Origin of the sequence: Amycolatopsis sp. WAC 01376 (assembly GCF_003947415.1) — a bacterium.
Taxonomy (GTDB): Bacteria; Actinomycetota; Actinomycetes; order Mycobacteriales; family Pseudonocardiaceae; genus Amycolatopsis.
Map to the genome: position 1 here is coordinate 115,344 of NZ_QHKL01000011.1, position 57,671 is coordinate 173,014.

Here is a 57,671-nt window from a genome sequence, read left to right on the forward strand (position 1 = left end):
GTCGATGCCCCAGATCACCGGGATCTTCGTCCGGCTGCCCTTCGCGGCTTCCCAGTAGGAGTCGGCGAGCTTCAGCCAATCCTGCTGGGAGGCGTGCTTGTCCTTGTTCGGCCACGAACCACCGCCGTTGAGGACCGAGCCGATCGAGTACTGCCGGACCTCGTCGGGGGTGATCGCGGCGATCTCGGGCTGCGTCATCTGCCCGACCTTCTCCTCCAGGGTCATCCCCGCGAGGATCTGGGCTATCCGCTGCTCGTCACCCGCCTTGCCCTTGAACCGGCTCTCGACCTTCGGCCAGTCCGCGAGCGCCGGCAGGCTCTTCTCGATCCGGGCGCAGCCGTCCCGGCCGAGCGCGGGCTTACCGATCACGGGCTGTTCGGCCGCGACGGCGGAGGGAGTGGCCACCACGGCCCCGCCGAGCAGCGCGAGACTCATCAAGGCGATCAGCGGACTTCGGCGCGCGTGCGCACGTCTTGCCATGGTCTGGTCCATTCTGCGGGAGGCGGGGACCGGCCGATCCTCACCGGACCCGGCGGTGGCGTCAAGAGTTTCGGGCCAGTACGGGAGCTGTTATTTTTTGCCATAAACTAAGACCCGGAAAGTCACTGCCGAACATCGACTCCCGACCGGCCCTTGACCTCCACATTACTTGAGCTTTTACCTTCGCTGGAAACGAAGGGAATCAACTCATGACCGTCTTGGTAACCGGCGCCACCGGGAACACCGGCCGCCACGTGGTGGCCGAACTCGTGCGCCGCGGGGAACACGTCCGGGCACTCACCAGGAACCCCGCCGCGGCACGGCTTCCGGTGGGCGTCGAACTGGTGGAAGGCACGCACACCGCGCCGGAAACGCTGACCGATGCCCTCGACGGCGTCACCCGGCTGCACATCACCGTCACGGCGGGGCTCGCCGACGTCGGCGCCGACCTGGTCAAACGCGCCGTGGCCGCCGGGGTGCGGCGGATGACCATCGTGTGGGGCGGCTACGTCGGGCCGACGGAGCAGGCCATGGCCGAGTCCGGGGTGGAATGGACGCGGCTGGAACCTCAGGAGTTCATGTCCAACGCCCTGACCTGGACCGATTCCATCCGCACCGGGAAAGTGGTCCGCGAGCCGTTCGACCTCCCGAGCGCCGTGGTGCACGAGGGCGACATCGGCGCCGTCGCCGCCACCGCGCTCGTCGAGGACGGGCACTCGGGCAAGGTCTACAACCTCACCGGGCCGGAAGCGCTGACCACGAGCGAACGGATCGCGATCCTCGGCAACGCACTCGGCCACGACATCACACTGGAGCGGATCACGCGGCAGCAGGCGATCGACCGGCTGCTGGCCGAAGGCGTCTCGGTGGCGGACGCCGAATACGTCGTCGGCTGGCACAGCGATCCGCCCGTGGAGGCGCGCACCGTCGTCGACACGATCGAGATGGTGACCGGGCGCCCGGCCCGCACCTTCGCGCAGTGGGTCGCCGAACACGCCGACCGGTTCAAGCCGTGAGCGGTCCGACCGCCTTCACGATCTCGAGCACCGGCGCGGTGTGCACCGTGTGGATCGCGCGCAGCGCGCCGAGCCGTCGCGTGAGGTAGTGGTGTAGCGCGGCGGGATCCGGGCACAGCGCCTGCGCGGCCAGGTTGGTGGGCCCGGTCGTGGCGACGACGACGGCGAGCTCCTCGTGGGTGGCCAGCGTCGTCGCCACCTCGTCGAGGTCCGCCGGCGCGACGGCCATCCAGAGGGACGCCTGCGTGGTCATGCCGTACAGGGCGGCACTGATCTCGACGTCGAAGAAGAGCGCGCCCCGTGCGCGCAGATCCGCCAGGCGGCGGGCCGCGGTCGCCGGCGCCAGGCCCGCCGCCGCGGCGAGTTCCCCGATGCTCGCGCGGCCGTCGTGCCGGAGTGCGGCGATCAACGCGTGGTCCGCCGCGGTCAGCGGAGCTTCAACGGCGTGGGATTCCGGCGGCCGCAACGCTTCTTGCTGCTCTTCCGTCAGCGCGTTGACGCGTCCGCGCCAGGCCGTCGGGCCGCCGAGGTAGGTGTGCAGGATGAAATGCGCGGACACCGCCGTAACGCTGGCGGTGCGCGGGATGTCGTGCAGCAGCATGGCGCTCGGCGCGTGCCTCGGCGTGTGCGCGATCGTCACGATCTCCGTGCCGCCCGAGGTGAGCTTGACCCACGACGTGTCCGGCCGCCTGGCCAGCGAACGGGCTAGCGTCCGCGCGGTGGCGGGCTGCGCGCTGAGCCGCACGAGCCACTGCGTCAGCCCTGTCCGGTCGGGATCGGGCAGGCCCACCACCCGCAGCCCCGCTTCGGCGCGAAGCCGCTGGTAGCGCCGGGCGACGGTCTGGGTGGAGACGCCGAGCACCGCGCCGACACGGCTGAACGCCGCACGGGCGTCGATCTGCAGCGCGTGGATCAAAGCGCGGTCGATGTCGTCGAGCATGGAATATTTCGTCCAACCGAGGCGGGTTTCGTGGAACAGAAGACATCTTCACCGCACTCTCTCGATCATGCAACTGACGAAGACCAGGTCGGTCCCGCTCGCGACGCTGCTCGCGGCCGAGGCGATGAACGTGCTGGACTCGACGATCACGCAGGTCGCCGGCCCGGCGATCCACGCTGACCTCGGCGGCGCCCCTTCGGCCATCCAGTGGTTCGGCGCGGCGTACACGCTGCCGTTCGCGGTATTCCTGATCACCGGCGGCCGACTAGGTGACCTGTTGGGCCGCCGACGTGTGTTCCTGTCCGGTGTCGCGCTGTTCGCCCTCGCGTCGCTGTGCTGCGCGCTCGCGCCGGGCACCGGCGCGCTGATCGGCGCGCGAGCGGTGCAGGGCATGGCGGCGGCACTGGTGATCCCGCAGACGATCGGGTTGATCAAGGTCATGTTCACCGGTCCGGCGCTGGCGGCGGCGCTCGGCTGGAACGGTCCGGTGGTCGGCCTGTCCGCCGTGAGCGGGCCGCTGCTCGGTGCCCTGCTGACGGATCTGGTGTCCTGGCGGGCGGCGTTCCTGGTGAACGTGCCGATCTCGATCGCGGTGCTCATGGCCGGACGGCTGCTGCCCGAGGACCGCGCCGAGCGTCCGGTCCGGCTCGATGTGCAAGGCACCCTGCTCGCCTCGCTCGGTGTCGGCCTGCTGGTGTACCCGCTGATCGGGCAGTGGGACTGGGGCCTCTTCGGCGCCGGTGCCGTCGTGCTGGTGCTGTTCGGGTTCCATCAGCGAAAGCGGCGGCATCCCTTGATCGAACCGAGTTTGTTCGGACACCGCGGTTTCCCCGCGGCACTGGCGGCGTCGACGCTGTTCTTCGCGGTGATGAACGGAGTGATGCTCGTGGTGGTCCTGCACCAGCAACTGGACGAGGGCCACGGCGTACTGGCGTCCGGACTGACGTTGCTGCCGTGGTCGGGCGGGCTGGCGATTTCCTCCTGGGTGGCGGGCAAGGTGCTCGTGCCGCGGTTCGGATCCCGGGTGGCCTTCGCCGGGCTGACGCTGCTGCTCGCGGGAATCCTGCTGGCGATCGCGGGTCCGCTGCCGCTCGCGCTCGGGATCGGCGGGCTCGGCCTTGGGCTGTTCACGGTGCCGTTCTTCACCGCGGCGTTGTCCGTCGTCCGTCCACATGAGACAGGTTCCGCGGCCGGACTGCTGAACGCGGTGCAGCAAGTGGGCGCGACACTGGGCATCGCGGTGTTCGGCACCGTCTTCCTGCGCGGCCACTCTTCGGCGCAGGCGTTCTCGCTCGCGGCGATGCTGGTGGTCGCGACCATGGCGGCCACCGCGCTGATGCGGCTCAGCCCTCGGCGGCCTTGAACCACGCGCCGATTCCGGCGAGGGCGCCCGGACCGTAGTCGCCCCTGACGTCGTCGGCCAGATCCGCGATGGAGACCGCGCGCAACGCCGCCCGCCACTGGACTTCGGCGTTCGCCATCGCGCGGCTGATCGCGCACGGCGCCGTGCACGCCTCGGGCGGGGTCGCCATCGGGCCGCGCTGCCGGATCTCGGTGCAGACGAAGGCGGGGCCGGGCCCGTCGATGGCCTCGACGACGTCGAGCACCGTGATCTCCGACGGCGGCCGGGTGAGGACGTATCCCCCGGCCTTTCCCTGCACCGACCGAATGAGATCTGCTCGCGAAAGGGCCTGGAGTTGCTTCGCGAGGTAGCTCGGCGAGACGTCGTGCAGCTGCGCCAGGCGCGCGGCCGGCGCGGGTTCGTCGACCGAGGTCAGGACGACGCAACAGTGCAGGGCCCACTCGACCCCACCGGACATCTTCACCCGGATGACTCTAACTCGCCCCTTGACTCGGACACAATGTGTCTGAGTATTATCTCGGACATGAGGTATCCGAGTTAGCGGACGCCTACCGAGGAAGGGCACTGGGTCATGAAATTCGCGATCATCGGCGGGACCGGACTGATCGGTTCGCAGGTCGTGCGGAACCTGAACGAGGCCGGGCACGAGGCGGTGCCGCACTCGCCGTCCACCGGGGTCGACCTCCTCACCGGCCAGGGGCTGGACGCCGCGCTCGACGGCGCCGACGTGGTCGTCAACCTCACGAACTCGCCGACCTTCGACGACGCCTCCCCCGCGTTCTTCCGGACGTCGATGGACAACCTCGTCGCCGCCGCGAAGAAGGCGGGCACCGGGCACTTCGTGATCCTGTCGATCGTCGGCGTCGACCAGGTGCCCGAACTCGACTACTACCGCGCGAAGACACTTCAGGAGGACATCCTCGAGAACAGCGGCGTCCCCTACTCGATCGTCCGCGCCACCCAGTTCATGGAATTCGTCGACGCCGTCCTGTCCTGGACCGCCGACGACACCACGGTCCGCCTGCCCAGCACGCCGATCCAGCCGATCGCCGCGGCGGACGTCGCCGCCGCCGTCACCGAGGTCTCGGCCGGGAAGCCGCTGAACGGAACCCTCGACGTGGGCGGCCCGGACGTGTACCCGCTGGACGAACTGGGCCGGATCACCTTGTCCGCCAAGGGAGACACGCGTTCGGTGACCGTCGACGAGACCGCGGGCATGTTCGCCGCCGTCAAGGGCGACGTCCTCACCACGAAGGACGGCGCCCGCATCGCCGAGACCCGCTACCTCGACTGGCTCAAGTAAGCATTTCGTCCTCTGGATGCGGTAGTTGCGTGCGCAAGGACCGCATCCAGAGGACTAAACGCCACCGACGAGTGCGGAACTCACGAGGGCAGCAGCGCCGGAGCGGCGAGACGGCTGGCGTTCGCCGCTTCGTCGTCCGGCTGGGCCTGGGCGGAGCGCTCCGCCTCGACCCGCGCGAGGTAGTTGGTGACCTCGCGCTCCCGCTTGTGCGAGTCCCAGCCCAGCAGCGGCGCCATCAGCTCCGCCACCACCGGCGCCGCCGTCACACCGCGGTCACGCTCCTCGATGGAGATCCGCGTGCGCCGTGTCAGGACGTCCTCCAGGTGCAGCGCGCCCTCGTGCGAGACGGCGTAAACGACCTCCGCCTTGAGGTACTCCGCCGTTCCCGGGATCGGCTCGCCCAGTTCGGGACGCTCCGAAATGGACTCCAGGATGTCCTCGATCGCGGTGCCGTAGCGCTGGAGCAGGTGCTCGATCCGGCCGATCGGCAGCCCCGTGCGCTGCACGAGCGAGTGCCGCGCGCCCCACATCTCGTGGTAGCCCGTCGCACCGACGATCGGCAGCCGTTCGGTCCACGACGACGGCGCCGGGCGGCCGAGGTCGTCCACCGCGACGTCGACCGCGTCGGCGGCCATCACGCGGTACGTCGTGTACTTGCCGCCTGCCACGATCACCAGACCGGGTACCGGATGCGCGACGGCGTGCTCGCGCGACAGCTTCGTCGTCGAAGTCGCCTTCGCCGCCAGCAGCGGCCGAAGCCCGGCGTACACGCCTTCGATGTCGTCGGCGGTGAGCGGCGTGCGCAGGACCGCGTTGAGGTGATCGAGCACGTAGTCGACGTCGGCCTGGCTGGCCGCCGGGTGTTCGCGGTCGAGGTCCCATTCGGTGTCGGTGGTGCCGACGATCCAATGCCGTCCCCACGGGATGACGAACAGGACGCTCTTCTCGGTGCGCAGGATCAGCCCGGTGTCCAGGTCGATCTTCTCGCGCGGCACCACCAGGTGGATGCCCTTCGACGCGCGCACCGTGAACGGCGCGGGGATGCCAGCCGCCTCGGCCATGTCGTCGCTCCACACGCCGGTGGCCGCGACGACCGTCTTCGCCCGGACCTCGATCTCCGCGCCGCTCTCGCGGTCGACGACCTTGGCGCCGACGACGCGTTCGCCGTCACGGATCAGCGACGTCACACGAGCGCGGGTGAGAACGGACGCGCCCTGTTCGGCCGCGGTCCGCGCGATCGTCATGGTGTGACGGGCGTCGTCGACTTGGGCGTCGTAGTACTGGATGGCGCCGATCAGGGCGTCGACCGCGAGGCCGGGGGCGACCTTGCCCGCGCCGCGTTTGGACAGATGCCGGTGCCGCGGCAAGGCGCGCGCTCCGCCGAGGGTGTCGTAGAGCGTGACACCCGCCCCGATGTAGCCGCGTTCCCAGACGCGGTGCTTGAGCGGTACCAGGAACTTCACCGGCCGGACCAGATGCGGCGCCAGCGTCTGCAGCAGCAGGCTCCGTTCCTTCAGCGCCTCACGGACCAGCTTGAAGTCGAGGTTCTCCAGGTAGCGCAGCCCGCCGTGGATCAGCTTGCTGGACCGGCTCGACGTGCCCGCGGCGAAGTCACGTGCCTCGACGAGCGCGACGGAGAGCCCGCGCGAAGCCGCGTCGAGCGCGACGCCGGCACCGGTCACTCCCCCGCCGACGACGAGAACTTCGACCTCTTCGCGAGCGAGCTTGCGCAGCGTCTCGGCACGGTAGACCGGGGAAAGCGGTACGGGTGTCACTCTGTTCCTCCTGTTCATCGGGCTCACTCGACCTCTACCCAGTCGAGCGTGCGGCCGACGGCCTTCTGCCAGCCCGCGTAGCCCTCGGCGCGCTGTTCGTCCGTCCACGACGGCTCCCAGCGCTTGTCCTCGTTCCAGTTCTGTTCCAGCTCGTCGGTGGACTTCCAGAACCCGACCGCGAGGCCTGCCGCGTAGGCGGCGCCGAGCGCGGTGGTCTCGGCGACCACCGGCTTCGACACCGGCACGCCGAGGATGTCCGCCTGCAACTGCATGCAGAGTTCGTTCGCGGTCACGCCACCGTCCACACGCAACACGTCGAGCGGGACACCGGAGTCGTTCTGCATGGCCTCGACGACGTCGCGGGTCTGGTAGCAGATCGCTTCGAGCGTCGCCCGCGCCAGATGCGCGTTGGTGGTCGCCCTGGTGAGCCCGACGATCGCGCCGCGCGCGTCCGAACGCCAGTACGGCGCGAACAGGCCCGAGAACGCGGGTACGAAGTAGACGCCGCCGTTGTCCTCGACCTGGCGGGCGAGGCTCTCGCTCTGGGACGCGCCGCTGATGATGCCCAGCTGGTCGCGCAGCCACTGCACGGCCGAACCGGTGACGGCGATGGAGCCTTCCAGCGCGTACACCGGCTTCTCGTCGCCGAACTGGTAGGCCAGCGTCGTGAGCAGGCCGTGCTTCGAGCGCACGACCTCGTGGCCGGTGTTGAGCAGCAGGAAGTTGCCGGTGCCGTAGGTGTTCTTGGCCTCGCCGGGGCGGAAGCACACCTGTCCGACGGTCGCCGCCTGCTGGTCGCCGAGCACCCCGGTGATGGCGACCTCGCCGCCGAGCGGGCCGTCCGCGCGGGTGACGCCGAAACGGCCGTTGTTCGACGACGGCGCGATCGACGGCAGCATCTGCTTCGGGACGTCGAAGAACGACAGCAGCTCGTCGTCCCACTCCAGGGTTTCGAGGTCCATGAGCATGGTGCGCGACGCGTTGGTCGGGTCGGTCACGTGCACGCCGCCGTCGGGGCCGCCGGTGAGGTTCCAGATGAGCCAGGAATCGGTGGTGCCGAAGAGCGCGTCGCCCTTTTCGGCGTCTTCGCGGACGCCGTCGACGTTCTCCAGGATCCACTGCAGCTTGCCGCCGGAGAAGTAGGTCGCGGGCGGCAGCCCGGCCTTGCGGCGGATGACGTCGCCCTTGCCCTCGCGCTCCAGCGCCGAGGCGATCCGGTCGGTGCGGGTGTCCTGCCACACGATGGCGTTGCAGTACGGGCGCCCGGTGCGGCGGTTCCACACGACGGTGGTCTCGCGCTGGTTGGTGATGCCGAGCGAGGCGAGGTCGGCGGCGGTGAGCTTCGCCTTGTTGAGCGCGGTGGCGATGACCGAGCGGGTCCGCTCCCAGATCTCGGTGGCGTCGTGCTCGACCCAGCCCGGCTTCGGCAGGATCTGCTCGTGCTCGAGCTGGTGGCGGGCGATCTCGTTGCCGCCGTGGTCGAAGATCATGAAGCGCGTGCTGGTGGTGCCCTGGTCGACGGCGCCGATGTAGTCAGGCATAATTCCCTCTTCTTTCCGGGGTCCGGGGCGGAGCCTCCGGGCGGGTTCGGGGTTGCACCCCGAAGGGCAGAGTCTCCTTAGGAAACGCGCTCGATGTCCTTGGCGGGCAAGGCTTCCGGTGCCGGGTCGGCGGGCAGGTAGCGCTCGATGAAGAACTTGTAGATCGCGCCGCCGATGACCGCGCCGATGACCGGTGCCACGATGGGGATCCACCAGTACGGATAGCCGTATTGATCGGTGAACGCGGTGTCGTAACCGGTGAGCCAGGACATCAGCCGCGGGCCGAAGTCGCGGGCGGGGTTGATCGCGTAGCCGGCGTTGGTGCCCCAGGCCATGCCGATCGCGACCACCAGGAAGCCGACGACGACCGGGGCGAGGTTCGCGGCGGGCGCGGTGTTGCGGAGATCGGTGATGGCGAAGATCACCAGCGCGAGGATCGCGGTCCCGATGATCTGGTCGCGGAAGGCGCCCCAGTCACCCACCGGAAGGGTTCCGTTACCCGGAAGGGTGGAGAAGACACCCTGGGTCTTGATCGTCAGGCCGGGGTCGGCGGCGTTGAGCACCTCGGTGTAGTTCCATCGCACCAGCAGCGCGGCGACGAACGCTCCGGCGGTCTGCGCCAAGGCGTACGGGGCGACTTTGCGCCACGAAAAGCCCTTGAACACCGCGAGCGCCACCGTGATGGCGGGGTTCAGATGCGCGCCGCTGATCCGTGAAGCCACGTAGATACCGAGTGTGACACCGATTCCCCAGGCCCACGCGATGCTGTCGTGGTCCCCGATGCCCGCGGCGACGACTTGAGCCACCACCCCGCAGCCGAACAGGATGAGGATCATCGTCCCGACGAACTCCGCCGCCAGTTCGCCCGCCAGTCCGCGAGCTTTGAGGTTTCGCACCATTGCTTCCTCCACAAAGGACACCGTTGCCCTGTTGAGGCCGAAGTTAAGTTCGCGGAAACGCGGGGTCAACGGACACCGGTCGGCATTGTCGAACGCGCGAAGACGATGTTCGACATTGTCGAATCAGGGCCGGTCGGGCTACGGTTGGGCCGTGCCCGGTCCGATCCAGTCCATCGAGCGCGCCGCCGCGATCCTGCGGTTGCTGGCGCGCGGTTCGGGGCGTCTGGGGGTCGGCGAGATCGCCGATTCCCTCGAACTCGCCAAGGGAACGGCGCACGGGATCCTGCGCACCCTGCAAGGGGTCGGCTTTGTCGAACAAGACCGCGACACCGGGAAATACCAACTGGGCGCGGCGCTGCTGCATCTCGGCACGAGCTACCTCGACGTCAACGAACTCCGGTCTCGCGCGATCAACTGGGCCGACGCGCTGGCCGCGCGCAGCGGTGAAGCCGTCCGGATCGGCGCGCCGCTGGAAGGCCGGGTCCTGGTGGTACACCACGTGTTCCGGCCCGACGACAGCCTGCAAACCCTCGACGTCGGCACGCTTCTTCCGTTGCACGCGACGGCGCTCGGAAAAGTACTTCTGGCCTACGACACCGGTCTCGTGGCATCGTTGCGCAGCGGCGGACCGGAGGCCTACACCCGCCGGACCCTGGTCACCCAGACGGCGATCAAACGTGCCTGTGGCAAGGTGCGCGAGGCGGGCTGGGCGAGTGAGAACGGCGAGATGATCACCGGCGAGGCCGGGATAGCTGCGCCGATCCGCGGCCACGGCGGCATCGTGGTCGGCGCGATCGGGGTCTCCGGCGCGACGGAACGGATCTGTGAAGCCGACGGCAGCCCGATCCCGCGGCTGCTCGGCCACGTACGCGACGCGGCACGGGCGGTCTCCCGCGATCTCGGCGCGTCCCGATGGTGATGGAGGTGCTCGCGTGGTCCAGCGCTACGTGATGTCGATCGACCAGGGCACCACCTCGACGCGGTGCATCCTGTTCGACGCGCGCGGCAGGCTGGTCTCGGTCGCGCAGCGCGAACACCAGCAGCACTTCCCCCGGCCAGGCTGGGTCGAGCACGACGCGACCGAGATCTGGCGCAACGTCGGCCGGATCGTGCCGCAGGCGCTGGCCGACGCCGGCGTCGAACCGGCACAGGTGGTCGGCCTCGGAATCGCGAACCAGCGCGAGACGACGGTGCTGTGGGATCGGCACACCGGCAATCCGGTCGGGCGCGCGATCGTCTGGCAGGACACCCGCACCGACGCGATGCTCGAACACCTCGCCCGCGAGCCGGGCGCCGACCGCGTCCGGCGGCTGTGCGGACTGCCGCTGGCCACGTACTTCTCCGCACCGCGTATCCGGTGGATGCTGGAAAGGACCCCCGGCCTGCGGGAACGCGCCGAGCGCGGCGACGTGCTGTTCGGGACGGTCGAGAGCTGGCTGATCTGGAACCTGACCGGCGGTCCCGAGGGCGGCGTCCACATCACCGACGTCACCAACGCCTCGCGCACCATGCTGATGAACCTGCGGACGCTGTCCTGGGACGACGAACTGCTGGAGTTCTTCGACGTCCCGCGCGCGATGCTGCCGGAGATCCGCCCGTCGACCGAGGTGTACGGGACGACGTCGCGGGTGGTCCCGGGGATCCGGATCGCGGCGGCGCTCGGCGATCAGCAGGCGGCCTTGTTCGGCCAGACCTGCTTCGCGCCCGGCGAGGCGAAGTGCACATACGGCACGGGCAGCTTCCTCCTGCTCAACACTGGCCCGACGCCGGTGCTCTCGACGCACGGCATGCTGACCACCGTCGGATTCAAGATCGGCGACGAACCCGCCGTGTACGCCCTCGAAGGGTCGATCGCGGTCACCGGATCGCTGGTGCAGTGGTTCCGGGACGGGCTCGAACTGATCGGCAGCGCACCCGAGATCGAGACGCTGGCGAGGACGGTCGAGGACAACGGCGGCTGCTACATCGTGCCCGCCTTCTCCGGCCTGTTCGCGCCGCACTGGCACAGTGAGGCACGCGGCGTGATCGCCGGGCTGACGTCGTACATCACCAAGGGTCATCTCGCCAGGGCCGTCCTGGAGGCGACGGGCTGGCAGACCCGCGAGGTCGTCGACGCGATGAACGCCGATTCGGGGCTCGCGCTCTCGACGCTCAAAGTGGACGGTGGGATGACCGCCGACAACCTGCTGATGCAGTTCGTCGCCGACGTCCTCGACGTGCCGGTGGTCCGCCCGATGGTCGCCGAGACGGTGTCATTGGGCGCGGCGTACGCGGCCGGGTTGTCCGTCGGATACTGGCCGGATCTGGAGGGCCTGCGCCGGAACTGGCACCGTGCCGGACAGTGGCTGCCGACGATGGACCCCGCCCGCCGCGACAGCGAGTACGGGCACTGGCGGCAAGCCGTGGAGCTGACCTTCGGCTGGATGCGCCCGGGCCCGACGGCCGCTCCCCCCGGCTCCGACCTGGTCGAGGTCGTCCTGGCCGACCATCGCCGGATCGAGCAGTTGTTCCGCGACCTCCGCAACGACGAGGCCGACCGTGCCGCACTGATCGCGGAACTCTCGGCGTCGCTGGTCGCCCATGCCACCGCGACGGAACGGATCGTCCGTCCCGATGCGACAGAGAGCGGCCTCGCCGCCGAACTGCTGGCCGTGCTGGAGGCCGGCGACTCCGAGAAAGCGTTGGCGGTACTGGAGAATTCGGTGGACGCGCATATCCGCGCGGAGGAACGCGGGCTGCTGAACGAACTCCGGCGCACACTGTCCACTTCGGACCGCACCGGCCTCGGCCGCGCGTTCGTGGCCGAACGACAGCGGCAGCTCGACCTCGACTGCGGCTCCGCCGCGCACGTCCGCGAGCAGGGCTCCCGGCTACGGCTCTCGTAACTCGCCGGTAGGTCGTGTTAGCCTGTCGCCGTGCGCCGCTGGACTCGACTCGTAGTCAAGCGCGCCGGCTGAACCAGGTCGCCGGCGCGCATTCCGGCGACCCCTCGACACGGGGCATTTCCCGGGACCTGGCCCTCCATGGCCTGCTACGTTTCCCGCCCTTGGAGCCCACGATGTCCGCTGTTTCGTTTCAGATCCCCGCCCCGCGCTCGTCCATGCTGGTCCGCCGCCGGATCGCGACCTATTTCGTCGGGGGCGTCGAGCAGATCCCCGGCCTGGTCGACGCGCTCGGCTGCCTCGTCCACGACCTGTCGGTCGACGTGCGCGACGGGGTCCGCGAAAGCACCATGACCTGCGCCGTCCTGATCGACGCCGATGAGGTCGAGCCCCTGCTGGACCGGCTGCGCGGACTGAACTCGGTCGTCTCGTCCGAACTGGTCTGACCGCCCGCGGAGGTCCGAAACTCGCGACTCGCGTGATCAGACACGTAACTCACGTGATTGAAGGCGTATCACTCGAGTTACGTCTCTGATCACGCGAGTTACGTCCCTAAGCACGCGAGTTACGTCTCTGATCACGCGAGTTCGGCGCTAAGTCCCCTATGCCCGAAGTCACTTGCACGGTTCCATGCAGCCGGTCAAGGAACGATCGCGCTCGACGTGGTGACGGCGGCGGCTACCTCGGCGGCCGTGCCCCTGGCTCCCTGTCTGCGAAAGTGAGTTCGGCGGCGTTTTCCACGGTCGTTCTGAAAGCGCTTACCAGCAGCTCGGCGAAACAGGACCATGGAGCCGCCGCGGCACCCCCGGTCTGGACTTTCAGGGCGGCCAGTTGTTCGCCCGCCAGCGGCGCCACCCGATCCATGAACTGGCCGAGGAACCGCAGGGCCATGACGGGCGGGATCCCGGCACCGGCGAGCTCGGCCACCGCGCGGGAAACGGACGGGCGCACGACGGCGGGCGCTCCCTCGTCGTCCTTGCCGAGCACGCCGTGCCGTTCCAGGCTCCGGGCGACGGCCGGCTGGTCGCGGGCGAGGTCGGCCATCGCCGCCTCCAGCCGTTCGGCGCCGTCCACTGTGGTCGTTCCGAGCATCGCGGCGATGGACACCAGGTTGAAGCCCTGTTTCTGCAGCATCGTGATGCGCCGCAGCCGCCGCAGATGGGCCGGGCCGTAGTAGGCGGACCTGCCGTGCCGGACCGGCGGGGCGAGCAGGCCTCTCGTCTGATGAGCCCGGATATTGCGCGCCGACATGCCGACGATCGTCGAGAGTTCTTCGATCGTGTATCCGGCCGGTCTCGGCGAAAGGGGCTTCACGCCGAACAGCTTAACCAATGGTCGGATGAGTACACCACGACGCTGACGTAATGGTGACACAACTGCCAGCCGGCTGAATCAGCGAGTTGCCATAAGTTCATCGGTTCGCCGTCCCGAGCACAAGGCGAAGAGGGGTTCCGTGCCAAGTAATGTCGGTTTTGGGGCGTTCTACCCCTGCGGATTGCTCCAGTCAGGCGATCTTGATGGGCCCGAGACTTTCCTGCCGTTTAAATGCAGCTGAGACATCTGATGTCTCGACTCTGTCGACGCCTCCGGAGCGCCGCTGAACCCGATGGCCGGTCGTCAAAGTTTCAACCTTTTCCCAGGAGGTTTCTGCATGTTCTGGAACCAAGCCAGCCGAACTACATCGCCCAGTTCGCGGGTTCGACGCACGGCGTCGACAGCAACAAATGCCAGGATCTCGGGAACAAGGAGAACATCGCTTCCCAGCCGGCGGGGATCAGCAAGAAGTTCGCCGGCTACGCGGAAAGCATGCCCCCCGACGGCTACACGGGCTGCACGAAGGGAAAATACGCCCGCAAGCACAACAAGCTGGGTCAGCTTCAGCAATGTCCCGGCGTCGGCGAACAAAGGTTCTCGTCGTTCCCGAGCGACTTCACCAAGCTGCCGCTCGTCGCTTTCGCGACCCCGGACCTGTGCGGCGACATGCACGACTGCCCGGTCGACACCGGCGACAAGTGGCTGAAGAACAACCTCGACGCGTACGCGCAGTGGGCCAAGACGCACAGCAGCCTGCTGATTGCGCTGCCCTAGTGTCCGAGTCGGAAGTTCGCGTGGTAGTTCGGCGCGGTGCCGAAGGCTCTTGTTTCTTGTTTCGTGCGGTGAAGATGCCGCCGGCTGAGGCCGTGAGTATTTCGCTGACTTCAAGGTAGCCAGGATGTCTTCATGGTGAGGTTCCGGACCGACCACAGGAGCCGGCCCCGTCTCGAGTGTCCATAAGGGACACTTTCGGGCGGCGATATGTCCGGCTTGTGGATAAATGTGCGGTTTTCGATGGGGGTCGTGAGTGGTAAGTGTCGTTAGAACGACACTTACCACTCACGACCTACCTGCCCGGCGTCCCTTGTGGACAGTCAAGAGCCTCATCTTCACCTTTTGCCCCCCGGGACCAGGCGCGAAACGGCCGGATATCGATACGGATCAACGGCGCGAACTTCCGATGCAGGACACTAGGCTGCCGGATATGAAGGCCGCGCTGCTCATCGTCGACATGCAGGACATGCTCGTCCCCCTGGTGTGGCGCGGTGAGGAGCTGGCGGCCCGGATCGCCGCGCTGGCGCGCCGGGCCCGGGCGGACGGCGTTCCGGTGATCGCCCTGCGGCAGATCGGCGCGCCCGGCACCGACTTCGATCCCGCGTCACCGGGCACCCGGGTCAGCGCGCTGCTCGGTCTCGAACCGATCGACGTGGTGGTCGACAAGACGGCGACCGACTCCTTCTACCGCACGGGGTTGGCGGGGCTGCTCGCCGACCGGGGCGTCGACACCGTGGTGCTGACCGGGCTGGCCACCGACTACTGCGTCGACGCGACCGCCAGATCCGCGCAGAGCCACGGTCTCGACGTCGTGCTGGTCGGCGACGGCCACGCGCCGTCCGCCGACGGAGATCCCACCACGGGCCTGACCGCCGAACAGGTCATCGCGCGGCACAACCTGCTCCTGAGCACCGCGATCCACCCGGGCGGCAGGCTGCGCGTGGTGCCCGCGGCGGAGGTCGAGTTCACCGGCTGAGCGAGCCTGCTCGTACGATCGGCTCGCCATGATCACGAACTTCCTGCTCGACCACTCCGCGCTCGTGCCGGTGGCGATCGCACTGGTCGCGCTCGTCTGCGCCGTCCTCGGCCACCTGTTCGCGGGCAAGCGGCGGGTCCTGTTGGCCCTCACCGGCGTGTCCCTGGTGCCGGTCTTCGCGCTGACGCTGGTGCCCACCGCGCACACGATCGACGGGATCCTGTGCACCGTCCAGTTCTCGCTGCCCACGCTCGGCGCGGTCGAACTCCTGGCCAACGTCGCCCTGTTCCTGCCTCCGGTGTACTTCGCCACGCTGGCGGCGAAGCGGCCGCTGACGATGCTCGCGGCGGGCTCGGCGCTGTCCGCGGTGATCGAGACGCTTCAGGCGTTCGTCCCCGCCATCGGCCGCGCCTGCGACACCAACGATTGGCTGATGAACACCGTCGGCGCGGTACTCGGCGTGGCCCTGGCGCTCGGCACGGCGTGGCTGGTGAAGCGCCGCGCTCAGTCCGGCAGCTCGATGGGCGCGATCTCCTCGTAGACGTCGCCCGGGCCCGGGTTCGCCGGATCCGTCTCGCCGCCGAAGTGGTTCAGCACGCCCCACACCGCGTTGAGCGCCGTCTGGACGGCACCTTCGGCCCAGCCCGCCGTCCACGAGACGTCGTCACCCGCCAGGAAGAGACCGCGGTGCCGCTCCTCCAGCCTGTCCTGTTTGAAGTGGGTGAACAGCCGGTGCTGGTAGCGGTAGTGGCCGGGCAGGTTGGCCTTGAACGCGCCCATGAAATGCGGTTCGGCCTCCCAGGACACGGTCACCGGGTCGCCGATGATGTGCCGCCGGACGTCGACGCCAGGGTAGATCTCCTTCAGCGACTGCAACATCACCTCGACCCGCTCGGAGACCGAAAGCGGCAGCCATTTCAGCGAATCGTCGGCCCAGGTGTAGGACAGGCAGATCACCGCGGGCGCGTCCGGGTCGTCACCGAGCAGGTAGGTGCCGCGCGGCATGCGGTCGGTCAGCGTCATGCTCATCGTGTCGCGGCCGGTCGCCGGATCCTTGTCCAGCCAGAAGGGCCGGTCCACCGGGACGAAGACCTTCGAGGACTCCATGTAGTGCGTGCGCTCGATCGCCGTCCAGTGGTCGATCGGGAACAGCGCCTCGTCGCAGGCGATCTTCGACAGCAGCATCCAGCTCTGCGCGGTGAACACCGCCGCCGGGTAGGTGCGGATGCGGCCTTCGGTGTCGGTCACGGTGATGTTGTTCGGCGCGGTGCGGTGCAGCCGGGCGACGCCGGGGTTCGGGCTTCCGCCGTGCAGTGAGCTCAAACTCGTTCCCGCGGGCCAGAACGCGATGTCCTCGGGCGCGTGTTCCCACAGCCGCAACGGAAGCTGCCTGCTCCCGCCGACGATGCTGCGGTGCTCGTCGTCGGCGCCGGTGTAGACCACCCGCAGGATCTCCAGGATCGAGTTCGGGAAGTCGGTGTCCCAGCCGCCGGTGCCGAAGCCGACCTGCCCGAAGATCTCGCGGTCGCGGAACGAGGCGAACGCGGGCGAATCACAGAGGAAGCCGTAGAAGGTCTGGTTGTCCAGCCGCGGCACGAGTTCGTTCCACAGCCGCTTGATCATCTTCGCGTCGCGCTCGCGGATCGCCTTCTGCATCTCGGTGAACGCGGCCTGCTCGGACAGCGTGCTGTCCCAGGCGGCGGCGACCTTGCCGAAGACGGCGGGCAGTTCGTCCGCTGTCCGCGCGTAGTGGCTCTCCCCCTTGAGATCGACGACGGTGCTCGGCGTTCCCGGCGCGAGCGGGTTCGGGAACGGCGTCGTCTCCAGGCCGACCTTGTCGATGTAGTGGAAGAGCGCGGTGGACGCCGGCGGGAACCGCATCGCGCCCATCTCCGCGACGACGTCGTCCGGGCAGCCGGGGAAGTTCACCGTGCGCAGGCGGCCGCCGATCTCGGCGATCTCGTACACGACCGGCCGCAGGCCGAGTTTCATCAGCTCGTACGCGGTGACGATGCCCGAGAGGCCGCCGCCGATCACGGCCACCTCGGTGCCGTGGCGCTCGGCGGGGAGCGAGCCGAGCCCGGCGGGGTTGGCGAGGAAGTCGTCGTAGGCGAACGGGAAATCGGGGCCGAACATGGTGATCGGGCGACCCGTGGATTCGTCGTCGTGGTGGATCGCGGTCGGGAGGGCGGAGGTCATGCGGAAAGTCCTCGGTACAGATCGGGCCGTCGATCGGCCAGGTGGGTGTTCTCCATGCGTGACGCGACGAGCGCCTCACGGGTGACTTCGGCGCTGATCAGCTCCGGACCGGCACCCGCGCGGGCGAGCACCTCACCGGTCGGGGCGACGACACAGGATCGGCCGCAGTAGGTCAGTTCCTGTTCGGTGTCGCAGCGGTTCGCGTACGCGACGAACAGCTGGCTTTCGTAGGCGCGGGCGGGCACCAGCGTGTCGGCGACCAGTTCGTACGGGCTCATCAGCGCGGTCGGCACCACGAGCAGTTCGGTCCCCGCCAGCGCGTGCGCCCGCACCAGTTCGGGGAACTCGACGTCGTAGCAGATCAGCAGGCCGATCCGGAGACCGTCGAGATCGGCCTGCACGACCGCCTCGGTGCCCGGCTCGAACCGGTCGCGGTCGATGTCGCCGAACAGATGGGTCTTGCGGTAGTTCGCCAGCCGCTGTCCGCCGGGGCCGATCAGCTGGACGCTGTTGTGGACGTGGTCGCCGTCGGACTCGGGGTATCCGTAGGCCAGCGCGACGCCGGTTTCCTTGGCCAGCGCGGACATCCGGGCCGCTGTCGGACCGTCGGCCGGTTCGGCGAGCGCATGGGAGCGGGCGCCGATGTGGTAGCCGGTGGTGATCATCTCGGCGGCGATCACGAGGTCGGCACCCGACGCCGCGACGACGGACGGCAGCTCGGCGTACGAGCCCTGGTGGACGGCGACCTTCATACCGACGACGATATCCGCCGTTCCAATGCGTCGATAAGGGCGATCTGTTGCGCAGAGTATTGGCAGACCGTCGAATCGATGCGGCCAGATGCAATTCAGCGGCGATTTGTTGTCTGGATCACCCTCCTGGCAGGGCTTCCTCGGCGTGATCGTCGGCCCAGCCGAGGGCCTCGGTGATGGCTTTCTCCGCGATGGCCGACATCGTCGACATGTAGGTACCGCTGACGTGGTTGTCGTCGAGGTAGACGAGCACGTTGCCGATCACCGGCGGGCAGACCTCTGCCGTGCAGAAGTAGTCACTGAAATCGAGGAACCGCACGTTCGGCGGCAGATCCGGCAACTTCTCGTACGGCGGCTCCGCCGCGTAGAGGTCATAGCGCGGCGTTGCGCACTCCGGCGCCTCCGCGCCACGGCTCTCGGCACACGCCGACGGCGACTGGCCGAAGCGCGGGTTGTCCCGCACCGCCAGCACCGGGATACCCGCCTCGTCGACCTTGCGCCACTGCGCGATGTAGCCGCCGGGGACCCGTTCCTCGACACCCGGCTTGACGTCCCGTGTGCCGATCGTCAGCACGGCGTCGGGGCGGGCCGTGACGATCTCGTCCACCACCGCGGTGTTCCAGTCGATGCAGGACTGGTCGCCCGGCACCGTGTCCGAGTCGGTGGAGAACGGGCAGCCGCCGCGGAGGATCGACGTGACTTCCCAGTTCTTCTTCTCGGCGACCGGGAGCAGGGCGCCGAGGAACTGCCCGGCGTGCGAATCGCCGGTGACCACGATCCGGCGGTGGGGATGCCCCGACGTCTGCGAGGTGCAGACCTCGAGGTCGGCGTTGCGCGGCGACGGGCCGCAGCGGGCGGGATCGATCCCCGCCCAGTCTTCGGACACCGCGACGAACGACGGGACGAGCGCGGCGTCGGTGGCACCCCAGTAGGTGAATCCTTCGGTATGCGCGAGGGCGCCGGGGTGGTCGGGATCGTCGATCGCGATCGTGTAGTTCTCCGCCTGCCGGACACCGGCCCATTGCCAGGCGCCCGACGCGGCGAGGACCACGGCCATCGCCAGGACGCCGAATCGGTAGGCGCCCCAACGGTTCCCGGCCCCGATCGCGGAAACCCGGACCGGCTTCTCGACCAGGTGGTGAGTCAAGACGGCGAGAGCGAACGACAACGCGATGATCACCGCGCCACCGCGCAGGCCGACCTCTTCCCTGTCGCGGGCGACGAGGTAGAACACCAGAACCGGCCAGTGCCAGAGGTAAAGCGCGTAACTGAGGTCTCCCAGGTACTTCAGCGGGCGGCTGGACAAGAAACGATCGGCACCGCCGGAGAACGCGGTGTGCCCGGCGAGGATCACCAGCGCGGCCGAAAGTGTGGGCCAGAGCGCGAGGTACCCGGGAAAGACCGTGCCGACCTGGAGCACCAGGCCGCAGGAAACGAGCCCGGCGACCCCGGCCCAGCCGAACACGACCCGCGCCGGCCTCGGCACCGACACCCGGTCGAGCACCAGCGCGAGCAGACCACCGAGCGCGAACTCCCACACCCGCGTCAACGAATCGAAGTACGCCAGCGGCTGATCGACCGCGGTCAACCACACCGAATACGCCAGCGAAGCCGCGAACACCGTGCCGAGAACGCCGAGCAGCATCGGCCGGACGTCGCCGCGAGTCCGCCGGGCGACCAGCAGCACCAGCCCGACCAGCAACGGCCAGACCACGTAGAACTGCCCCTGGATCGACAGCGACCAGAAATGCTGGACGACACTTGCCGAGTTGTGCTGCGCGAAGTAGTCCGTGGAATCCGCCGCCAGCTGCCAGTTCTCCACGTACAGGGCGGAGGCGACGACCTCCTTGATCGTCTGGAACCAGCGGTTCTGCGGCAGCAGCACCATGCTCGCCGCGACGACCAGCAGCAGCACGGTGAGCGCGGCCGGGAACAGCCGCTTGATCATCCGGCCCCACATCGGCCGGTACTCGATCTTCCCGCGCGCCGCGGCGCGATAAAGCTGGCCGGTGACAAGGAACCCGGAGATCAGGAAGAACGCGTCGACGCCGCCGGAGATCCGGCCGAGCCACACGTGGTAGACGACCACCAGCACACACGCGAGCGCCCGCAACCCCTGGATTTCCGGGCGGAACCGCCGCTCCGTCTCCCGCACACAACCACCACCAAGATCACCGGCCGCCGACGGGCGGGGACCCTACGGCAGGAAGCTGTGAGCGAGCTTAAGTTCGGATGATCGGACGACCTCGGGCAGGTCCGCCGCCCGCCGCGGATGCGCGTGAAGGCCCCCTTCCCTCGGCTGGTCACTCAAAACCATGGCCGAGGGAAGGGGGCCTTCACGCGCTCGGAACCCCGTGCGGGGTCAGGTCGACTTCTGGCCGTCGATGCTCTCGCGCAGGATGTCGGCGTGGCCGGCGTGCTGCGCGGTCTCGGCGATGACGTGCGACAGCACCCGGCGCACGCTGCGCACCGCGCCCGGCGGGTTCCAGGGCGCCTCCGGCAGGGGATGCGTGGCGTACAGGTCGGGAATCGTCGAGACGATCTCCGTCGTCCGCGCGGCCACCTGCTCGTAGCGCGCGAGGATTCCCGCCAAGGTGTCGCCGGGCAGCATCCTGAAGTTGTTCTGGTGGTCGATCGCCCACTGCGGGAACTCACGGGCGGTCCCGGCGCCGATGTCGGCCCAGGTGACGCCTTCCGGCAGGTCGTAGCTGATCGCGGACGGGCCGTCGACCACGAAGCGCAGCCACATCTCCTCGATCGAGGCGACGTGCTTGATCAGGCCGCCGAGGCTCAGTTCACTGACCGTCGGATGCGCGTCGAGTTGCTCGTCCGTGAGGCCCTGGACGGTGGCGGTCAGCGCGGCGCGGATGGTGTCGAGGGCTTCGAGCAGGTCGGCGCGTTCGGCGTCGAGGATGGTGGTGGTCATCGGGCCCTCCGGGTTGTCGTTCTCTGGCACACGACGACTCTCGCAGGGGTAGAGGACAGGTTGTGGCCTCTACTGGAGGCATCATGGAAAACATGCCGAAGACCTCCGCGCGTCTGCTGTCGATGCTCTCGTTGCTGCAGGCCCGCCGCGACTGGCCGGGAGCGCTGCTGGCCGAGCGGCTGGACATCAGTCCGCGCACCGTGCGGCGCGACGTCGACAGGCTCCGCGACCTCGGCTATCCCATCGCGGCGATCAAAGGTCCCGACGGCGGGTACCGGCTCGACGCCGGGTCCGAACTGCCGCCGCTGCTGTTCGACGACGACCAGGCGGTCGCGCTGGCCGTCGCGCTCCAGATCGCCACCACCAGCGGCGCGGGGATCGAGGAAGCGGCGATGCGGGCGCTGCACACCGTCCGGCAGGTGATGCCCTCGCGGTTGCGGCGCCGGATCGACACGCTGCGGGTCACCGCCGTCGAATCACCCGCGAGCCGGGCGGAACCCCGCGTGGACGGCGAAGTCCTGCTCGCGCTCGGCGCGGCGGTGCACGCCCGCGAGATCCTCCGGTTCGGCTACGCGGACGCGCCGCGCCGGGTGGAACCGCATCATCTCGTCACCTGGCACGGCCGCTGGTATCTCGTCGCGTGGGACCTCGATCGCGCGGACTGGCGCACCTTCCGTGCCGATCGGATCTCCCCGCGCACCCCGACCGGCCCGCGGTTCACGCCGCGTGAGCTGCCTGTCCCCGACGTCGCCACCTTCGTCGCGAGCCGGTTCCGGGGCTCTTCGGAATCCGGCGAGTGGCCGTGCCGCGGCGAAGTCATCCTCGACCTTCCCGCGGCCACCGTCTCCCACTACGTCCGCGACGGTGTGGTGGAAGAACTCGGACCGGATCGGTGCCGCCTGTCGCTGGGATCGTGGTCATGGGCCGGGCTCGCGGCGAGTATCGGCCGGTTCGACGCCGACATCGAGGTGGTCGGTCCACCCGAGCTCAAGGAGGCTTTCGCCGTCCTGGCCCGCCGTTACGCGAAGGCGGCAGGCTGACCACGGATACGACGCCGGGAACCGCCCAAGGTCTGGGGGCGGTGCCCGACGTCGCCGACCGCCCGAGGTCCGGAGGCGGTGCCCTCCGGTACCGGGACCGCCCGGGATCCCGGCTACCGAAGCTTCGATGCCGTCATGCCTTGTGGTGCACCTCCTGCAGGCCGAACACCGGCGTCGGGATGCCCTCGTAGCGCGCTTTCAGTTGCAGTGCGAGATAAAGCGAGTAGTGCCGCGACTGGTGCAGGTTCCCGCCGTGGAACCACAGGCCTTCCTTCTGGGTGGGCTTCCACATGTTGCGCTGCTCGCCCTCCCACGGGCCGGGGTCCTTCGTCGTCGCGGAGCCGAGGCCCCAGCATTTGCCGACGAGGTCCGCGGTCTCCTGACCGACCAGGTCGGCGACCCAGCCGTTCATCGAGCCGTAGCCGGTGGCGTAGACGACGAGGTCCGCTTTCAGTTCGGTGCCGTCGGACAGCACCACCGCGTCACGGGTCAGCCGGTCGACCTGGCCGTGGGCCAGCTTGATCTTCCCGTCGGCGACCAGTTCCGACGCGCCGACGTCGATGTAGTAGCCGGAACCGCGGCGCAGGTACTTCAGGAACAGGCCGGATCCGTCATCGCCCCAGTCGTGCTGGAACCCGGCCGCTTCCAGCCGCGCGTAGAAGTCCTTGTCCCGCTCACGGATCGCGTCGTACACCGGGATCTGGAACTGCGGCATGATCCGGTACGGGATCGACGCGAAGATCATGTCCGCCTTGTCGGTGGTGATCCCCGACCGCACCGCGCGTTCCGAGTACAGGTCGCCGAGTCCCAGCTCCATCAGCGAATCCGACTTCACCACATGCGTCGAGGACCGTTGCACCATGGTGACGTCGGCGCCGTGTTCCCACAGTGCCGCGCAGATGTCGTGTGCGGAGTTGTTGGAGCCGACCACGACCGCCTTCTTGCCTGCGTAGGAGTCCGGGCCGGGGTGCTGGGACGAATGGTGCTGATCGCCTTCGAAGACGTCCATTCCGGGGAACGACGGGATGTTCGGTTTGCCGGACATCCCGGTCGCGAACACGACGTGCCGCGGTGTGAGCACCAGTTCCTCGCCCTCACGGACGACGGTCACCAGCCACTGCTTCTGTTCCTCGTCCCAGGAGGCCGACGTCACCTCGGTGCTGGTCCAGTACGGCACCTCCATGAGCCGCGTGTACATCTCGAGCCAGTCGGCGATCTTGTCCTTGGGCGCGAACACCGGCCAGTTGTCCGGGAACGGCAGATAGGGCAGGTGGTCATACCAGACCGGGTCGTGCAGGCACAGGTTCTTGTACCGCTTGCGCCATGAATCGCCCGGCCGCTCGTTGCGTTCCAGGACGAGCGTCGGCACGTCGAGCTGCCGCAGCCTGGCGCCGAGCGCGATCCCGCCCTGCCCGCCGCCGATCACGACGACGTACGGCTGCTGTTCGTAGCCGAGCCGAGTCCGCTCCTCTTCGCGTTTCTCGGCCCAGGACTTCCGGCCGCGCACGACGCCGTGCTCGACGCCCTTCGGCCGCTGATCGTTGCGACGTTCCTCGAAACCCTTGAGCTCCCGCAGGCTCGTCAACAGCGTCCAGGCGCCTTCGTCCTTCAGCCTCAAGTGGCCTTTCGCGCGCCCGGTCGCGGTTTCGAACTCCAGCCACGCTTCGGTGACACCGTCGGCTTCGGTCGGCGTCTCGGTGGTGCGGAACCCGGACGGCTCGATCCGGTCGAGACAGGCGCCGAGCAGGCCGGCCACCTCGTCGCGGCCTTCGACCGTCTTGATCGTCCAGGTGAAGGCGACCTGGTCGCGCCAGTAGCTGTCGACGGCGAAGAGCGCGGCGGCGGCTTCGGCGTCGCGGGCGGCAAGGGCCGATTCGAACCGGCTCAGCCAGGCATCGACCCGAGCCTGCGGCGAGCCCGTCGCCTCGATCCGGTCCACCGTCTGTGTCATGGCCACTCCTGAACGTCGGCGTTCGGCTGTTACCCCGATCACACGCCGCGGGCGGCTACGGCGGCAAGGGTTGCAGCGTGTTGCAGCCCGGCTCCTTGGCGCGCCTCGACCGGCGGACCTATGCTGGTCAGTCGACGCGATGGTGCGGAGGTGGCCTGTGGGCGTGCACAGTTCGGTCCCGCCCGGCGTCGACCTGCCGATGCACGCCCGTGACCTGATCCGCATGCACGAAGCCGTGATCGGCGGCGGCCGTCCGCGGGTCCGGCCGCGGCCGCTGGTTTCGCGGTCGTGGTCACGGATGCTGAGCCTGGGGCTCGCCGCCGACGGGGTGAACACCCGGGATTCGGTGCCGCTCGACGAGGTCGCCCGCCGTCGCCGCGCCTCCCCGCTGCGGTGGGTGATCGAGGACCTCGGGCAGGTGGTCGGAGCGACGGCCGACACCGCGAACATGCTGCTGGTGGTGACCGACGCCGAGGGCATCATCCTCTGGCGGGTCGGCTCGCCCGCGGTGCGGCGCCGGGCCGACACACTGGGCTTCACCGAAGGCGCCGACTGGACCGAGGCCAGGGTCGGCACCAACGCCATCGGCACCGCGCTCGCCGAGGCCGCGCCGGTGGAACTGCTCGCGGGCGAACACTTCGAACAGGGCCAGCATCCTTGGTACTGCACCGCCTCGCCGGTGCACGATCCGCGCACCGGCGAACTGCTCGGCGTGATCGACGTCAGCGGTCCCGCGCTGACCCTGCACCCGGCGATCGGCGCGCTGGTGGAGACCGGGCGGCGGCTGGTCGAATCCCAACTCTGGCGCCACCATCAGCAGGGGCTCGACCGGTTGCGCCGGACCGCCGAACCGGTGGTGACCGGCGTGGGCGGCCCGGTACTGCTGGTGGACGACGACGGCTGGGTGGCCCACTCCGCCGGGGTCTCCTCCGGCGCGCGGATCGCCGCGCCCGCGGAAGGGCGGATCCTCGCCGTTCCCGGCCTTGGCGCCTGCCTGCCGGAACGGCTGTCGGAAGGCTGGCTCGTGCGCCCGGCCGACACCGCGCGCCGGGTCCGGCTGGATCTCGAACTCGGCCACGCGCCGATGCTGCGGATGGCCTCGGGTGACGTCGGCTGGGTCCGCACCGTGACGCCGCGGCACGCGGAGATCCTCGTGCACCTGCACACGGCGGGCCCGTCCGGGCTGTCGGCCGAGGCGCTCAGCCGGGCGCTCTACGGCGACGCCGAACACCTCGTCACCGTCCGCGCCGAGGTCTCCCGGTTGCGACGGCTGCTCGGCGCCATTGTGGACACCCGGCCGTACCGGCTGGCCGCCGGCGTCGGCCTGACAATCCACAAAGGACTCGAAGTCGGCGGCTGAGCCGTCCCCGGTTGCGGGAGGATCAAGCCGGGTACTCCGCGCGAATGGAGATACTCCTCGCCGGGGCGGGCGTGCTGGCGCTGTGCGCCGCGGTGCTGCCGAACCTGCTGCACGAACGCCCGCTGTCGATGCCGCTGGTCCTGCTGGTGGGCGGGCTGCTTTTCGGACTGCTCCCCTTCGGGTACCCCTATGGCCAGGGAGTGCTGGACCCGCGGTCGCATGTGGGCGCCGTCGAGGTGATCACCGAACTCGGCGTGCTCGTGTCACTGGTCGGCGCGGGACTGAAATCCGACCGGTTGATCGGCTGGCGGTCCTGGAATTCGACGTGGCGGCTGCTGGCGATCACGCTGCCGCTGTCGGTCTGCGCGGTCGCCCTGCTCGGCTGGTGGGCGCTCGCCCTGTCCCCCGCCGCCGCGCTACTGCTGGGGGCCGTGCTGTCACCGACCGATCCCGTGCTGGCGAGCGATGTCCAGGTACCCGCGCCGCATACCGAGGACGGCCGGGGATCGGACAACGAGATCAGGTTCACGCTGACCTCGGAGGCCGGGCTCAACGACGGGCTGGCGATGCCGTTCGTGTTGCTTGCCCTCGTACTGGCCGGAACGGCGAGCACGTCACCCGTGCCGTGGGTGCTGACCGAGGTCCTCGTGCCGCTCGCGGTCGCCGTACTGGTCGGGCTGATCTGTGGCTGGCTGCTGTCCTGGCTGATGTTCCGGGTCCAACACGAGCGGCTGCGCCTCGGTGAATACTCCGACGGGCTGGTGGTGCTGGCCATCGCGTTCCTGCCGTTCGCGCTGTGCGAATGGCTGGGCGGCATCGGCTTCGTCGCGGTGTTCACCGCCGCCGCGACCATCCGCGCCAGCGAACGGTCGCACGAGTACCACGGGGTGCTGCACGAATTCGGCGATCAGCTGGAACGGCTCTTCGTCGCGCTGGCCTTGCTCGGGCTCGGCGTGGCGCTGGGCGACGGACTCCTTTCCGAGGTGAAACTCGTCGAAGTCCTGGTGGCCGTCGCGGCGGTGATGATCGTGCGCCCGCTGTTCGGCGGGCTGGCCTTGCTCGGTGGCGCCACCACACGTCCGGCGGCGACGGCGATCGCGTTCTTCGGCATCCGCGGGATCGGCAGCCTCTACTACCTGTCCTACGCGCTGGGGCACGGCGATTTCCCGATGGCCGACTCGCTCTGGCGGGTCACGGCGCTCACGATCGCGGTGTCGGTCCTCGTGCACGGCCTGCTGTCCGGCCCGGTGATGCGCAAACTGGAGGGCCGGGGAATGCAGAACTTCGAGAGCGGGTAAGGGGAAAGGGCGCTAGTGGCGCCACTCCCGGCCCTCGAGCCGGGCCTTCACCCGCTGCAAGGTGGTGGCGATGTTGGCCCGGTTCGTCCCGGCGCGGTCGGGCTCGCCGGTGATGAGGATGGCGAACGGGACGAACCACGGCGGCACCCGCAGCCAGTTCGTCACGGTGACGCGGCTGCCTTCGCCGACGGGGACGATGTCGTACTCCCAGCGGGAAATCGGCACGAAGAACTGCGTGCGCACCCGGTAGGCGAACCGGCGCCCCGGCTCGGCCTCGGTGATCTCGGCGTGGGTCACCCAGCGCCGGAGTCCATTGCGGTTGCTGCCGGCGAACCAGTTCCCGACCCGCGCCTCGGTCGCGCCGTGGATCCAGCGCGCCTTGTGCAGTTCCTCGGCGCATTCGGCCATCGCGACGGGGTCGCTGACGAGCCGGTACACCTTCTCGGGGGCGACGTCGATCGTGACCTCGCCGGTCGCGATCGGTTCGCTGTAGGTCAGGCTGTCCTTCGGCTTCGTCTCCATCGTGCCTCCCGGTCGATTCCGTCAGCCCACCAGTACGAGGGCCCCCGGTCAAGACCGGCGCGGCCAGCTCAGCACGGACGCGGAACCCGAGGTCAGGTGGCCGGTTCCGCCGGGAAGGTGACTTGGAAGCCCAGCCCCCGCAGCAGCTGCGTGAGCATCGCCTTCGTGTTGGCCTTGGCGCGCTCGAGCAGGCCGGAGTGTTGCGCGGCCTCACCGATGCGTTTCTCCGCGGCGAGGTGGAACGGCCGCTGGTCCTGCACGGAAACCAGGCCGCCGAGCCGGTCGATCAGGCCGCGCTCCTGGCCGAAGACGTAGCTGCGTTCGTGGTCCAGATTGGGTTTCGCCAGTTTCGGCTCGGGCAGCCGCACCGCGACCGATCGCCGGTCTTCGGACACGGTCAGCGAATTCTCCACCAGTGGCCCGAAATCGACGTATGCGTCGACAGACCCCGCCGCGACGAACAGGGTGCGCTCCCCGGCGATGCTCGCGGGCACCCACTTGACGTCCTTCTCGATGTCGACGACGACCTGGTAGTCGCCGACCGCCGCGTGATACTGGCTCAGGTCACGGACGGCCTGGAGCACCGCGGGCTGCGAGCGGTCCACAGTGGACGTTCCGAACGGGTCGAGCTTCGGCAGCAGCCCCGTGATCTGCAGTGCCGCCGCGACGATCAGGAGCCCCACCAGGCCGAACACCCCGAGACGCACCCAGCGTTTCTTCACGCCCACCACCGCCTCTCCAGCGCGTGGAGTACCCGGCGGACGCGGCCCCGAAGCGTCGCGGCCGGTTTCCCGTACGTTCGGCGGAACCGGATTCCGCACTTGGAGTAGCTTGGCCGCATGCAGAACGTCTTGCCCGCGCCGGAGAAGACCGGGCTGAACATCTCGGCGTTGCACTGGGCGGGTTTCCTCGGAATCGCCGTGCTCGTGCTGGTCACGTCCGGGATCGGCCTGCCCTCGGTGCTGGTGGTCGCACTGGGCGTCGCCGGGATGGCCACCCTGGTGCTGTCCTGGCTCGGCATCGGACGGCTCGCCGCCGGATTGCCCGAGCGGCGGCTGTACTGGATCGCGGTCTCCTGGTGCGCGCCGCTGCTGGTCGCGCGCCCGCTGTTCAGCGGCGACATCAACAGCTACCTGGCGCAGGGCCTGATCGCGGCCAAGGGGTTCGACACCTATCTCGTGGGTCCGGCCGAGGCGCTCGGCGCCGATTCGCCGGTGACACTCGCGGTGAGCCACTACTGGCGGGACACACCCGCGCCGTACGGTCCGGCGTTCGTCGCGCTGGCCCGCGCGATCGCCCACGTCGCCGGGGACGCCTTCGTGCCGACAGTGCTGCTGCACCGGCTGCTGGGGCTGATCGGCATCGTGCTGATGGCCTGGGCGCTCCCCCGGCTCGCCCGGCGCGCCGGGGTTTCGCCGTCGATCGCGCTGTGGCTCGCCCTGCTCAACCCGCTGGTCCTGTGGCACGTCGTGGCGGGCGTGCACAACGACGGGCTCATGGTCGGGCTGATGGTCGCCGGGCTGGAACTCGTCCTCATGGGCGCGGCGAAGACCGGCGCGGCCCGGCCGGCGCTGATCGCGGCCGGCGTGATCGCGGTGAGCGCCGCCGCGAACATCAAGATCGTGGCCGTCGCGGGTCTGCTGTTCGTCGGCATCGACCTGTTCCGCCGGGCGACGCCCGCGGGCCGGGCGGCGGTGGCGCTCGGACTGCCCGCCGGATTCGCCGCCGTCACGGTGGCGATCTCACTCGGCAGCGGGCTCGGTTTCGGCTGGGTCCGGGTGCTTTCCGGGGTTTCCGGCCAGGTCCACAGCTGGATGGCGCCCACCAACGAACTCGGCTTCCTCGTCGGCGGGGTGGGCAAGATCTTCGGGGCGGACCTCACCGACGGCGCGATCAAGGTGTTCTCGCTCGTCGGCGCGATCCTCGGTCTCGCCGTCGGTGCCAGGCTCCTGTGGCTCACGTACCGGGAAAAGCTGCACCCGCTCTACGGCGCGGGCCTGACTTTCGCCGCGATGCTGGTGCTCGGCCCGGTCGTGCAGCCGTGGTATCTCCTGTGGACGGTCGCGCTGCTGGCCGTCAGCCTCACGACCGGCCGCGGACGCTGGATCCTCGCGGGTGTCAGCGCGGTGTTCGGTGTCCTGCTCCCGCCCGCCAACGGTGGCGCCGTGTCGCTGGCACTGGGTTACTTGATCGCCGTCGTGCTCATCGGCGGCACTTTGTTCTTGCTCAACCGGAAGGGCCTCTTGCCGGAGATCAGGTTCCGCAAGAGCCGGACGTAGAGGCTCCATCGCGCGGGCTTCTCGACCGTGCCGGTGAGTTCCCGCTCGGCACGGTCGAGGCAGTCTTCCAGCAGCGCGTCGTGCATCGGCCGCCACAGCAGCGGATAGGTGAACCACGCCGGATGCCGAAGCCGCAGCACCATGAGGTGTGCGAGTTCGGTCTCGCCTTTTTCCGTCGCACGCAAGGTGAATTCGTGGAACCCGTCGAAGCCGCGGGGCGCGGTGAACCTGAACCGCACGGATCTCCCTGGTTCGTAGGACTCCACGTGGTACCGCACCGGTCCGTGCCCGCCGACGGCTCCCACCCCGAGTGGCCGGTCGAACCGCAACGGCGGCCACGCGTCGACGGGCCAGAGCTTGTCGCCGTCCGCGGAAAGAGTGTCGATCAGCGCGCCGGCGCGCTCCCGCGGCACGTCGACGATCCGGTGATGCCTGTTCCACACGCGCATCGCGCCTCCCAGTTCTAGAGACCTTCCCCTAAAACCATAGTAGAGGATAGTCTCTGAAAATGGGACGGCCACCGCGGCACACCGCCGACGACTTCCTCGACGCCGCCGTGCGGATCTTCGCCGCCGAAGGGATCGCCGGGGTGACCATGTCTGCCGTCGCCCGCGAGGTCGGCGCGCCGAGCGGGTCGATCTACCATCGCTTCCCCGGACGTCCGGCGCTGCTCGCCGCCGTGTGGCTCCGCACGGTGACCCGCTTCCAGCAGGGCTATCTCGAAGCCCTCGAACAGGAACCGGTCACCGAGGCGGCCGTCGAAGCCGCGGCACAGGTCGTCCGCTGGTGCCGCGCTCATCCCGCCGAGGGGAAACTGCTCTACGCGGGCCGCGGCGCACTCGGCGTCGACGACTGGAGCACCGAGGACCGCGCCCGCGTCGGAGACGCCGACCGCCGCCTCGAAACGGCGATCACGAAGGTCGTGCGACGGCTGCGCCCGCTGACCGGCCGGAGCACGGACGAACTGATGCTGGCCCTCGTGGACCTCCCGTACGCCGCGGTGCGGCGACATCTCGACAGGGGCGACGCGCCGCCACCGCGCACCGTCGACCTGGTGGCCAAGACGACCCGGACCCTGCTGACCGGCTGACCGGCCGTGGTGGTGACCCTCGTCAAACCCGCGGGCGCCCTCGCCGACGGTGTGCCATCCTAGTCGTGGAACCTCGTGATCGAGGTCCCCGGACGAGTGGGTGCCGTACCCGGCCAGCGACAAGACGGCACTCTTGGAGCGCGTCATGTCGTGGCTTGTCCTGATCGTTTCGGGTGTGCTGGAAGCCGTGTGGGCCACCGCCCTCGGCAAATCCGAAGGGTTGTCCCGGCCGGTACCGTCGGTGATCTTCGGCGTCACGCTGGTGGCGAGCATGGTGGGGCTCGCCTACGCGATGAAGGATCTCCCCGTCGGCACCGCCTACGCGGTCTGGGTCGGGATCGGAGCTTCGCTCACCGTCGCCTACGGCATGTGGTCGGGCGCGGAAACCGTTTCGGTGGCCCGAATTCTGCTGATCGTGGGGATCGTGGCCTGTGTCGTTGGCCTGAAAGTCCTGCACTGAGCCGGATTCGCCGCGGCAGCGGTGCGCCCAATGTGGCATTGGGGTCGCTCAACGTCCCCAATGCCACATTGGGCGCACCCCCAATCACGAAAAGGAACCGCCCCCGACGCACGGACGACGTCGGGGGCGGTCGAGTCCGGGCGCACCCCTGCGTGTGGCCCGGACGGCTAGGCGGTCAGGCGCGCGCCCAAAGCGCTGGGACGTTCGGCGGCTCCCAACCTGCCTGTGCGGTGTGGCCCTGGAGGGCCCGGTACGACGCACCGCCGTAAGTCACCGTCGCGCCGACGGCGTAGGTGGTGCCCGCCGCCCAGGTTCCGCCGGGCGGGTTGTTCGACGTCGTGGTGGTCGGCGTCGTGCTGGACGGCGGGTTCGATCCCGAGGTCACCAGGCGCAGGTTGTAGACGCTCAGGATCTCCGAGATCGGCTGGAAGTAGAACGTGCCACCCGAGCTGCAGTTGCCGGAACCGCCGGAGGTGACACCCTGCGCCTGGTCACCCGCGAGCCACGAGCCGCCGGAGTCGCCCGGTTCGGCGCAGGCGTTGGTCCGGGTGAGGCCGGAAACGGTGCCCTGCGGGTAGTTCACCGAGGCGTTCTTCTGCTGGATGGTGCCGCAGTGCCAGCCCGTCGTGGAACCGGAACGGCAGACCGACGCGCCGACCGCGGCCTCCTGCGAGCCCGCCACCGGCACGGTGCCCGGGTAGCGGTTCACCAGCGGACGCGGGGTGTTGCCCGCGTCCACGCGGACCCATCCGTAGTCGTTGCCGGGGAAGCTGGAGCCCGCGACGCTCCCGCTCGGGTTCGAGGTCCGCGTGCCGGTGGTGCCGCAGTGCCCGGCGGTCACGAAGCCGCCCTCGACCGAGAAACCGATCGAGCAGCGGCCCGAACCGAAGGTGTAGGCGTTGCCGCCGATGACGTCGATCAGCGGAACGGGGCTTTCGGTGCTGGTCTCGACCCGCACGGCGTCGGCACGCACGCCGGACGCGGTCGCCCACGACTTCGCGGCGGCTTCGGTGCCCGTGGTGGCCAGGACGACGATCGAGTTGGTGACGGCGTCGACGTACCAGCCGGGCACGGTCTTCGGCGCGCTGGTTCCCTTGGCGTCCAACGACAGCTTCGCCGCGTCGAGCTGAGCGGCACTCCGCGCGACGGTCTTCGGGGTCGCGCCCGCGGCACGCACGGTGCCCTCCAGCGCCGCGTCGGTGACCGCGACGGTCAGCGTGGTCCCGGTCGCGTCCAGCCAAGATCCGGCGTAGGACGAGCCGAGCCGGGTCTTGAGGTCGCTGTCGGCGCGAGCCGCCTTCTGCTCGACGGCGAGACGGGTCCTCGCCTGGTCCGGGCTGATCTTCAGGTCGCGCGACAGGGCGGCGACGATCTCCGACTGGACCTGGTCGGCCGCGGGGGCGGTCTGGCCGGCGCTGGCGCTCGGTGTCAGCGCGACGGCCGTGACCAGGCCCGCGCCGGTAAGGGCCGCCGCGGCGGCCGCTACGATCTTTCGGTTCATTTCAGGCGTTTCCTCACCGACGTTCCGGAAGAAGATCTCGTCCCAGACCGTACGAGGCACCTGCCGCAAAAGGTACATACCATTTAGGTCATATCCACGTCAGTGGACTGGACCTTTCAACGACTTCCGCGCAGGTCAGCGCACCCCTGCGTCCGTGTAGTCGACGCCATAACCCGGGTTCAACTCCAGGTACTTCGAGTAGGTCGGCCGCCGGTCGATCAGCTCGCCGTACACCGCGCGGGACAGGGCGATCATCTCCGCGGCGAAGGGGCCCATCTCCCCTCGATCCGACCAGCCGACAAGATTCCGCCAGCTCAGCGGGTTCCCCGCGATCGGGACCGCGACGATCCCCGGGATCTCATGGAACAGCGGCTGACACAACACCACCGCGTGTCCCGATTCGACCATCTCGATACAGGTCAGCACATCGGTCTCGTACAGCGAACGCGGCGTGAACCCCGATCGCGCGCACGCGGAAGCGAAACAGTCGCCGAAGCATCCGTCGCCCGGCGTCGCACACCACCGCTCGTCCGCGAGCTCACCGAGTTCCACCTCGCTCTGCTGCGCGCGCTCGTCCCGCGCCGACATCAGCACGAACACCGGATGATGCGCGAGCGTCCGCCAGCGGAGACCGGGCTCCGGCGGCGGCGCGGCGTCACCGCAGACACCGACGAAGGCGAAGTCCAGCGCGCCCTCCGCGGTCATGTCCGCGAGTTTGTTGGACGACCACGACGTATGCGTGGCGACGTGGATGTCGGGATGAGTGGTGCCGAGGCGCTGCAGGAGCGCCCCCAGCATCGGCCCCGTCGCCGAGCCGAGCCGCAGGGTCACCGGCTCACCGGTCCCGGCGTGCTGGGCGAGGCGCGCCGCCTCGTCGTGCAGGGACGACACGGCGGGGAGCACCATCTTGGCCCGCTCGAGGACGAGGAGACCGAGCGCGGTCGGCCTGGTGCCCGTGTGATCGCGCAGGAAGAGCTTCCCGCCGAGGGTCCGTTCGATGCGCTTCAGTTGTGCTGTCAGTGCAGGCTGCGCCATTCCGAGCGTGTTCGCCGCCTTGGTGATACTCCCGAGTTCGGCGATCGCGCACATGATGCGCAGGTGGCGCAGTTCCAGCTCCATCCCTCTACGTTAGTAGACATAACTGGACTGGACCAGACAAACAAGTGGGCCAAATGGCTTCGTATCGGGTGGTTCGCGGGATGCCATCGATGTCAGGAATCCCGGACATGGCGGGCCACCGGCCGATATCGTCACCACGGAACGACGACGAGGGGGTTCGGTGGCGGACGAGCATGGACGGATCCGGCGATCGCTGGCGCGCGTGATCACCGACGACAATCTGGATCTGTACGTACTGGGCACCGTCGCACTGGTGTTCACCGTTCTCGGCGCGACCGGGATCTCGGACGTCAAAACGCTTTCGTCCGTGGTGACGGCGTTGCTCGCCCTGCTCGCCTTCTCCCAGATCCGCTCGCGGCGGCTGACCGAACAGGTCCGCGACGCCAACCGCGGCGGCCCGGCGGCGTTCTTCGAATCGGAATTCCCGGCGGATCTCATCTCCCGGCGCGCGACGGCCTTCGACATCCTGCTCATCGGCCATTCCATGACCAGGACCGTGCAGGGCATGCGCAGTGACATCCGGTCGATCCTCGAAGCGGGCGGACGGATCCGGGTCCTGGTGCTCGATCCGACCGACGAAGAGCTCGTCGCCATCGCCGATCGCCGGATTTCCCAAAGCCTCGGGCAGGGGCGGCTGCGGCAGCGGATCCTCGCGACCCTGGACGAACTGACCTCCTTGAAGAGCAGGACGAGCGGCAGGCTGGAGATCCGGGTTTCGTCACGGATCTCCTCCGCGGGCTTCAACTGTCTCGACGTCTCCAGCAAACGCGGACTGATCTGCGTCCAGCACTACGAATACCGGCCGTCCGGTGAAGCCTCACCGGTGTTCACAGTGGAACCGAAGGACGCGCCTTGGTACCGGCATTTCGCCGACGAGGCGGAACGGCTGTGGGAGGACGGCACGCCCTGGCCGCCGGCGGAATAGGTTGGCGTGCCGGTAGCCAGTTCGGTGCGCCAGCCGAGCGGAAGCACCTAGCCGTCAAGACCTCTTCGACTTGCGGTTCAGGAACGCCGACGCCCCGACACCGTGCGCCGCGACGCTCGCCAGCACCGTCACCGCCATGACGCTCAACGCGATGTCCGCCGCGTCCCCGTCGAGCGAGTTGAAGGCCAGCAACCCGAACACGATCGACGCCGCGCCGCGCGGGGCCAGCAGGCCGATGGTCATCCGGTCCCGCCAGCGGAAATCCGTCCGCAGCAAGGTGATCAGCACCGGGATCAGCCGGGCGACGGTCAGCGCGACGACGCTGACGATCACCACGCCCCAGGTGAGGCCGAAGGACAGCACCAGCACCGCGGTGCTGCCGAAGACGAACCACATCAGCAGCCCGCACAGCGAACTGACGTCCTCGGCCAGCCCGAGTTCGTCTTCGCTCGGGTGCCGGGCGGTCTTGTAGGCGATCCCGCAGATGAACGCGGCCACGAAGCCGTTGCCGCCGATCGCGACGGCGGCGGTGTAGGTCAGCAGCGGCAACGCGACGGCGGCGACCCGCGCGGAATGCCGCGTCGACCAGCCGTGCTTGCCGGTCACGTTCATCGCCACCGCGGCCACCGCGCCGATGACGGAGCCCGCCAGTACGGCGAGCAGCGCCGCAGGGATCGCGGTCTGCAGTGCCTCGCCCGGGGTGTTCGCCTGGTGGTGGCTCCCCGCGAGGGTGAGCGCGAAGATGAACACCGGGGCGACGACGCCGTCGTTGTAGCCGCTTTCGACGTTCAGCAGATGCCGCACGCGTTCGGGCACCCGGACGTCGTGCACCACCGAGGTCGCGGGCGCGAAATCCGTGGGCGCGATGATGCAGGCGATCAGCAGCACCACCGTCCAGCCGATGCCCGGCAGCACCAGCAGGCCGACGCCCATGACGATCAGGATCGTCAGCGGCAGGGCGATCAGCAGCAGCCGCACCGCGGTCTTGGCGTCATGACCGAGATAGCCGCCCTTGACCGCGGTGGCGTCCACGAACAGCAGCAGCGCGAGGATCAGTTCCGCCGCGTTGAGGGCGATCTCGGTGTTGAGTCCGTTGCCGAGGTCGTTGCGGGTGCTGAACCCGATCGCCAGCCCGGCCGCGACCATCGCCATCGGCGCGGTGATCTGCCACCGTTCCAGCCGGGCCGCGGTCATCGTCCAGGCCAGCACGACGACCGCGCCGACGAGCACGCTCTGGATCATCTACCCGCCCCTCGTTCCCGGTGGAACTCCCCTGCCACCGGGAACGAGCATAGGGCCGGGCGCGGCACGACGGTCCACAAAGGAACGTCGATCACACCACCGCGCCGTTGTCTTCGCGCGACCGTGTCCGCGACGCCTTCCTGACCGGACGTCCGGCCCCGGGCCACCGCTTGTCGAGCAGGATCGCGACGGGACCGGCGGTGGCCACTGTGGACACCGTGCCCGCGACGAGACCGAGCAGGAGCGCGAGGGCGAAGTCGGCCAGCGATCCGTCCCCGAGGAACAGCAGCGCCCCGAGGACGAACAGCACGCCGATCCCGGTGTTGATCGTCCGCGGCAACGTCTGGAGCACCGCCGTGCCGACGACGCGGGCGAACGGTTCCTTGCGGCGTTGCCCGCGCACTTCCCGGACCCGGTCGAAGACCACCACCGAGTCGTTGACCGAGTACCCGATCACCGTCAGCAGCGCGGCGAGGAAGACGCCGTCCATGGATTTGCCCAGCCAGGCGAAGATCCCGAGGATGATCAGGACGTCCTGGGCGAGCGCCGCCACCGTGGCGACGCCGAGCCGCCAGTCGAACCGCACCGCCAGGTAGATCAGCTGCGCCAGCACCGCGAGGCAGAGCGCGATCACCGCCTTGGTGCGCAGTTCGGCGCCGAGGCTCGGGCCGATCTGCTCGTCGCGGATCTCGGTGGCGTCACCCGCGACCGACGCGACGGCGGTCCTGATCCGTTCGGTGGCGTCTTCGTCGATCGGTTCGGTGCGGACCGAGATGTCCTTCTCACCGGATGTCTGCACGACGGCGCGCGGGAATCCGGCGTCGGAGACCGCGTCCCGCACCTGCTCGACGTCGGCGGGTGCCGAGGTGCTGTATTCGACGACCCTGCCGCCGGTGAACTCGACGCCGAGGTTCGGCCCGGCCACGAACAGCCCGGCGATCGCGGCGATGACGACCGCTCCCGCCACCATCAGCCAGCGTCGCGGTTCGCCGAGGAACCCGGGGTCGCGGCGGTTCACCCACTGGCGGACCCGGCCCTCGTGGGTCAGCCCGGAAAGCCGCGGCCTGCGCGCGACCGCGCCCCGCATCGTCAGGTGCAGCAGCAAACGCGTGAGCACGAGCGAGATGAACAACGCGACGACGACGCCGATGGACAACGTCACCCCGAATCCGCGCACCGGGCCGGACGCCAGCCAGAACAGCAGGCCCGCGGCGAGCAGCGTCGTCACGTTCGAATCGACGATCGCCGACAACGCCCCGCTGAACCCGCGGCTGACCGACCGCGGCAGTGACCCGCCCCGTTTGACCGTGTGTTCTTCTCTCGCCCTTTCGAAGACGAGCACGGTGGCGTCGACGGCCATGCCGATCGCCAGGACGAAGCCGGCGAGCCCCGGCAAGGTGAGCGTCGCGCCGACGGCGAGCAGCGCGGCGTAGGACACGGCGGCGTACGCCACCAGCGCGCCCACGGCGATCAGTCCGGCCAGGCGGTACACCGCGAGGAGGAACAGCGCGGTCAGCGCCAGGCCGATCACGGCGGCACGCGCGCTGGCGTCGATGGCCTCGGCGCCGAGCGTGGGTCCGACGGTGCGCTGCTCGATGATCTCGACCGGTGTCGGCAGCGCGCCTGCGTTGATCAGCAGTGCCAGGTCCTTCGCTTCGGCCGGGGAGAACTGGCCGGTGATCTGCGTGCTCCCGCCGACGATCCCGACCCCGCAGGCGACCTGCGGGCTGACCTGCGGCGACGAGATCACCTTGTCGTCGAGCGCGATCGCCACCCGGCGGGCCGGGTCACCGGGCGGCGAACAGGCGGCCTGCCCGGTCAGCCGTTCCCAGGCGCGCCCGGCATCCCCTTTGAAGTCAACGGAAACGAGCCAGCCGCCGCCCTGCGAATCGATCGACGAGAGCGCCTCGTCGACACCTTCGCCGGTCAGTGCGGCGGGCCCCAGCGTGAGCGGCTGGCCGCTCTCGTCGGGAAGGACCCGCGAGTCACCGGTGCCGGTGCCGAGCACGGGATGGAAGGACAGTTGCGCGGTGCGGCCGATCACCTCGACGGCTTCGCGCGGATCCCGGACGCCGGGCAGTTCGACGATGATCCGGTTGTCCCCGGAGCGGGCCAGCATGGGCTCGGCGACGCCCAGCGCGTCGACCCGGCGGCGCAGCACCTCGAGCGTCCGGTCGGTGGTCTCGGCGTTGGCGGTGACGGTGGGGGAATCCTTGGTCTCCAGCACGATCTGCGTCCCACCACGCAGATCGAGGCCCAGACGCGGGGCGGTGGTCAGCAACAGGTACACGGTCGCGGCGAGGACGACCAGCGAGACGACGGCTCGCCCGGTCATGCCTCGCCGCGCGGTTTCGCGCGGCACGAAGGGTTCTCCTCGATGATTTCCCGGTTCGGGCACGCGGAAGACGCGCCCGTGAGCTTCAGACGGCTACCGGGAAAGGAGGAGCGCGATCCCCCGTCGCGAGGCGGTTCGCCGTGCGCGAGGGAGGAATGACGTCGTCTTGGAGTCCGCCGAGGCGGAGCAGCGTCGTCGACGCGGGCCCGTGGGGAACGGTCCCGAAGAGCGGCAGGTCACCGTGACCGTGCACACCCAGGAGTGAAGGTTCGGCGGCGAGCCTGCCCGAGGCGCGCACCGGCGCCACGGCCTTGGAGACCGAGGAGTCGACCGTCACGTTCGCCCCGCGCGACTCGTCCGCCGAAGCGGAATCGGCCGCATGGAGCGCGAGGAACAGGCCGAGCGCGGTCAGCACGGCGGCGAGCAGCGCCGGCACGGCCTGCCTGGCCGTCCGGTACCTCCGGCTCTCCACCATCATCGACACACTCCCGGGTCCTCGCCGACACCCTACTTGGGTCCGGCCCGCCGCCACAGGCGCGCGATCCCGGCACGGACGCGGTCCTCCCCCAGTTCCGGCAGCAGCGCGGTCAGATGCTCGGCCGCCAGCGGGGCCAGCAAGGCGTGCGCGGCGTGCTCGGGATCGGGCGTGCCGTCGAGCAGGAGCGCGACGTGCCGATGCCAGAAGCGGTAGGCGCCGATGCGGTAGCGCGCGCCCGGCGCCGCGGTCTCCGACATCCGCACCAGCGGCAGGTGTTCGAGCACGTAGTCGACGTACGCCTCGGCGAAGGCCACGAGCCGTTCGACCGGCGGAGCTCCGGGGCCCAGCGGCGGCGGGCCGTGCAGGATTCCTTCCTGGAGCAGGCGTTCCCGCGCGTCCAGCAACGCGACGGCCAGCCCCGCCTTGTCGCCGAAGCGGCGAAAGAGCGTCCCCTTCCCCACGCCCGCGGCCGCGGCCACCTGATCCATCGACACGGCGTCGACGCCGTGCTCGGCGAACAGCGACGCGGCCGCGTCCAGGATGGCGGCGCGGTTCCGGGCGGCGTCGGCGCGCTCCTTGGGCGGCGGCGTGCGCAGGAGTTCCAACGGTGTTGCAGAAACGGACTGCGGTCCGCTATGGTCGTGAGGCACATGCGGACTATAGTCCGATTAACTGGAGGTAGCGACATGACCGCACTCATCACCCGTGACGAACTGAAGGCCGCGATCGACGCGAAGACCGTGACGGTGGTCGACGCACTGGGTGGCGAGTACTACGCCAAGCAACACCTGCCCGGCGCGATCCCCCTGGTCCTCGCCGACGTCGACGCCCGCGCCGCGACCGTCCTGCCCGATCGCGGCGCCGCCATCGTCACCTACTGCTCGAACCCCGCCTGCCCCAACAGCGGACAGGTCGCCGACCGGCTCACCACGCTCGGCTACACCGACGTCCGCAAATACCGGGAAGGCATCGAGGACTGGGCCGACGCCGGCCTGCCCCTCGAGTCTCAGTCCTGAGAAAGGACACGCTTCCGCAGGATCGGGACCCCGTCGCCGTCGAGTTCGGCGAGGTAGGCCGCCCGTCCGGTCATGGCCATGATCAACGCCAGGGTCGGACCCGAGACGAGCGGCCCGGACCCGACGGCGAAGGGGCCATCGGTGGCTCGCAACCGCAGCCCGCCGATGCGCCCCTTCGCCATCACCACCAGGTCCGCGCCCTGGTAGTACCCGGCCAGCGCGGTGAGGACGGTGATCGGATAATCGCGGCGGATGCCGAGGGGGCGGCGGATGTCCTCGGCGTGCACGATCGCCTCGCCGAGCATCGCCAACTTCGGCAGGGGTGGTTTCGTCGTGCTGTCGACGACCCGGCGGAACCGCTCCAGCGTCTCGGCGCCGTCCTCCCCCAGGTGTTCGGCCAGCCGCATGGCGACCTGCTTGTCGAAGTCCCACCGGCAGCGGATCACGCCGGCCAGCCACCGCAACGGCGTGAGACTCGCCCCCGCGGTGAGATGCGCGAGCACCTCGCGCACCGTCAGCCCGGCGCAGAGCGACGGCGTCGCCCACCGCTCTTCGGTGACCTCCGCGAGGTCGTTCGCCAGTGCCGCCCGCTCGGCGTGGATCAGCGGCCAGACCTCCGTCGCGGCGCGCGTCTTCGATCCTGAATTCGTCATCGGGAGTCCTTCCGGTCATCGTCGTCCGAAGGTGAGACTCCCGCCGCGGACCGGAATCATCGGTCCCCGATACTCGGGAGGCGAATTCCGCCGAACACCAGGAAATGGGGACCGATGATCCAGCGCTGGAATCCGGAGACCGTGGCGGCGCCGATCGGCCCGTACAGCCATCTGGTCCGCGTTCCCGCCGATCACGAACTCGTCGTCGTATCCGGCCAGATCGGCGTTCTGCCCGACGGCGAACTCGCCGGACCCGACGCGGAGTCGCAGACCCGCGCCATTCTCGCCAACCTCGAACGACTGCTCGAAGCCGCGGGCGCCGGACCGGAACATCTGGTCAAGGTGTTCAGCATGCTTTCCGGCACCGAACACCTCGGCGGTTTCCGCACGGCGCTGCGCGAGACCTTCACCCGCTGGTACCCGGAAGCGGACTGGCCCGCCCAGTCGCTGATCGTGGTGGCCGCGCTGGCGCGCCCGGACCTCGTCGTCGAGGTCGAAGCCCTGATCGCGGTACCCGGACGCTCTTGAGAAGAAAGCCAAACGCTGATGCGGTGAAGGGAGCCTTCGGCCCTGGTCAGGCGCGAGGGGTCGTGATCGCGGGTCCGTGAAGGCCTCTTTGCCTACCCTGAGAGTAGGGAAGGGGCCACTCACGACATGCCAGGCTGAGCTCAGCCCGAGCCGAGGCAGACCGCTGCTGCCGGGCGGGCAGGAACACCACCTTGAGCCCCGGCACTACACCTTCACACCAGCCCAAGTACATGAAGGACCCCATCCTTGCGCCTAGGTACAGGAAGGGGGCCTTCATGTACTTCAACCCAGACTCAGCGGCTCGATCACGACTCCCGGCGCCTCCGCCCGGCGAGGAGCAGCAGCGCGCCGATGGCCAGCATGCCCAACGCCAGCACCGTCATCGTCTTCACCGGCGAGCCGGTCACGGCCAGACCGGGCGGACGCGGCGTGGTCGGCGGCTGCGGGTTCGGCTTGTCCGGCGGCTGCGGCGTCGGCGGTGTCGGCGGGACCCGGGTGTCGGTGCCGCAGTCGGGGTTCGCCGAACCCGGCGGGCAGTTGCCGCCGGGGGTGTCGGACGTGACGACGTTTCGGAGGCGGTGGTCACCGGTCGCCGGCTTCCGCACGGTGACGGCGTAGGCGACGGTGGCCTTCTCCCCCGGCTTGAGCGCGCCCTTCCAGGTCAGCTTGGGCGCGGAATAGGTGACCGCTCCCGTACTGGCCTTGGCGGTGCCGTCGAAGGTGGCGTCGTCCAGCACCTGGGTCAGATCGTCGGTGAAGGTCGCATCGTCCACTGTGGCTTGTCCGGTGTTCTCCACCGTGACGGTGAACGTGACGACCTCGCCCGGTTTCGCCTCCGTCCGGTCGACCGTCTTCTTGATCTTCAGGCTGGACAGCGGTGTCGTCGTACCGCACTTCGGGTCCTTGCTGCCCGGCGGGCAGTTCCCGCCCGGAGTGTCGGACGTGATCACGTTGGTCAGCTTGCCGTCGCCGTCGGTCTTGGTGACCTTGACGCTGTAGGTGACCGTCGCCGTCTGCCCGATCTCCAGGTCGCCGGTCCAGGTCAGCTTCGGTTCTTCGTAGGTCACCGAACCGATCGTCGCCGCACCGTCCTTCTGGAACACCGCGTCGTCGAGGACCTCGGTGAGGTCGTCGGTGAACGTGGCGCCGGTCAGCTTCGTCTTGCCGGTGTTGCGCACGGTCACCGTGTACTTGACGACGTCGCCGGGGTTCGCCGTGGCCTTGTCCGCCTTCTTCTCCAGCGAGATACCGGGCACCGGGGTGACGGTCGAGCAGGCCGGATCGTCGGACTGCGGCGGGCAGGTGCCCGGGGTGTTGGTGCTGACGGTGTTCCGCAGTTCGTGATCGCCCGTCACCGGGTTCTTCACCTTCACCGAGTACTTCAGGGTGGTCGACGCCCCCACCGGGAGATCGCCGGTCCACACCAGGTTCGGCGCGGTGAAGGCGAACGTCCCGGCGACCGGCGCCGACGTGGCGTCGTCGGAGTAGTCGGCGTCGTCCAGCACCTCGGACAGATCGTCCGTGACCCGTGCGGCGTCCTCGCCGACCAGGTCGACCTTCCCGGTGTTGCTGACGGTCACGGTGTAGGTGACGACGTCGCCCGGGTTCGCGGTCTGCTTGTCCGACGTCTTCTTGACCGTCAGTTCGCGGGAAGGCACGTCCGCGACGCAGTTCGGGTCGGTCGAATCCGGCGGGCAGTTGTTGCCCGGCGTCTCCGAAGTGACCACATTGGACAGTTTCTTGTCACCGGGGTTCGGGTTCTTGATCTTGACCGTGTAGGTGACGGTCGAGGTCTGCCCGATGCCCAGCGAACCGGTCCACGTCAGTTTCGGTGCCGCGTACGTGACACCGCCGATGGTCGCCGCACCGTCGTTCTGGTAGTCGGCGTCGTCGAGCACCTCGGTCATGTCGTCGGTGAACGTGGCACCGTCCTGCGCGGTCTGCCCGGTGTTGGTGACGGTGATCGTGTACTTCACCGTGTCGCCGGGGTCGACCGACTTCTTGTCGGCGGTCTTCTTGATGAGCAGCCCGGAAATCGGCGTCGTCGTGCCGCAGTCCGGATCGGTCGAACCCGGCGGGCAGTTGCCGCCCGGCGTGTCCGAGGTGACGGCGTTGACGAGCTTCTTGTCGCCGTCGCCCGGCTTCTTCACCTGGACCGTGTAGGTGACCGTGGCGGTCTCCCCGATGCCGAGGTCACCGGTCCACGTCAACTTCGGTGCCGCATAGGTGACACCGCCGATGGTCGCCGCGCCGTCGTTCCGGTAAACGGCGTCGTCGAGCACCTGGGTCAGGTCGTCGGTGAAGGTCGCTCCCGTCAGCTTCGTCTGACCGGTGTTCTTGACCGTGACCGTGTACTTCACGACGTCGCCGGGGTTCGCCGACTGCTTGTCGACCGTCTTCTTGATTTCCAGGCCCGAAACAGGGGTGTCGGTGCCACAGTCCGGATCCGTGGAACCCGGCGGACAGTTGCCGCCCGGCGTCTCCGACGACACCACGTTCTTGAGCCGGTTGTCGCCGGTGTTCGGGCTCTTGACCTTGACGGTGTAGGTGACCGTGGCCGTGTCACCGACGCCGAGGTCACCGGTCCAGGTCAGCTTCGGCGCGGCGTAAGCCACACCACCGATCGTCGCCGCACCATCATTTTGGTAGTCCGCGTCGTCCAGCACCTGCGTGAGATCGTCGGTGAAGGTGGCACCGGTCAGCTTGGTCTGCCCCGTGTTGGTGACGATCACCGTGTACTTCACGACGTCACCCGGGTTCGCGGTCTGCTTGTCGACCGACTTCTCGATCTTCAACCCCGACACCGGCGTCGTGGTGCCGCACTTCGGGTCCGTCGATCCCGGCGGACAGTTGCCACCCGGCGTCTCCGAGGTGACCGTGTTGATGAGCTTCTTGTCGCCGGGAGCGGGATTCTTCACCTTGACCGTGTATGTGACCGTCGCGGTCGCGCCGATCTCCAGATCACCGGTCCACGTCAGCTTCGGCGCCGCGTAAGACACACCGCCGATGGTCGCCGCGCCATCGTTCTGATAGTCCGCGTCATCAAGAACCTGAGTGAGGTCGTCGGTGAACGTCGCCCCTGTCAGCTTGGTCTGACCGGTGTTCCGCACCGTCACCGTGTACTTCACCACGTCACCCGGATTGGCCGACTGCTTGTCGACGGTCTTCTCGATCAACAGACCCGACACCGGAGTGGTCGTGCCACACTTCGGATCCGTCGAACCCGGCGGACAATTCCCACCCGGCGTCTCCGACGACACCACGTTCTTGAGCAGATTGTCGCCCGTGGTGGGATTCTTGACTTTCACCGTGTACGTGACCGTGGCGGTGGCACCGATCTCCAGATCACCGGTCCACGTCAGCTTCGGCGCGGCATAAACCACACCACCGACCGACGCCGCACCATCATTTTGATAGTCCGCGTCATCAAGAACCTGAGTCAGGTCATCGGCGAACGTCGCCCCCGACAGCTTGGTCTGGCCCGTGTTCCGCACCGTCACCGTGTACTTCACCACGTCACCCGGATTGGCCGACTGCTTGTCGACGGTCTTCTCGATCAGCAGACCCGACACCGGCGTCGTGGTGCCACACTTCGGATCCGTGGAACCCGGCGGGCAGTTTCCACCGGGCGTCTCCGAAGTGACCACATTGGACAGTTTCTTGTCACCGGGATTCGGGTTCTTCACCTTCACCGTGTACGTGACCGTGGCGGTGGCACCGATCTCCAAATCACCGGTCCACGTCAGCTTCGGTGCCGCGTAGGTGACTCCACCGATCGTCGCGGCACCATCGTTCTGGTAGTCCGCGTCATCAAGAACCTGAGTGAGATCGTCGGTGAACGTCGCGCCGGAAACCTTGGTCTGACCGGTGTTCTTGACCGTGACCGTGTACTTCACGACATCACCCGGGTTCGCCGACTGCTTGTCGACCGACTTCTCGATCAACAGCCCCGACACCGGCGTCGTGGTCCCACACTTCGGATCCGTCGAACCCGGCGGACAGTTCCCACCCGGCGTCTCCGACGACACGACGTTCTTGAGCTGGTCGTCGCCGGTGTTCGGGTTCTTCACCTTGACCGTGTAGGTCACCGTGGACGTCGCGCCCACGTCGAGGTCACCGGTCCAGGTCAGCTTCGGCGCGGCGTAGGAAACGCCGCCGATCGTCGCGGCACCATCGTTCTGGTAGTCCGCGTCGTCCAGCACCTGAGTCAGGTCATCGGCGAACGTCGCCCCCGACAGCTTGGTCTGACCCGTGTTCCGCACCGTCACCGTGTACTTCACCACGTCACCAGGGTTCGCCGACTGCCTGTCGACCGACTTCTCGATCAACAGCCCCGACACCGGCGTCGTTGTCCCACACTTCGGATCCGTCGAACCCGGCGGACAGTTCCCACCCGGCGTCTCCGACGTCACCACGTTCTTCAGCCGGTTGTCGCCCGTGTTCGGACTCTTGACCTTGACCGTGTAGGTGAACTCCGCGCTCTTCCCCGCCGCGAGCGTGCCCGTCCAGGTCAGCTTCGGATCCACATAGGACACCGCACCGGGTGACGCGGTGGCGTCGTTCTGGTAGACCGCGTCGTCCAGCACACCGGTCAGATCGTCGACGACCTTGAGGTCCGCCGCGGTCACCTTCCCGGTGTTGGCGATGGTGACGTTGTAGCGCACGACGTCGCCCGGGTTCGCGGATTCCTTGTCCGCGGTCTTCGTCACCGTGTACGACGGCGGCGGCACCTTGGTCTTCGCGCACGCGGCGGCGGGATCGTCCGGGCAGCGGTTGTCCGGCGGGACGACCGGCGGCGGTCCGATCGGCACCGTCGCGCGGTTCACCAGTTCCTTGCCGATGGCGGCCTCTTCGACCTGCACGCGCACCGTCAACGTGGCCGTCTCCCCGACGGCGAGGCCGTTCACGGCCCAATCGATCGGCCCGGAGCCGGACGCGGTGCCCTTCGAAGGAGTGGAGGACACGTACGTCGTGCCCGGCGGCAACGTGTCGCGCACCGTCAGCGCGGGCACGGGGATCACGCCGGTGTTCCGCACGGTCACCTGGTAGGTCAGGGTGTCGCCCGGGATCGCCTCGGCGAGGTCGACCGTCTTCGTCAGCTGGTACCCGGGCGAGGCGACCGTGTTCCGCACCGTGTTCGACGTGCGTTCCTGCGGACGGCCGGTGTCCTCGCCGCGGAAGGTCAGGTTGCCGGTGTTGTCGAGTTTGGTGCCGTCCGGCACCGAGGTGCCGACCTTGACCTTGAAGGCGACCTTCTGCGACTGCCCCGGCCTCAAGTTCCGCAGGTTGCAGGTGACCAGCTGCCCGGCGGCCGAACAGTCCGGATTGGACCCGGCCACGAACGTGACGCCGTCCGGCAGGGTGTCGGTGAGCACCACGTTCGTCGCGGTGTCGAGATCGTTGACACTGCCGTCGGCGTGCCGGTTGGCGACGTCGAAGCTGTAGGTGACCTCGCCGCCCTTGGCGACGTAGCCCGGCGGGTTGTCGTCGGTGTTGCCGACCGGGTCGTTGGCCTTCGTGATCTGCAGATCGGGTTCGAGCGCGTCGGTGACGAGCCAGATCGTCTGCGGGTACAGCGCGTCGCCGACGGTGCCGATCTTCACCTCGAGCGCGGTGGTCCCCGCGGGAACCTTGCCGGTGATGTCGATGCTGCGGGCGTCGTAGCCGACGTTGTTCACCGGATTGGGATCGCGCGACGTGACGTTCGCGCCGGAACCGGTGGCCGTGACACGGTCGATGCGGCTGCTGAAGGCGTTGTTGGTCGCCACGCCGCCGGGCGCGGGCATGGCGATCGTCTGGAGACCGGCCGCGTCCGGGCCGACCTGGAGGTAGTCACCGGTGATGGGCGCGTCGCCGTCACCCGCGACGATGCCGAGTTCGACGTTGGGCTGACGCGAGGTCGGCGCCTTGATACCGCTCAGCGCGATGGTCGCCGAGCTCGGCGTGCTACCGCCGGCGACACGCTGCAAACCATCCCACACCTGCAGGTAACGCAGCGGCTCACTGGGCAGTTCGTAGGCGACGACCAGTGACCAGCCACCCCAGCACCCGAGGTTAGTCCCACTGATCGACTGGCCCTGGCAGGCCTGGATGTCGGCGACCGTGTACTGCCCGGTGCCGGCACCGGTCACGAGGTCCGTGACGTCGGCCGCGCCGCCGTACGCGTAGAGGGTCGGGAAACCGCCCGTGGTGGTCGCGGGGAACCAGTCGTAGGTTTCGGCGGTGATCCGCTGGTAGGAGGCAGAGCCAGGGATCTTCATCGAGACCTGGTTGCCCCGGCTCCCGTCACCGGAGGTCCCGCTGCTGGCGACCGGGTTGAACTGCCAGTACAGCCGGGCGTTGAGCACTTTCGCGCCGGCCGGGACGTTCAGGCTCGCCGCGGAGGCCGTGTTCCCCGGCGCGGCCGGGTCGGTCTTGATCCACGACACCGGGCTCGCGTTGCTCGTGGACTCGTTGCAGACCACGCCGACGCCGCATTGCACGACGGAGTTGGCGGCCATCGTGATCCCGCCGTGCGCCAGGCCGGAATACACCGGTTCCGGCCCGATCGGCCGTTCGGTGCCCGCTCCGCGCGGTTGGCTCTGGGCGCTCGCGGGCAGCGGGGCGCCCATCAGCAAGGCCACGACGACCACCGTGAGCACCGCGATGCCCCGGCGCCACCGATTCCGCCCACGACGTTCCGCCATGCCGCCTCCGCCTCACCCCTCGCTCCCGTCGGCCCAGGTCAGGACGAAGGGGACAGCGAGCCAAGTGATGGTCATCCTGGTTCGGCGAGATCGCCGACGGCAACCGGGACCGGCGGTCTCGCCTGGATAGAACCCGTTGAGTGGCCCCGAAACCCCCGGACGGGTGATGAAACCCGGGTGACCGTCCACAACGGACGAAAGCGAAGAGGCTGGCGTTTTCGCGCGAAAACTGCCATCGTCGAACGCGTGATCGATGTTCCTTACCGTGGCTCCGGCCCTTATTGTTATTCCCATTCCCTCGCGATGATGCTGGGCTCCGGCGCGCCGGAAATCGACGTGCTCGAAACCGTCACCGGCAGTCCGTTCGGCCTGCAACTGGTCGGCGGATCGCTGCCGTTCTTCGACGCTTTCGGCTGGGATCCCGACCTCGGCATCGGCGAGGCTCTCGACGCACTCGGCTGGAGCGCGGAAACCGTCAGCGAGCCGGATCCGGACGCCGCGTTCGCGCGGCTCGTCGAAAGCCTCGCCGTCGGCCCGGTCCTGATCGGCCCGGTCGAGATGGGGCATCTGCGCCACCAGCCGGGGATGACCGGCCCGATCGGCGCCGACCATTTCCTGGTCGCGCTCGCCGCGGACGGCGAGTCCGTCACCGCCCACGACCCACAGGGATATCCGTACGCGCGGATCCCGCGGCGGGATTTCGCCGCCGCTTGGCTCGCCGAAACCGTGGCCTACGGCAAACCGCATACGATGCGCACCGATTTCGTCCGGCACACCGTCGTCGACGACGAAGCCGCGATCGTCGCGTCGCTCCCCCGGGCCATCAGGCGGCTCGGCGGCGAGAACGACGGCGGTCTCCCGCCCGGCAGTCTCGGCAACGGCGAAGCAGCCCTCGCGCTGGCCGCCCGGATCGAGGCCGGTCCCGACCCGGACCTGCGCGGGCTGCTCGTCCACTTCGCGATCCGCGTCGGCGCCCGGAGGCAGGCTGACGCGGCGGCGTGCCTGCGCCGGATCGGCCTCGAAGACGCCGCCGCCGTCCTCGCCGCGCAGTCGCGACTGGTCGGTTCGTTGCAGTACGACCTCGTCACCGAGGACGACGCGCGTGCCGCCGAGACACTCCGGAAACTCGCCCCGACCTATGAAGAGCTCAGGCGGGCGCTGACGTCATCCTGACGATCTCGCGGACGATCACCTCGGGTTCGGTCTTCGGGATGTAGTGACCGGACCGCTCCGCGATCACGTGCCTGGCGCCGGACGAGAGACTCACTCGGTGGGCGTGGGAAGCGTTCGCCTGCGCTCTCATCCTGGCGGACATCCCGCCCTCACCGAGCCCGCCGGAGACGACGGTGAGCGGGATGTCCCCGAGCACCGGCGGATCGTGCCGCCAGAGGGCCAGTTCGTCGAGGAACGTGCGGGCCTGTTCCCGTTGGGTCCGCACCGTCCCGACGGTGAACGCCTCCCGTTCGAGGTCGCGGCGGACGTCGTCCGGGATGTCCCGCAGCAGACCGCGGAAGACGACCTTGAGCAGGCCAAGCCGCGCGAGCGCGCCGCCGAGCCCGAGCATGACGCGTTCACCGGTGCGGAAGGCGCGGCCGAAGAACACGTCCGCCGCCTCGTCGGTCGGGTCGACCAGCACCAGACCCGCGATCCGCTCCGGACGGCGCGCGGCGGCCTGCCGCACGATCGGCCCACCGGCGCTCTGCCCGGCGAGAACGTACGGTCCCTGGCCGAAATGGTCGAGGACGTCGTTGAGGTCGTCGGCCATCCGGCGCAGCGTCCGCCCGCCGGGGTCGGGGGCGCTGCGGCCGAGCCCGGAGCGGTCGTAGGCGATCGCGCGGGCATACCGGCCGACCTCCGGCTGGACCGCCGCCCAGGACGATCGGGTGGCCGCGGCTCCGGCTTCGAATACGACCGTCGGCCCAGCGAAACCTTCCGGGCCCGGATGGACCATCGCGTAGAGCCGTCTGCCGTCACGGGTGACGACCCATTCGGGTTCACCCTGCGTGTGGGTCATCGCGCGGCGATCCTCCAGCCGGTGGCATCGATCTGGCGCCGCCAGAACTCGGCGAAACGTCCTTCCCTGGCAAGGAGTTCTTCGACGGTGCCGTCCTCGGCCAGCCGTCCGTCCTCCAGGAACAGGACCCGGTCGGCGTGCCGGATCCCGGCGATCCGGTGGGTGACGATCACCCGGGTCCGCGGCACGGGATCGGCGCTGAGCGACCGGACCACGGCGTCCTCGTTCTCGGTGTCCAGCGCGCTCGTGGCCTCGTCGACCAGCAGCACCGGCGCCGGTTTGAGCAACGCGCGGGCGATGGACACCCGTTGCCGCTCACCGCCGGAGAGCGCGCCGCCCGCCTCGCCGACGGCCGTGTGTTCGAGCAGCTCGTCGACCCTGGCGAGCGTGACGACCTCGGCGACCCTTTCGTCGCTCGCCGAGGGATCCCCGGCCAGCACGTTGTCGCGTACCGAACCGTCGAACAGGTACGGCTGCTGGAAGACGACGGTGACGAGCTCCCGCCGGCCTTCCGCGGACAACCCGGCGAGATCCGTCCCGTCGGCGAGCACCCGCCCGCTGGTCGGCTGGTACAGGCCGGCGAGCAGGGCGAGCACGGTGCTCTTGCCCGAGCCGGACGGTCCGACGATCGCGGTCGTCGTCCCCGGTTCCAGGGTGAGGTCGAAATGCTCCAGCACGTTCTCGGTGCCGGGTGCGTAGCGGAAACCGACGTCCTCGAACCGGATCCGCGGCGCCTTCGCCGGTGGCGCTGCTCCCCCGGCCGGAGCGACGGGCGCGGTGAGCACGGTGCGGATGCGGCCGAGGGTGGTGGTCGCCGTCTCGATGCCGGGCGCGAGATCGCCGAGCGCGGTGAACGGTTCCAGGTAGCGGGCGATCACGACGATCAGCGCGATCGCCTCGGGCACGGTCAGATTCCCTTGCGTGGCAAGGAGAACGGTCGTCCCGGCGAGCAGGACCAAGGCCAGCTGGCCGGCGATGCCGAACAGCACCTGACCCGGGATCTGAAGGCGCAGCAGCCGGAGGGTCGCGCCGTGGTGCGCGGCGAGCGCGGCGCCGGCGTGACTGCGCGCGGGTTCCACCCGGCGGGCGGCGCGCAACGTCTGCTGGGTGCGGGCGAACTCGACGATCCGCTCGGTCAGCGTGGTGTTCGTTTCGGCCGCCGTCCGGTCGGCGCGCCGGGTGATCCGGCCGGTCGCCTGCAACGCGCCCAGCAAGACCGGGACCCCGGCCAGCGCGGCGACGCCGAGCGGCCAGGCGACCGGCAGCAGGGCCAGCGCGATCGCGATCGGCAGGAGGACCGCGCCGATGAGCGGGGTGAGCAGGTAGCCGACCAGGCCGACGAGATCGGGCGCGCCGGCGGCGATGGCCTGGCGGGCGGTCCGGGTGTGCTCACTGTCCAACCAGGACAGCCGCACGTTCGTCAGATGCTCGGCGACGTCGTGCTGGGCGTGGTCGAGCACGCCGAACCCGAGATCGAAGCCGAGCCGTCCCACGACGGCGTCGACAGCCCAGCCCGCCGCGGTGACGGCCGCGAGCACGCCCAGCCAGGGCAACGCGTCCGAAGGTTCCGCGCCGAACAGGGCACCCACCAGCGGCACGAGCAGCACGACACCGGCGGCACGCAGCAGCACCGAAAGCACGGCGAGTACGACGTATCGCCGGAACGCCGTCCATTTCGTCTCGGGGATCAGGCCCAGCAGTGTGCGGATCACGCGGTCACCCCCGCACCGGCACCGGCCTGCCAGAGGCGGGTGTAGCGCCCGCCCGAAGCCAGCAATTCCTCGTGCGTCCCGCTTTCGGCGATCTTCCCGCGGTCGAGGACCACGATCCGGTCGGCACCGGTGACGGTGTGCAGGCGATGCGCGATGACCAGGACGGTCCGGCCCGCGGTGAGCCGGTCGAGTGCTTGTTGCACGAGGTACTCCGACTCGGGATCGGCGAAGGCGGTCGCCTCGTCGAGGACGAGGACGGGGGCGTCGGCGAGGATCGCGCGGGCGATGGCCACCCGCTGGCGTTCTCCGCCCGACAGCTGGGAACCGGCACCGAGGACGGTGTCGTAACCCTGAGGCAGCCGCAGGATCCGCTCGTGGATCTGCGCGTCGCGGGCCGCGGCGACGACCTGGTCTTCGGCGGCATCGGGGACGGCGAGGGCGATGTTCTCCCGCACGGTCCCCTGCACGAGTTGCGGATCCTGCAGTACGAAGCCCACCCGGCCGTAGAGTTCGTCGGCGGCGAAGGCGCGGACATCCCGGCCGCCGACCCGGATCGCGCCCTCGGTGACGTCGTGGAACCGCGCGACCAGCGCGGCGAGCGTCGACTTCCCCGCTCCCGACGGGCCGACCAGCGCGGTCACCGTACCGGGCCGCAAGGTCAGGGACACGTCCTCCAGCACGGGAACCCCGCTGCGGTAAGCGAAACCCACCCGGTCCAGTTCCACCGTGCCGGGCTCGACGCCGTCGATGATCTTCTGTTCCACAGTGGACAGTTCGGGTTCGTCGAGGACGACCTGGATCCGGCGGGCGGCGAGCATCCCTTCACGGACGCCGCCGAGACCGTAGCCGATGCCCAGCAGCCGCGCGCCGAACGTGGTGCCCAGCAAGAGGAACGGGATCAACGTCACCGGCTCCATGCCGCCGCCCACCACCATCGGCGTGCCGGCACCGGCGATCAGGAGCAGGAAGGTGGCGGGCCGGGTGGCGAAGTCCAGCATGGTCTTCTTGCCCGTGAACGGTCGCTGCCAGTCGCCGAGGAAACCGATGTACTCGTCGAGCCGCCGCCGGAACGACGAAGCCGCGGCACCGCCGAACACCCGGATCACCGGCTGGCCTTCGAGGTACGCGCCCGCCTCCCCGGCCATCCGCTCCGCCCAGCGCATCGCCTGGCCCGTCTTGGGTCCTGATTGGACGACCATGATCGACGTCGTGACGAGGTAGACGAGGATCGGGACGAGCAGCACGAGGGCGAGCCGCCAGTCCACCGCGAACAGGTAGGCCAGCACCGCGACCGGCGCGACGACGGTGGTCGCCGCGTCGGGGACGGCGTGCGTGACCAGATAGTGGAGTGAAAGCGTGTCGCCCTGCACGAGCTTCGCGACCGTGCCCGAACCGCGGACGGTGAACCAGCCCAGCGGCAGCCTCGCGAGTTTGCCCAGCAGCCGCTGCCGCAGTTCGCGGGCGAACCGCGCGTCGGCCGCGTGCAGCCACAGCACGACCGCGGATTCGAACAGTGTGCCCACGCCCAGCAGCACGAGCGCCGCGATGCCGATCGCCCACAGCGATTCACCGCCCGCGAGCAACCGCCGGACCAGTTCCACCAGCAGCACGAAGGGCGCGAGGCGGATCAGCGTCACGACGGCCTGCAGGATCCCGGCGAAGAGCAGCGTCCGCCGCACCGGCGCGAGCAGTCGTCCGGCGGCCTGTGCCCGCCAAGCTCCCTTGGGTGCTTCCTTGACCGGCTTCGGGACTTCGGCTGCCGGTTCTTCTTTCTTCCCGCGAAAAGAACCCATGGCCCGGCCGTAGTACCAGTACGCCCGGCCGTGCACCTCGGTTTTGGGGAAGCCGAACGTGTCCCGCAACCGGGTCTTGAGATGTTTGAGCGAGCCCGCTTCCGGTGCGAGCCACGCCTGCCAGTCCGACCAGTCACGCGTCTCGATCGCCGCGGCCAGCGAAGTCGCGTCCTGACGCGGCACCCAGTGCACGGCCAGTCTCGCGTGCTCCCTCAGCGGGATCAGCCGGTCGGTCTCGTCGTGCTCTTCGAGGTACAGCTCGATCGGGATTTCGGCCGGGACCACGTCGAGGATCGCGTTGATCGCGGGGATCGAGGCGGAGTCACCGATCAGGAGGTAACCCGCAGGCGGTTCGGCGGGGACCGAAAACGACGTGGAACCCAGTGACATCACCGGAACCGTCGATCCGGGCCGCGCCTCACGCAACCACCGCGACGCTGGTCCGGCCGGTTCGTGCAGGACGACGTCGATCGCGAACGTGCCGGCTTCCGGGTCGGCTTCGGTGAGGGTGTACGCGCGCTGGAACTCCGTCGGACCGCCCTCCGGATCCGGGAACCAGAACCGGAGCCAGGCCGTCGGCTCCACGACGACGTCCTCGAACAACGTCGGCGAGACGAACCGGACCCGCACGAAACGCGGCGCCATCTCTTCTGTCCCGACGACGGTCGCTTCGTGGTCCCTTGCCCCGAAACCCCGCATCACCGCGCCTTGGAATCCGCGCGCCATCACAGTTCCTCCCCCGTGGCCGCCAAATCGGCCACCATCTCGGCGACCGGCCTGCCCGGCGGGCAGGACTCGATCAACCCGCGAATCGACGCGGTCAGCAGAAGCCGCACGTATTCGGGCCTCGGCACCTGCGGCAACGCGGCCGACGGCCCGGCGAGCCGGTCGTCACGGGACAACCGGTCGAGGACCGCCTGCCGCTCCCGGTCCAGCCCGTCGCCGTCGGCCTCCTCGGCGGCCGTGCTGTGCTCCTCGGACGCGGTCATCGCGATGGTCAGCGACGCGACGGCGCCGCTGAGCACGATCGCCGCACCGGGCTCGTAACCCCGGCGGACGAGGGCGTCGACCTCGCTGTTCAGCAGCCGCTGACCGCCGTCACCCCGCGGGAACAGCAGCTGGAGATAGGTGACCAGACCCGGGTACTCCAGCATGGAGGCCCGCATCTGCAGAGCGAAGGACAGCAGATGCTGTTCGAGGCCGTGCCGGGGATCGTCCCGGAGCCGCAGCTCGGCCAGGATGCTCTCCCCGACCAGCCGCTCGAGCCCCCACCGGCCGTCGACGTGCCGGTACAGAGCGGTCGCGGTCACCCCCAGCCGGACCGCGACCGCCTTGACGCTGAGCCGTCGCATGCCGAGCTCGCGACCGGCCCGCAGGATGTCGTCCCTCGCGATCCTGGCCGGACGACCACCGATCTTCGGCATGGCACCCCTCAACGATGGAAAGTTATAGGGGGAAACTAAGGGTCGACTTACCTCGAAGTCAAGCCCTCTCCGCCGGGCCGAGCCAAGGTGGTCGTGAGTGGCGAGGATGAGCGGTCGGCTCCTTCAGTGCTTCCGACGCCCCGGCGTCGAACTCTCATGTCGTGAAGGGCCCCTTTGAGACCTTCAACGTCTCAAAGGGGCCCTTCACGACATCCCCACGACCGCGACCACTCACGCGAGCGCCTCACTGGAGTCCTTCACGCGCCACTGTTGTGATTGCTGGTTCCTGTGGGGCGATCGTGGCGATCACCGAGTCCGTGAGGGCCTCCTTCCCTACCCTGAGAGTAGGGAAGGAGGCCCTCACGGACCTGCAAGAACCGAAACCGGCGCGCCTGAGCGACGGTGTCGGGAATCGAAACAGCTAACGTCCCGGTTCCTTAACCGTCAGCCCCTCAAGCCGCTCCTCCGTCAGCACGGTGCGCGACGGCAGTCCCAACTTGCGCAGCGCCCGTCCGATGTGGATTTCGACCGTCCGCGGCGAGAGGAACAGCCGCTCGCCGATCTCCCGGTTCGTGAGGTTCCGGGCGGCGAGCCGGGCGACTTCGAGTTCCCTCGGCGACAACGCTTCGCCGTAGCCCTTGCGGCCGCGCCGGGGCATCTCCGGATCACAGCGTCGCAGTGACCGGCGGCAGCGGAGCGCGTCCACGGCGGCGCCGAGGCTCACGTAGGCCGTCTCCGCGGTGGTGAAGGAAGCGACGGCGCGCGCCAGGTCTCCGGCTTCGGCGAAGCATCCGGCCGCGAGTTCGTCGGCGTAGGCGGCGAAATACGGGAGAGGCAGCGCGTAGTACGCCTGCGCGGCACCGAGCAGCAGATCACCGGCGGGCAGCGTTTCGCCCCGTGACTGGGTCAGCAACCCCCGGCACAGCAACGCCGACGCGTTCGCGACCGGGGCGTCCTTGCCGTCGATGCCTTGCCGGTACTCGCCGAGCAGCTCTCGTGCCTCGACGTGCTGCCCCAGCCCGAGCATGGTGCGCACGGCGAACGGCATCAGTTCGGCCGCCCAGAGCCAATTGTTCTTGCGGCGCACGGTTTCCAGACCGTATTCGGCCAGGCGCAGGGCCGCCTGGAGGTCTTTGCCCGCCTGATGGACCGCGACGCGACCAGCGTAGGCCGAAGCCTGCACCGGGACGCTGCCCGCGGAAAGCGCGAACGCCGCGTCGAAACTGCGCAGCGCCGCCGCCGGCCGGTGTTGCCCGTACTCGTACCAGCCGAGCACGAGCAGCGGCTCGGCCGCCAGTGAACTGTCCTTGTCGACCCGGGTCAGCATCGCCCGCGCCTTCTCCGCGACGCTCGCCCACTCCCCCATCGCGAGGTCCAGGCGCAGTTCCGTGCCGTCGGCCAGCGCGTCGAGATAGGGCTGGTGATCGTCGCGGATCAGCCGTCGCGCGGTCGTGAGGTACGCCCGCGCGACGGGGTAATGCCCGTTCCACGCCACCGCGTCGGCCAGGTTGATGTAGGTGCGGGCCACCTGGCGGCAGACCTCGGCCGACTCCGGCACGGGCGGCAGGTCGGCGATGTCCTGCCACACCCCCGGATCAGCGATCTGCATCCGCGCCGAAAGCCGGTTGGCGGCGATCGCGGCCAACACTCCCGCGTCGTGTTCCCCCTTGCTCATCTGCTCGGCCTGATCGAGCCAGCGGAGGTTCTCCTCCACCGGAATGGTCCCGATATGCGGCAGCGCCAAGGTGACCAATCCCCTGGCGAGCAGCGCCTGGCGCCTGCCGAGGTCGGCCGCGCCCAGTTCGATCTCGAGCCTGCCCGCGTCGACCTTGCCAACCTGATTGATCAGCACCTGCCCGAGATTGACCCGGATCTCGCCACGCGCGGCCTTGCTCAGCGGCCATTCGCGCAGGATCTCCCGCAGCAACCGGACCGTGCCCGCGTGGGCGATGCTGCGCGGAAGTTCCCTCCCCAGCCGGACGGCGAACGACTCGCGCGCGGCCCGCGGCAGCTCCGCGTCCCGCAAAGCCGCTTCGAGCAGACGGCCCGCTTCCTCGGTCCGGCCGTCTTCGATGGCGTTGTCGACCGCGACGCCGGTCCACTGTGTCCACTCGGCGAGATCGCCCGCCTGCCGCGCGTGGCGGGCGACGAGCGCCGCGAGGGGTTCGTCGTCCGCGGCGAGCCGGGCGGCGGCGCGTCCGTGCATCGCGCACCGCTGAGGCCCGGGAAGCAAGGCGTAGACGGCTTCACCGATCAGCGGACTTCCCGAGACGTACCGGCCGCGGCCGAGATCACGCAGCAGTCCCGTTTCCACGGCTTCGGTGACCGCGCCGGAGATCTCCCCGGACGGCGATGCCGCGAGAGCGTCCAGTTCCGGTTCTCCGGCAGGCGATCCCAGCACCGCGGCCGCGCTGACGGCGTCCCGCGCGGCCGGACCGATCGCCGCCATCAGCGCGGCGACCCGGCTCCGCACGACCGGCGGCACGGTCGCCGGGAGCGACTCGCCGGCGCTTGGGACCAGAGCCGTCAGATCGACGGCGATCCCGGACGTCCGCCGGTGTGCCGCCTCGGCGAAATCCGGCGCACAGCGGCCGAAGGACGCGTCCAGCAGCGTCCGCACCTGGACGGCGCTGAACGCCCGAAGCGACAGCTGCGCGACGGTTCCCGGCAGCGGCGGGAACCGCCGCGGTCCGCACGACACGGCGCTGACCACCACGCTCAGCGAAGCCGCCGGGGACGCCGCGAGTCCGCGCAGGAACTCCCACGTGTCGTCGTCGGCGGCGTGGACGTCGTCGAGCACCAGAACCGCCGGACCGCAGCCGGTCAGTACTTCGCGCACAGCCCGGAACTCCTGCTGCCGGACGGTGCCGTCGTCGGCGTTCTCGGGGAACGGCGGCAACCACGAAGACCATTCGGGGATCAGCCGCCGCAGGACGCCGGTCACCGGGGAGAACTCCGCCGCGTGGGCGGCGGCCACGGCACCGCTCCCCAGCAACGCGTCGACCAAGGGTGCCAGCCGGCACGGCCGGGTGAAGGGAACGCACCGGGTGGACCAGACCACACGCGACGCGATCCCGGGATGGGCGACCAGTTCTTCGAGCAGAC

The 57,671-nt window shown here is 69.3% G+C and carries 47 protein-coding genes and 1 riboswitch (2 of these 48 cut by a window edge); of the genes, 19 read left to right on the top strand and 28 right to left on the bottom strand.

From position 1 onward, the window contains the following. Positions 1–435, bottom strand: the 5' portion of a protein-coding gene (locus tag DMH03_RS38865) for an exo 1,3/1,4-beta-D-glucan glucohydrolase (RefSeq protein WP_125797054.1). Its footprint begins 2,142 nt before the window's first position; 435 of the gene's 2,577 nt are visible here — the first part of the coding sequence; it begins with the start codon at positions 433–435; its stop codon lies beyond the left edge, outside the window. A 254-nt stretch (positions 436–689) separates the two neighbouring features. On the opposite strand from DMH03_RS38865, the gene DMH03_RS38870 reads away from it, so the two are divergent. Continuing rightward, complete coding sequence (locus DMH03_RS38870) at positions 690–1,496, top strand: NmrA family NAD(P)-binding protein (RefSeq protein WP_125796993.1); 807 nt, start codon at positions 690–692, stop codon at positions 1,494–1,496. Here DMH03_RS38870 and DMH03_RS38875 read toward each other — a convergent pair. After that, complete coding sequence (locus DMH03_RS38875) at positions 1,486–2,436, bottom strand: Lrp/AsnC family transcriptional regulator (protein ID WP_125796994.1); 951 nt, start codon at positions 2,434–2,436, stop codon at positions 1,486–1,488. The genes DMH03_RS38870 and DMH03_RS38875 overlap by 11 nt on opposite strands. Before the next feature lie 67 nt (positions 2,437–2,503). On the opposite strand from DMH03_RS38875, the gene DMH03_RS38880 reads away from it, so the two are divergent. Beyond that, entirely contained in the window at positions 2,504–3,799 is a 1,296-nt protein-coding gene (locus DMH03_RS38880) for an MFS transporter (protein WP_125796995.1), read from the top strand. On the opposite strand, the gene DMH03_RS38885 is transcribed toward DMH03_RS38880, so the two are convergent. Then, positions 3,780–4,256, bottom strand: coding sequence for an Rrf2 family transcriptional regulator (locus DMH03_RS38885; protein ID WP_125797055.1), 477 nt, complete (start codon positions 4,254–4,256; stop codon positions 3,780–3,782). The two genes, DMH03_RS38880 and DMH03_RS38885, sit on opposite strands and share 20 nt — an antisense overlap. A gap of 114 nt (positions 4,257–4,370) precedes the next feature. Between DMH03_RS38885 and DMH03_RS38890 the strand changes: the two genes are divergently transcribed. Next, complete coding sequence (locus tag DMH03_RS38890) at positions 4,371–5,102, top strand: SDR family oxidoreductase (RefSeq protein ID WP_125796996.1); 732 nt, start codon at positions 4,371–4,373, stop codon at positions 5,100–5,102. Positions 5,103–5,182: 80 nt separating this feature from the next. Here DMH03_RS38890 and glpD read toward each other — a convergent pair whose 3' ends face one another. From glpD to DMH03_RS38905, 3 genes are all read right to left on the bottom strand, one after another. Continuing rightward, positions 5,183–6,895, bottom strand: coding sequence for a glycerol-3-phosphate dehydrogenase (gene glpD, locus DMH03_RS38895; RefSeq protein WP_125796997.1), 1,713 nt, complete (start codon positions 6,893–6,895; stop codon positions 5,183–5,185). Positions 6,896–6,900: 5 nt separating this feature from the next. Continuing rightward, positions 6,901–8,418 (bottom strand): glycerol kinase GlpK, encoded by a 1,518-nt coding sequence (gene glpK / locus DMH03_RS38900; RefSeq protein WP_125796998.1) that lies wholly within the window; start codon positions 8,416–8,418, stop codon positions 6,901–6,903. Positions 8,419–8,495: 77 nt separating this feature from the next. After that, positions 8,496–9,317, bottom strand: a complete 822-nt coding sequence (locus DMH03_RS38905; RefSeq protein WP_125787025.1) for an MIP/aquaporin family protein — start codon at positions 9,315–9,317, stop codon at positions 8,496–8,498. A 151-nt stretch (positions 9,318–9,468) separates the two neighbouring features. On the opposite strand from DMH03_RS38905, the gene DMH03_RS38910 reads away from it, so the two are divergent. From DMH03_RS38910 to DMH03_RS38920, 3 genes are all read left to right on the top strand, one after another. Further along, positions 9,469–10,236 (top strand): IclR family transcriptional regulator, encoded by a 768-nt coding sequence (locus DMH03_RS38910; protein ID WP_125796999.1) that lies wholly within the window; start codon positions 9,469–9,471, stop codon positions 10,234–10,236. Between the two features lie 13 nt (positions 10,237–10,249). Beyond that, positions 10,250–12,202 carry a glycerol kinase GlpK gene (gene glpK, locus DMH03_RS38915; RefSeq protein WP_125797000.1) on the top strand — a complete coding sequence of 651 codons (1,953 nt, stop codon included), beginning with the start codon at positions 10,250–10,252 and terminating at the stop codon, positions 12,200–12,202. 173 nt (positions 12,203–12,375) lie between these two features. After that, the gene (locus DMH03_RS38920) at positions 12,376–12,645 is read left to right on the top strand and encodes a hypothetical protein (protein ID WP_125797001.1); all 270 of its coding nucleotides are present in this window, start codon (positions 12,376–12,378) and stop codon (positions 12,643–12,645) included. A gap of 232 nt (positions 12,646–12,877) precedes the next feature. Here the strand turns inward: DMH03_RS38920 and DMH03_RS38925 are convergent, their stop codons facing one another. Continuing rightward, the gene (locus DMH03_RS38925; protein WP_125797002.1) at positions 12,878–13,513 is read right to left on the bottom strand and encodes a MerR family transcriptional regulator; all 636 of its coding nucleotides are present in this window, start codon (positions 13,511–13,513) and stop codon (positions 12,878–12,880) included. Positions 13,514–13,744: 231 nt separating this feature from the next. Between DMH03_RS38925 and DMH03_RS38930 the strand changes: the two genes are divergently transcribed. From DMH03_RS38930 to DMH03_RS38940, 3 genes are all read left to right on the top strand, one after another. Beyond that, the gene (locus tag DMH03_RS38930; RefSeq protein ID WP_125797003.1) at positions 13,745–14,287 is read left to right on the top strand and encodes an alkaline phosphatase family protein; all 543 of its coding nucleotides are present in this window, start codon (positions 13,745–13,747) and stop codon (positions 14,285–14,287) included. Positions 14,288–14,717: 430 nt separating this feature from the next. Then, positions 14,718–15,263, top strand: a complete 546-nt coding sequence (locus tag DMH03_RS38935) for a cysteine hydrolase family protein (RefSeq protein ID WP_125797004.1) — start codon at positions 14,718–14,720, stop codon at positions 15,261–15,263. A 28-nt stretch (positions 15,264–15,291) separates the two neighbouring features. Beyond that, the gene (locus DMH03_RS38940) at positions 15,292–15,804 is read left to right on the top strand and encodes a VanZ family protein (protein WP_125797005.1); all 513 of its coding nucleotides are present in this window, start codon (positions 15,292–15,294) and stop codon (positions 15,802–15,804) included. Here DMH03_RS38940 and DMH03_RS38945 read toward each other — a convergent pair. The 4 genes from DMH03_RS38945 to DMH03_RS38960 all read right to left on the bottom strand — a co-directional run bounded on the left by DMH03_RS38945 (position 15,768) and on the right by DMH03_RS38960 (position 21,140). Further along, positions 15,768–17,462: an NAD(P)/FAD-dependent oxidoreductase gene (locus DMH03_RS38945; RefSeq protein ID WP_125797006.1), complete on the bottom strand. Its 1,695-nt coding sequence runs from the start codon at positions 17,460–17,462 to the stop codon at positions 15,768–15,770. The genes DMH03_RS38940 and DMH03_RS38945 overlap by 37 nt on opposite strands. Further along, positions 17,459–18,214 (bottom strand): carbon-nitrogen hydrolase family protein, encoded by a 756-nt coding sequence (locus DMH03_RS38950; RefSeq protein ID WP_125797007.1) that lies wholly within the window; start codon positions 18,212–18,214, stop codon positions 17,459–17,461. The genes DMH03_RS38945 and DMH03_RS38950 overlap by 4 nt, the downstream gene beginning before the upstream one ends. Before the next feature lie 118 nt (positions 18,215–18,332). Continuing rightward, positions 18,333–20,369, bottom strand: a complete 2,037-nt coding sequence (locus DMH03_RS38955) for an acyltransferase family protein (protein WP_125797008.1) — start codon at positions 20,367–20,369, stop codon at positions 18,333–18,335. 207 nt (positions 20,370–20,576) lie between these two features. Further along, complete coding sequence (locus DMH03_RS38960) at positions 20,577–21,140, bottom strand: DinB family protein (RefSeq protein WP_125797009.1); 564 nt, start codon at positions 21,138–21,140, stop codon at positions 20,577–20,579. Positions 21,141–21,232: 92 nt separating this feature from the next. Here DMH03_RS38960 and DMH03_RS38965 point away from each other — a divergent pair, with 92 nt between their 5' ends. Further along, a complete protein-coding gene (locus DMH03_RS38965) occupies positions 21,233–22,180 on the top strand; it encodes a YafY family protein (RefSeq protein ID WP_125797010.1) in 948 nt (315 codons plus the stop codon). 133 nt (positions 22,181–22,313) lie between these two features. Here DMH03_RS38965 and DMH03_RS38970 read toward each other — a convergent pair whose 3' ends face one another. Then, a complete protein-coding gene (locus DMH03_RS38970) occupies positions 22,314–24,131 on the bottom strand; it encodes an NAD(P)/FAD-dependent oxidoreductase (protein ID WP_125797011.1) in 1,818 nt (605 codons plus the stop codon). Between the two features lie 157 nt (positions 24,132–24,288). Here DMH03_RS38970 and DMH03_RS38975 point away from each other — a divergent pair, with 157 nt between their 5' ends. Both DMH03_RS38975 and DMH03_RS38980 read left to right on the top strand, forming a co-directional pair. Beyond that, entirely contained in the window at positions 24,289–25,491 is a 1,203-nt protein-coding gene (locus tag DMH03_RS38975) for a helix-turn-helix domain-containing protein (protein WP_125797012.1), read from the top strand. 44 nt (positions 25,492–25,535) lie between these two features. Continuing rightward, complete coding sequence (locus DMH03_RS38980) at positions 25,536–26,789, top strand: sodium:proton antiporter (protein WP_233611848.1); 1,254 nt, start codon at positions 25,536–25,538, stop codon at positions 26,787–26,789. A gap of 12 nt (positions 26,790–26,801) precedes the next feature. Here DMH03_RS38980 and DMH03_RS38985 read toward each other — a convergent pair whose 3' ends face one another. Together DMH03_RS38985 and DMH03_RS38990 are read right to left on the bottom strand one after the other, a co-directional pair. Next, positions 26,802–27,311: an SRPBCC family protein gene (locus DMH03_RS38985; protein WP_125797014.1), complete on the bottom strand. Its 510-nt coding sequence runs from the start codon at positions 27,309–27,311 to the stop codon at positions 26,802–26,804. Between the two features lie 92 nt (positions 27,312–27,403). Then, positions 27,404–28,039 carry a DUF4230 domain-containing protein gene (locus DMH03_RS38990; RefSeq protein ID WP_125797056.1) on the bottom strand — a complete coding sequence of 212 codons (636 nt, stop codon included), beginning with the start codon at positions 28,037–28,039 and terminating at the stop codon, positions 27,404–27,406. 111 nt (positions 28,040–28,150) lie between these two features. Between DMH03_RS38990 and mptB the strand changes: the two genes are divergently transcribed. After that, on the top strand, positions 28,151–29,590 hold the full coding sequence (mptB, locus tag DMH03_RS38995) for a polyprenol phosphomannose-dependent alpha 1,6 mannosyltransferase MptB (RefSeq protein ID WP_125797015.1): 1,440 nt from the start codon (positions 28,151–28,153) through the stop codon (positions 29,588–29,590). Here mptB and DMH03_RS42185 read toward each other — a convergent pair. After that, entirely contained in the window at positions 29,494–30,039 is a 546-nt protein-coding gene (locus DMH03_RS42185) for an SRPBCC family protein (RefSeq protein WP_158633160.1), read from the bottom strand. The genes mptB and DMH03_RS42185 overlap by 97 nt on opposite strands. Positions 30,040–30,098: 59 nt before the next feature. Between DMH03_RS42185 and DMH03_RS39005 the strand changes: the two genes are divergently transcribed. After that, positions 30,099–30,680, top strand: coding sequence for a TetR/AcrR family transcriptional regulator (locus tag DMH03_RS39005; RefSeq protein ID WP_125797017.1), 582 nt, complete (start codon positions 30,099–30,101; stop codon positions 30,678–30,680). Between the two features lie 65 nt (positions 30,681–30,745). Then, a riboswitch (guanidine-III (ykkC-III) riboswitch) is annotated at positions 30,746–30,814 on the top strand. An 11-nt stretch (positions 30,815–30,825) separates the two neighbouring features. After that, the gene (locus tag DMH03_RS39010; RefSeq protein ID WP_063277207.1) at positions 30,826–31,140 is read left to right on the top strand and encodes a multidrug efflux SMR transporter; all 315 of its coding nucleotides are present in this window, start codon (positions 30,826–30,828) and stop codon (positions 31,138–31,140) included. 175 nt (positions 31,141–31,315) lie between these two features. On the opposite strand, the gene DMH03_RS39015 is transcribed toward DMH03_RS39010, so the two are convergent. Together DMH03_RS39015 and DMH03_RS39020 are read right to left on the bottom strand one after the other, a co-directional pair. Next, positions 31,316–32,641: an alpha-lytic protease prodomain-containing protein gene (locus DMH03_RS39015; RefSeq protein ID WP_125797018.1), complete on the bottom strand. Its 1,326-nt coding sequence runs from the start codon at positions 32,639–32,641 to the stop codon at positions 31,316–31,318. Between the two features lie 135 nt (positions 32,642–32,776). After that, on the bottom strand, positions 32,777–33,760 hold the full coding sequence (locus DMH03_RS39020; protein WP_125787002.1) for a LysR family transcriptional regulator: 984 nt from the start codon (positions 33,758–33,760) through the stop codon (positions 32,777–32,779). Positions 33,761–33,920: 160 nt separating this feature from the next. Between DMH03_RS39020 and DMH03_RS39025 the strand changes: the two genes are divergently transcribed. Further along, the gene (locus DMH03_RS39025; protein WP_125797019.1) at positions 33,921–34,685 is read left to right on the top strand and encodes a hypothetical protein; all 765 of its coding nucleotides are present in this window, start codon (positions 33,921–33,923) and stop codon (positions 34,683–34,685) included. A 54-nt stretch (positions 34,686–34,739) separates the two neighbouring features. On the opposite strand, the gene DMH03_RS39030 is transcribed toward DMH03_RS39025, so the two are convergent. From DMH03_RS39030 to DMH03_RS39045, 4 genes are all read right to left on the bottom strand, one after another. Next, entirely contained in the window at positions 34,740–35,927 is a 1,188-nt protein-coding gene (locus DMH03_RS39030) for a sodium:proton antiporter (protein WP_125797020.1), read from the bottom strand. Between the two features lie 91 nt (positions 35,928–36,018). Then, on the bottom strand, positions 36,019–38,289 hold the full coding sequence (secD, locus tag DMH03_RS39035; RefSeq protein ID WP_125797021.1) for a protein translocase subunit SecD: 2,271 nt from the start codon (positions 38,287–38,289) through the stop codon (positions 36,019–36,021). Positions 38,290–38,347: 58 nt separating this feature from the next. After that, positions 38,348–38,740 (bottom strand): hypothetical protein, encoded by a 393-nt coding sequence (locus DMH03_RS39040; protein ID WP_233611849.1) that lies wholly within the window; start codon positions 38,738–38,740, stop codon positions 38,348–38,350. A 29-nt stretch (positions 38,741–38,769) separates the two neighbouring features. Then, a complete protein-coding gene (locus tag DMH03_RS39045) occupies positions 38,770–39,345 on the bottom strand; it encodes a TetR/AcrR family transcriptional regulator (RefSeq protein ID WP_125797058.1) in 576 nt (191 codons plus the stop codon). Between the two features lie 81 nt (positions 39,346–39,426). On the opposite strand from DMH03_RS39045, the gene DMH03_RS39050 reads away from it, so the two are divergent. After that, positions 39,427–39,756, top strand: a complete 330-nt coding sequence (locus DMH03_RS39050) for a rhodanese-like domain-containing protein (RefSeq protein WP_125797022.1) — start codon at positions 39,427–39,429, stop codon at positions 39,754–39,756. Here the strand turns inward: DMH03_RS39050 and DMH03_RS39055 are convergent. Then, positions 39,747–40,409 carry a maleylpyruvate isomerase family mycothiol-dependent enzyme gene (locus DMH03_RS39055; RefSeq protein ID WP_125797023.1) on the bottom strand — a complete coding sequence of 221 codons (663 nt, stop codon included), beginning with the start codon at positions 40,407–40,409 and terminating at the stop codon, positions 39,747–39,749. The genes DMH03_RS39050 and DMH03_RS39055 overlap by 10 nt on opposite strands. Positions 40,410–40,523: 114 nt before the next feature. On the opposite strand from DMH03_RS39055, the gene DMH03_RS39060 reads away from it, so the two are divergent. Beyond that, on the top strand, positions 40,524–40,937 hold the full coding sequence (locus DMH03_RS39060; RefSeq protein WP_125797024.1) for a RidA family protein: 414 nt from the start codon (positions 40,524–40,526) through the stop codon (positions 40,935–40,937). A gap of 305 nt (positions 40,938–41,242) precedes the next feature. On the opposite strand, the gene DMH03_RS39065 is transcribed toward DMH03_RS39060, so the two are convergent. After that, positions 41,243–47,623 (bottom strand): Ig-like domain-containing protein, encoded by a 6,381-nt coding sequence (locus tag DMH03_RS39065; RefSeq protein ID WP_125797025.1) that lies wholly within the window; start codon positions 47,621–47,623, stop codon positions 41,243–41,245. A 246-nt stretch (positions 47,624–47,869) separates the two neighbouring features. Here DMH03_RS39065 and DMH03_RS39070 point away from each other — a divergent pair, with 246 nt between their 5' ends. Further along, positions 47,870–48,796 carry a hypothetical protein gene (locus tag DMH03_RS39070; protein ID WP_125797026.1) on the top strand — a complete coding sequence of 309 codons (927 nt, stop codon included), beginning with the start codon at positions 47,870–47,872 and terminating at the stop codon, positions 48,794–48,796. On the opposite strand, the gene DMH03_RS39075 is transcribed toward DMH03_RS39070, so the two are convergent. The 5 genes from DMH03_RS39075 to DMH03_RS39095 form a co-directional block, all read right to left on the bottom strand. Beyond that, complete coding sequence (locus tag DMH03_RS39075; RefSeq protein ID WP_125797027.1) at positions 48,771–49,637, bottom strand: alpha/beta fold hydrolase; 867 nt, start codon at positions 49,635–49,637, stop codon at positions 48,771–48,773. The two genes, DMH03_RS39070 and DMH03_RS39075, sit on opposite strands and share 26 nt — an antisense overlap. Beyond that, positions 49,634–51,349 carry an ABC transporter ATP-binding protein gene (locus DMH03_RS39080; protein WP_125797028.1) on the bottom strand — a complete coding sequence of 572 codons (1,716 nt, stop codon included), beginning with the start codon at positions 51,347–51,349 and terminating at the stop codon, positions 49,634–49,636. Before DMH03_RS39080 ends, DMH03_RS39075 begins: the two co-directional genes overlap by 4 nt. Continuing rightward, positions 51,346–53,868, bottom strand: a complete 2,523-nt coding sequence (locus tag DMH03_RS39085) for an ABC transporter ATP-binding protein/permease (RefSeq protein ID WP_125797029.1) — start codon at positions 53,866–53,868, stop codon at positions 51,346–51,348. The genes DMH03_RS39080 and DMH03_RS39085 overlap by 4 nt, the downstream gene beginning before the upstream one ends. Then, entirely contained in the window at positions 53,868–54,566 is a 699-nt protein-coding gene (locus DMH03_RS39090) for a TetR/AcrR family transcriptional regulator (protein ID WP_125797030.1), read from the bottom strand. The genes DMH03_RS39085 and DMH03_RS39090 overlap by 1 nt, the downstream gene beginning before the upstream one ends. Before the next feature lie 421 nt (positions 54,567–54,987). Further along, positions 54,988–57,671: the 3' portion of an AAA family ATPase gene (locus DMH03_RS39095; RefSeq protein WP_233611850.1), read on the bottom strand. It continues 127 nt past the right edge of the window; the window shows 2,684 of its 2,811 coding nt (coding positions 128–2,811); the start codon falls outside the window, past its right edge — the gene reads right to left on this strand; the stop codon is at positions 54,988–54,990.

Coding starts and splice junctions, on each gene's coding strand:
- DMH03_RS39085 (WP_125797029.1), bottom strand. CDS start 53,868: ATGGCGCGCGGATTCCAAGGCGCGGTGATGCGGGGTTTCGGGGCAAGG.
- DMH03_RS39015 (WP_125797018.1), bottom strand. CDS start 32,641: ATGAACCGAAAGATCGTAGCGGCCGCCGCGGCGGCCCTTACCGGCGCG.
- DMH03_RS38920 (WP_125797001.1), top strand. CDS start 12,376: ATGTCCGCTGTTTCGTTTCAGATCCCCGCCCCGCGCTCGTCCATGCTG.
- DMH03_RS38980 (WP_233611848.1), top strand. CDS start 25,536: ATGGAGATACTCCTCGCCGGGGCGGGCGTGCTGGCGCTGTGCGCCGCG.
- DMH03_RS38880 (WP_125796995.1), top strand. CDS start 2,504: ATGCAACTGACGAAGACCAGGTCGGTCCCGCTCGCGACGCTGCTCGCG.
- glpD (WP_125796997.1), bottom strand. CDS start 6,895: ATGAACAGGAGGAACAGAGTGACACCCGTACCGCTTTCCCCGGTCTAC.
- DMH03_RS38965 (WP_125797010.1), top strand. CDS start 21,233: ATGCCGAAGACCTCCGCGCGTCTGCTGTCGATGCTCTCGTTGCTGCAG.
- DMH03_RS39050 (WP_125797022.1), top strand. CDS start 39,427: ATGACCGCACTCATCACCCGTGACGAACTGAAGGCCGCGATCGACGCG.
- DMH03_RS38945 (WP_125797006.1), bottom strand. CDS start 17,462: ATGACCTCCGCCCTCCCGACCGCGATCCACCACGACGACGAATCCACG.
- glpK (WP_125796998.1), bottom strand. CDS start 8,418: ATGCCTGACTACATCGGCGCCGTCGACCAGGGCACCACCAGCACGCGC.
- DMH03_RS38885 (WP_125797055.1), bottom strand. CDS start 4,256: ATGTCCGGTGGGGTCGAGTGGGCCCTGCACTGTTGCGTCGTCCTGACC.
- DMH03_RS38905 (WP_125787025.1), bottom strand. CDS start 9,317: ATGGTGCGAAACCTCAAAGCTCGCGGACTGGCGGGCGAACTGGCGGCG.
- DMH03_RS38985 (WP_125797014.1), bottom strand. CDS start 27,311: ATGGAGACGAAGCCGAAGGACAGCCTGACCTACAGCGAACCGATCGCG.
- DMH03_RS38935 (WP_125797004.1), top strand. CDS start 14,718: ATGAAGGCCGCGCTGCTCATCGTCGACATGCAGGACATGCTCGTCCCC.
- DMH03_RS39020 (WP_125787002.1), bottom strand. CDS start 33,760: ATGGAGCTGGAACTGCGCCACCTGCGCATCATGTGCGCGATCGCCGAA.
- DMH03_RS38960 (WP_125797009.1), bottom strand. CDS start 21,140: ATGACCACCACCATCCTCGACGCCGAACGCGCCGACCTGCTCGAAGCC.
- DMH03_RS42185 (WP_158633160.1), bottom strand. CDS start 30,039: ATGCGCGTGTGGAACAGGCATCACCGGATCGTCGACGTGCCGCGGGAG.
- DMH03_RS38875 (WP_125796994.1), bottom strand. CDS start 2,436: ATGCTCGACGACATCGACCGCGCTTTGATCCACGCGCTGCAGATCGAC.
- DMH03_RS39040 (WP_233611849.1), bottom strand. CDS start 38,740: ATGATGGTGGAGAGCCGGAGGTACCGGACGGCCAGGCAGGCCGTGCCG.
- DMH03_RS39090 (WP_125797030.1), bottom strand. CDS start 54,566: ATGCCGAAGATCGGTGGTCGTCCGGCCAGGATCGCGAGGGACGACATC.
- DMH03_RS38890 (WP_125796996.1), top strand. CDS start 4,371: ATGAAATTCGCGATCATCGGCGGGACCGGACTGATCGGTTCGCAGGTC.
- DMH03_RS39065 (WP_125797025.1), bottom strand. CDS start 47,623: ATGGCGGAACGTCGTGGGCGGAATCGGTGGCGCCGGGGCATCGCGGTG.
- mptB (WP_125797015.1), top strand. CDS start 28,151: ATGCAGAACGTCTTGCCCGCGCCGGAGAAGACCGGGCTGAACATCTCG.
- DMH03_RS39030 (WP_125797020.1), bottom strand. CDS start 35,927: ATGATCCAGAGCGTGCTCGTCGGCGCGGTCGTCGTGCTGGCCTGGACG.
- DMH03_RS39010 (WP_063277207.1), top strand. CDS start 30,826: ATGTCGTGGCTTGTCCTGATCGTTTCGGGTGTGCTGGAAGCCGTGTGG.
- DMH03_RS38950 (WP_125797007.1), bottom strand. CDS start 18,214: ATGAAGGTCGCCGTCCACCAGGGCTCGTACGCCGAGCTGCCGTCCGTC.
- DMH03_RS38970 (WP_125797011.1), bottom strand. CDS start 24,131: ATGACACAGACGGTGGACCGGATCGAGGCGACGGGCTCGCCGCAGGCT.
- DMH03_RS38940 (WP_125797005.1), top strand. CDS start 15,292: ATGATCACGAACTTCCTGCTCGACCACTCCGCGCTCGTGCCGGTGGCG.
- DMH03_RS39075 (WP_125797027.1), bottom strand. CDS start 49,637: ATGACCCACACGCAGGGTGAACCCGAATGGGTCGTCACCCGTGACGGC.
- DMH03_RS39060 (WP_125797024.1), top strand. CDS start 40,524: ATGATCCAGCGCTGGAATCCGGAGACCGTGGCGGCGCCGATCGGCCCG.
- DMH03_RS39005 (WP_125797017.1), top strand. CDS start 30,099: ATGGGACGGCCACCGCGGCACACCGCCGACGACTTCCTCGACGCCGCC.
- DMH03_RS39055 (WP_125797023.1), bottom strand. CDS start 40,409: ATGACGAATTCAGGATCGAAGACGCGCGCCGCGACGGAGGTCTGGCCG.
- DMH03_RS38930 (WP_125797003.1), top strand. CDS start 13,745: ATGCAGCTGAGACATCTGATGTCTCGACTCTGTCGACGCCTCCGGAGC.
- DMH03_RS38870 (WP_125796993.1), top strand. CDS start 690: ATGACCGTCTTGGTAACCGGCGCCACCGGGAACACCGGCCGCCACGTG.